We start from the raw sequence: 57126 nt of genomic DNA on the forward strand, positions 1-57126 counted from the left end.
GGATGTTACGGCGGCCCGGATCCCCGTCCGGACGACCGGATGCCGCGCCCCTCGCGGGACGCGGCATCCTGACCGCCCGTCCGGCCGCTAGACGCGCGCCGCCTCCGACGCGCGACGTGCCGCGGCGAGGCCGGCCTCGAGGTCGGCCTTGAGGTCGTCGATGTTCTCGATGCCGACCGAGAGGCGCACGAGGCCGGGCGTGACCCCGGTCGTGAGCTGCTGCTCGGGGGTCAGCTGCGAGTGCGTCGTCGACGCCGGGTGGATGACCAGCGAGCGCACGTCGCCGATGTTCGCGAGGTGGCTGAACAGCGAGAGGTTGTCCACGAGCGCGCGACCGGCGTCGACGCCGCCCTTCAGCTCGAACGAGAGCACCGCGCCGACGCCCTTCGGGGCGTACCGGTTGGCGGTTGCGTACCAGGGGCTCGAGGGCAGCCCGGAGTAGTTCACGTGCGCGACGTCCGGGTGGCCGTCGAGCCACTCGGCGATCTCCTGCGCGTTCTGCACGTGGCGCTCGATGCGCAGCGAGAGCGTCTCGATGCCCTGGATGAGCTGCCACGCGCTCGCCGGCGCGATCGAGGAGCCGAGGTCGCGCAGCAGCTGCACGCGCGCCTTGATGATGAACGCGAGCGGGTCGCCGACCGCCGCGGTGTAGCTCGCGCCGTGGTACGACGGATCGGGCTCGGTGAGCCCGGGGAACTTCTCCACGTTCTTCGACCACTCGAACCGGCCGCCGTCGACGATGACGCCGCCGATGACCGTGCCGTGGCCGCCGAGGAACTTGGTCGCCGAGTGGATGACGATGTCGGCGCCGTGCTCGAGCGGACGGATGAGGTACGGCGTCGCGATCGTGTTGTCGACGATGAGGGGGATGCCGTGCTCGTGGGCGATGCCCGACACCAGTCCGAGGTCGAGGATGTTGATCTTCGGGTTGCCGATCGTCTCGCCGAAGAACAGCTTCGTGTTCGGCCGGACGGCGCGGCGCCACTCGTCGGCGTCGTCCTGGTTCTCGACGAAGGTGGTCTCGATGCCGAGCTTCGCGAGCGTGTACTTGAAGAGGTTGTAGGTGCCGCCGTAGATCGAGCTCGACGAGACGATGTGGTCGCCGGCCTGCGCGATGTTCAGCACCGCGAAGGTCTCCGCCGCCTGGCCCGACGAGACGAGCAGCGCGCCCGAACCGCCCTCGAGCGCGGCGAGGCGCTCCTCGACGACCGCCTGCGTCGGGTTCATGATGCGCGTGTAGATGTTGCCGAACTCGGCGAGGGCGAACAGGTTCTGGGCGTGCTCGGCGGAGTCGAAGACGTACGACGTGGTCTGGTAGATCGGCGTGGCCCGGGCCTTGGTCACCGGGTCGGGTGCGGCACCCGAGTGGACCTGCTTGGTCTCGAAGCGCCAGTCGGCGGTCTGGTCGGCCATGTGGGACTCCTTACGCGGTCGGGGTGCGGTCCCCCCGCATCCGCCGCCCAAGCTACGGCCGGCCCGCGGCGCTCCTCAACGCCCCGCGCAACACGGCGTCATGCGCGACCGTCGCCGTCGGTCCGGGGGCCCGCGGTGCCGTCGCGCTCGGCGCGCGACGGCGGAAGAGGCGGCAGCGCCTCCTCCGGCAGCACGATCGTTCCGGTCGCGGTCGCGGGTTCGGGGCGGAACAGCCACCGTGCCCGAGGCTCCACGAGCGGCCGGAAGAGGCGTCGCACGGGCTTCAGCGACAGCACGATCGCGACGAGCACGCAGAAGGCGATCATCGCGGGCAGCACCCACCACGGCTGCTCGCCCTCGAGCAGCGGCGTCTGTCGCAGGGGGAAGAGCACGAACGAGTGCAGGAGGTAGATGTACATGGTCGCGCTGCCGAACGCCGTGAACCAGGTCGCGCGCCGCGGCATGAGCACGAGGAACGCCACCGCGAGCAGCATCGCGAGCAGGAGCAGGAACAGCCGGATGGCGCCCGACCAGGGCTCGTCGTAGCCGATCGCCTCGTACGACTCGTCGTAGAGCATGAACCGGCGCAGCCGCACGTCGCGCCACATCTCGATCGCCGACGGCAGTGCGACCAGCAGCGCCGCGAACAGCGCGATCGCGCCGGCCCGCCAGCGCCAGGTCACGGCGGTCGAGAGGTCGAGCCACCGATCGGTGATGCGCCACTGCCGCAGCTTCCAGCCGAAGACGAAGAAGGGCAGCATGCCGAAGGTCCGCGTGAGGGCGAGCGTCGAGTCGATCTCGGTCGTGTACCCGGCGCCGATCGAGACGGCGATCGCGATGATCAGCGGGTAGCGCAGGAGTACGAGGTAGGGGAGCGCGATGCGCCAGATCGCGAGGGCGATGAGGAACCAGAGCGTCCACGACGCCGACGTGTAGTCGAACACCCATCCCCACCCGAGCAGGCCCTTGATGACCGTCCAGATGGTCTCGAAGATGAAGTACGGGAACACGATGTCGGTGAGGACCTGCCGCATCGCCCGCGCGTTCGGCGGGCCGGACTTCGCGAAGTACCCGGAGACCGTGACGAAGACCGCGACGTGGAACGAGTAGATGAACAGGTAGACGCTGTAGGCGGCGTCGTCCTCGGCGATGAGCGGCAGGATGCCGTGGCCGACCACGACCAGGGTGATCGCGATCCAACGCGCGTTGTCCCACAGCGGCACGCGGCGCTTGCGCTGCGGTCGTGCCGGGCGTGCGAGGGCGGTCGGTTCCATCCGCCCATTCTGGCGCACCTCGCGACCGCCGCACCGGCACCTGTGCCCGGCAGTGCAGAATGGGCGGCATGGAACGCTTGCGCGCAGTCGTCACGGGTGCCAGTTCGGGGATCGGCGCCGCGACGGTCCGCGCGCTGGTCGCCGCCGGATGGACCGTCGTCGCCGTCGCCCGGCGCGAGGACCGGCTCGCCGCGCTCGCCGAGGAGACCGGTGCCGAGTCGTTCGTCGCGGACGTGACGAGCGACGCCGACGTGGCCGCACTGGCCGAGCACCTGGCCGGGACCGGCGAGGTGCACGCGCTCGTGAACAACGCGGGCGGGGCGAAGGGGCTGGCGTCGGTCGAGGACTCCGACCTCGCCGACTGGTCGTGGATGTTCGAGGTGAACGTGCTCGGGCTCAAGCGCGTCACGAGCGCACTGCTGCCGCTGCTCCGCCGCGGGGCCGAGGGGCGCGGCGTCGCCGACATCGTGAACGTCACCTCGATCGCCGGGCACACCGCGTACGTCGGCGGCGGCGGGTACAACGCCGCCAAGTTCGCCGCGCACGCCATCACCGAGGTGCTGCGGCTGGAGCTCAACGGCGAGCCCATCCGCGTCGTGGAGGTCGCGCCGGGGATGGTGCGGACCGAGGAGTTCGCGCTCGTGCGCTTCGGCGGCGATCGCGAGCGCGCCGACGCCGTCTACGACGACGTGCCGGAACCGCTCGTCGCCGAGGACATCGCGGGCGTCATCGCCGATGCGATCACGAAGCCCCGGCACGTCGACCTCGACCTCGTGATCGTGAAGCCCGTCGCGCAGGCCGCGCCGCACCGGCTCGCGAGGGGACCGCTGGCCGTCAGGCGGGACCGCGACGGATGAGACGGGCGCGATGAGGATCGGTCGGGAGGGGCGCCGCGAGCGCTGGATCGAGCGGACGTCCGGCGTCATGGCCGTGCTCGGGATCCTCTTCGTCGCGGCGTACGTCGGGGCGGTGCTGTTCCCCGAGTTCGCCTCGCGGTGGCGGGGATTCTTCAACGCGGTCTACGTCATCACCTGGATCGCCTTCATCGTCGACTTCGCGGTCCGGCTCGCGCTCACGCCCGCCGGCGCCCGATGGGCGTACACGCGGACGCATCCGATCGAGCTCCTCTCGGTGTTCCTGCCGGTCTTCCGGGCCCTGCGCGTGGTCTCGCTCCTGCAGCACGTGAAGTTCCTGCAACGGCGCACGGCCGGCGCGGTCCGGGCGAACTTCGTGCTCACCGCGGTCGCCTACGCCGCGATGTACGTCTTCTTCCTCGCGGTCGCGACGCTGCAGGCCGAGCGCAACGCTCCCGGCGCCACCATCACCAACTTCGGCGACGCCCTGTGGTGGGCCGTGGTGACCCTCACCACCGTCGGGTACGGGGACACGTACCCCGTCACGACGGTCGGACGGCTCTGGGCGGTGCTGCTCATGATCGGCGGCATCGCGATCGTGGGCGTCGCGTCCGCGACCGTGATCTCGCTGCTGAACGACCGGCTGGCCGCCATCCGGAGCGGCCACGCGCAGCCCGGCGACCTGCTCGCGGAACGCGAGGCGCTCCGTGCGGACCCGGACGACCGTGCGGACGGGGCGTCGGGTGACGGGGACGGGCCTGACGGCGACCGGTAGCCTGACGGGCATGACGTTCGACGCGAATGACGCCGCCACCGGCGACGACGGCCCCCGTCGCGAGATCCTCACCTGGGACGACTTCGGGGACGCCGCGCGACGGCTGGCCTCCGAGGTGCTCGCGTCGGGCTTCCGCCCCGACGTCGTGATCGCCATCGCGCGCGGCGGCCTCCTGCTCGCCGGCGCGATCGCCTACGCGCTCGGGACGAAGTCGTGCGGATCGATCAACGTGGAGTTCTACACCGGCGTCGACGAGCGGCTCCCGGAACCGGTGCTCCATCCGCCCATGCTCGACGCCCCCGCCCTGGCGGACCGGCGCGTCCTGCTCGTCGACGACGTCTCCGACTCCGGTCGCACGCTGCGCAAGGTCGTCGACCTCCTCGAGGAGGCCGGCGCCGACGTGCGCACGGCCACGCTCTACACCAAGACCAGGACCGTGCTGGTGCCGGACTTCGACGTCCGGAGGACCGACGACTGGATCGTCTTCCCGTGGTCGGCCCTGCCGCCGGTCGAGGCGCCGGAGGCGGCACGATGAGCGTGCACCTGGTCGGCGGAGGGTGGGACCCGGCGCACGCGGCATCCGTCTACGCTCCGTTCCTGGCCGAGGCGGCCGAGGCCGCCGGGCGCTCGGGGGCCGACCGTCCGCGCATCGCGGTGCTGCTCGTCGCTCCCGACGACGAGGCGGCGGCGCTCGGCGACCGGTGGCGGGGCACGCTCGAGTCGGTCGCCGACGTCGAGGTCGCCGCGACGGTCGTGCGCGATGACGGCGCGTTCGAGCTCGCCGCGCTCGCGGGCGCGCACGCGGTGCTCGTCGGCGGCGGCGCGACGCCCGCATACCGTCGGGCCGTCGAGCCCGTCGCGGCCGAGCTGCGCCGTCGGGCCGCCGCCGACGAGCCCTACCTCGGCTTCTCGGCCGGCGCCGCGATCGCCGCGGACACCGCACTGCTCGGCGGCTGGCGCATCGGCGGCGTGCCGGTCGCGCCCGAGGACGCGGGGGAGGAGCTCGACGAGGTGACCGTCGAGGCCGGCATCGGCCTCGTCGACCTCACGATCGACTGCCACGCCGCGCAGTGGGGAACCCTCACCAGGCTGATCGCCGCGACCGAGGCGCGGATGGTCGACGGCGGGATCGCGATCGACGAGGACACGCTCTTCTCGATCGGCGCGGCGGGCCTGCGCGTGGCGGGCGCCGGCAGCGTCTGGAGCGTCACCCCGGACGGCGACGGCGTCTCGGTGCGGAGCATCACCGGCTGATGGCGCGCTCGCTGCCCGAGCTCGCCGAGGCGGGGCTCATCGACGCCACCTGGGCCGAGGCGCTCGAGCCCGTGGCGCCCGACCTCGCGCGGATGGGCGACTTCCTGCGTGCCGAGGTCGCCGCGGGACGCCCGTACCTGCCCGCGGGCGACGCCGTGCTCCGCGCGTTCCGGCAACCCGTGCCCGACGTCCGGGTGCTCATCGTCGGCCAGGACCCGTACCCCACCCCCGGGCATCCGATCGGCCTCTCGTTCGCGGTCGAAGCGCACGTGCGGCCGCTGCCGCGGAGCCTCGCGAACATCTACCGCGAGCTCGCCGACGACCTCGGCGTGCCGCCCGCCCCGCACGGCGACCTCGGCGCGTGGAGCACGCGGGGTGTCATGCTGCTGAACCGGGTGCTCACGGTCCGTCCCGGCGCGCCGGCCTCGCACCGCGGCGCGGGCTGGGAGCGGGTCACCGACCATGCCATCCGCACGCTCGCCGCGCGCGGCGGTCCGCTCGTCGCCATCCTGTGGGGTCGCGACGCGCAGGGGCTCGCGCCGCTGCTCGGCGACGTGCCGCGCATCGAGTCCCCGCACCCGAGCCCGCTCTCGGCGAGCCGCGGGTTCTTCGGCTCGCGGCCGTTCGGGCGTGCGAACGAGCTCCTGGTCGCGCAGGGCGGCGAGCCCGTCGACTGGGCGATCCCCGCCTGAGCGCGAGCCCTCCGGGATCCCTCGCGATCCGTCACGTGTTCGCAATCTCCCGCGCGTAGCATGGCGGAATGCTCGAGGAGGAATACCAGACGCGCCGCGTGCTGCCGAGGCACCTCCGTCGTCGCGAGACCCCCGAGGCGCCGTTCTCGTACGAGATCCGCCGGGCGAGGCCCGCGGACCTGCCCGCGGTGCGGGAGATCTACAACCACTACGTCGCCAACTCCACGGTCACCTTCGACGAGGACGCGATGAGCCTGCGCGAGTGGAAGCAGAAGTACTCCTGGCTGCACCGGCTCGGCATGCCCTTCCTCGTGGCGGAGTCGCCGACCGGGCAGCTGCTCGGGTACGCGCTCGTGTCGCCGTGGAAGCAGAAGCGGGCGTACCGCTACACGGTCGAGACGTCGATCTACCTCGGCCCGGCGGCATCCGGCAAGGGGCTCGGCCGAGCCCTGATGGGCGCACTGATCGACGCGGCGAAGGAGGCCGGCATGAAGGAGATGATCGCCGTCATCGCCGACCAGGGCGCCGATGCGTCGATCGCGCTGCACGAGAAGTTCGGCTTCCGCGAGACGGGCCGGATGGGACGGGTCGGGTTCAAGTTCGACCGGTGGCTCGGGACCGTGCTGCTGCAGAAGACGCTGAAGTAGGCCCCCGCCCGCCGCGCGCGTCGGAGTGCGTAGGCTCGACGGGTGGCCGACCTGCACGAGGACCTGCACGAGTTCACCGCGCTGGAGCTGCACCAGCTCCTGCAGCGGCGCGAGGTGACGCCGCTCGAGGCGACCGAGCACTACCTCGACCGCATCGCCCGGCTCGACGAACCGGTCGGGGCGTTCGCGCACGTGACGCCCGACGCGGCTCGCGAGCGGGCGCGGGTCGTCGAGCGCGACGTGGCGCACGCCGCGCCGCTGTGGGGGATGCCGATCGGCGACAAGGACCTCCACCCCCGCGCCGGGGTGCCGGCCGGCTTCGGCTCGCGGGCGTTCGCGGGGGAGGTGGCCGAGGCGTCGGACGACCTCGTGCAGGCCGTCGACGTCGCCGGCGCCGTGAGCCTCGGCAAGACGGCGACGCCCGAGTTCGGGCTCCCCTCGTACACGGAGCCGCTCGCCGGCCGCCCCGCGCGCAACCCGTGGGACCTCTCGCTCGGGGCGGGCGGGTCGAGCGGGGGCGCGGCGGCGGCCGTGGCCGCGGGGCTGCTGCCGTTCGCCCCCGGCAGCGACGGCGGCGGATCGGTGCGCATCCCGGCGGCGTCGTGCGGGCTGGTCGGCGTGAAGCCGTCGCGCGGCCGGGTGCCGTCGGGTGCCGGGATCGACCGGCTCGCCGGGCTCGGGGTGGTCGGGCCGATCGCCCGGACCGTCGCCGATGCCGCACTGCTGCTCGACGGGCTCGTCGCGCCGCGCGGGTACCCGGCCGCGCATCCGTTCGCGCTGCGGGCACCGGGTCAGGAGGGCCCGTACCTCGGCGCCGCCATCCGCGGCGAGGGCCGGTTCCAGGTCGGCGTGATGCTCGACACGCCGTGGGACGACTTCACCGACATCCGCATCGACGAGTCGGCGCGCGCGGCGCTGGACCGCGCCGTCGCGCTGCTCGACCGGGCCGGGCACGGCGTCGAGGAGCTCGCACCCTCGCCGGAGCCCGACTACCCGGCGGCGTTCCGGACGATCTGGCAGGCGGGCGCGGCGAGCATCCCGGTGCCCGATGCCCGGCACGACCGGCTCGAACCGCTCACGCGGTGGCTCGTCGAACGCGGCCGCGAACGCTCGGCGGCCGAGCTCGCCGGGGCGCTCTCATGGCTCACCGGGTTCGAGCGGCGCACGATCGCGCGGTTCGCCTCGGTCGACGTGGTGCTCACGCCCGCGCTCGCGATGACGCCGCGGCCGGTCGGATGGTACGACGCCGAGGACGGCGAGGAGAACTTCGCGCAGCAGGTGCGGTTCACGCCCTACACCTCGTTCGTGAACGTGGCCGGGCTGCCCGCGCTCACGCTCCCCGTGCACGACACCGAGGCGGGGCTGCCGATGGGCGTGCAGCTGATCGGCCGCCCGGGCGGCGAGGCGACGCTGTTCGCCCTCGCGGCGCAGCTCGAGCGGGCGTCGCGACGCGGCAGGCGGCGTCCGCCCGTGTGGTGACCGCGACGGTCCGACCGAGTCGCTCAGGCGGTGCGGTCCGCCCGCCGCCGTCGCGGCAGGTACCCGCCGGCCTCGAGTCCGGCCTCGATCTCGAACCGGTTGCGCAGCGGGTCGCGACCCGACATCCAGTACAGGACCGGGAACAGCAGGCCGTACGTGCGCCACTGCTCCCGGTGCACCGCCTCGTGGCCGAGCACCGTGTCGGCGTCGTTCTCGGCGGTCAGGTAGCACCGACCGACGCACGAGCCCCCGCGGCCGAAGGTCCACGACGGCATCCCGCGGAACACGAGCAGTCCCTCGCGCAGCTCGATCCTGCCGCGGCTCCACAGGAAGCCCCAGCAGAACCCGATCGCCGTCGCCCACCAGTAGCCCGCCACGCTGATCGGCGAGTCCGTGAGCCGGATGCGCACCATCCGGCTCACGCGCCGGCCTCCGGTCGGCCGTCCGCCTCGAGCAGTCGCAACCAGACCTCGCTCAGGGTCGGGAACGGCGGCACGGCGTGCCAGAGGCGCAGGACCGGGACCTCGCCGACGATCGCGATCGTCGCCTGCTGGACGAGCTCGGACACGCCCTGGCCGACGAACGTGGCGCCGACCACGACATCGCGCTCGTCGTCGATGACGAGCATCGCGTGCCCGGCGTAGTCGTCGGCGAGGATGCCCGCCCCGCTCACGCTCGAGAAGTCGACCTCGGGCGTGCGCACCTCGAGTCCCCGGTCGGCCGCCTCCGCGACGGTCAGTCCCACGCTCGCGACCTCGGGGTCGGAGAAGACCACGCTCGGCACGGCGGTGTGGTCGGCCGTCGCGACGTGGATCCCGTACCGGCCGGTGTCCACCGGACGGCCGAGCGCGCGCGCCGCGATCACGTCGCCGGCCGCCCTGGCCTGGTACTTGCCCTGGTGCGTGAACAGCGCCCGCGCGGTGACGTCGCCCGCGGCGTACAGCCAGGGCGGCGCGCCGTCCGTCGCCGTCGCGGTCACCGCGAGGCTGTCGTCGACCGGGATCGGGGAGCCCGGCTCGAGCCCGACCGACTCGAGGCCGAGCCCGTCCGAGTGCGGGCGGCGACCGGTGGCCACGAGCACCTCATCGGCGACGAGCGTCGACCCGTCGTCGAGCTCGAGCACGACGGCGTCGTCGGCATCGCGCGAGACGCGGCGCGCGCTCGTGTGCAGCCGGACGTCGACGCCGAGCTCGCGGAGGCCGTCGCCCACGAGCTCCGCGGCGAACGGTTCGAGCGTGCCCAGCAGGTCGTGCCGCACGAGCATCGTGACCTCCGACCCCAGGCCGGCGAACGCCGTGGCCATCTCGGCGGCGACGACGCCGCCGCCGATCACGGCCAGCCGCGACGGCACGTGGTGCGCGCTCGTGGCGTCGCGACTGAACCAGGGCCGGGCGTCGGCGAGGCCCGGCACGTCCGGGACGATCGGGCTGGACCCCGTGCAGACGGCCACCGCGTGCCGCGCGACCAGCACCTCCTCGGGGCCGCCGTCGGCCGGCGCGACGATGACCCGGCGTTCGCCGTCGAGCCGTCCGTGCCCTCGGACGAGGTGGGCGCCGGTGCCGGTCAGCCAGTGCACGCCGCCCGCGTCGCGCCAGTCGGAGGTCCAGTAGTCGCGTCGGGCGAACGTCGCCTCGACGTCGAGCGCGCCGGTGACGGCCGCGGCGGCGCCGCGGACCTCGCGCGCGGCACGGAGCGCCGCGCTGCCGCGCAGCAGGGTCTTCGAGGGCACGCAGGCCCAGAAGGTGCACTCGCCGCCCACGAGTTCGTGCTCGACGACCGCCACCTCGAGGCCGCCCGCGCGTGCCCGGTCGGCGACGTTCTCGCCGACCGCCCCCGCGCCGAGCACCACCAGGTCGAACTCCCGGACCATTCGGGCTCCCTCCCGTGCCGGGTCCCTGGCGGTCCGGTCACCTCGCCAGCCTAGGGAGCCGAGCCGCCGAGGGGAACGGGCGGCCGGAACGTCCCGCACGCCGGTGGGGTCAGGCCGTGCCGGACGCCAGTGCCCCGATCAGGCGCAGGATCGTCGGCAGGTCGTCGATCGCGGCCTCGGGCGAGGCCGGGGCGAAGCCGGCGATGGACGCGCCGGCGAGCGGCATCCGCTGCACCACCGACCGCACCAGCACCACCAGGTCCTCCGGATCGGCCCCGAACGGAAGCGGGTAGGAGAGCCCCGCGATCGCGGACGGATCGAGCACGTCGAGGTCGACGTGGACGTACACTCGCGTCGCCCCGGTCGCCGCGAGGGCCGCGACGACCGCGTCGACGTCGCCGAACCGATCGGCGTCGATCACCGGGATGCCGTGCGCGTCGATGAACGCGCGTTCGCCGTCGTCGACCGAGCGGACGCCGCCGAGCACGAGCCGTGCCGGCGCCACGCGCTCGCGGTCGCCGAGCACGAGCCCCTCGGCGCCCTCGCCGGCGATCGCGCGCAGCACCATGCCGTTGAACGCGCCGGACGGGCTGGTGTCGGGGGTGTTCAGGTCGGGGTGCGCGTCCAGCCAGAGCACGGCGAGCGATTCCGGGTCGCCTCGCGTGGCCGCGGCGACCGACGTGAGGGCGATGCCGCAGTCGCCGCCGATCGCGATGGGCGTCCGTCCGAGTCCGGCGATCGCCTCGCGCATGCGGTCGCCGACCCGGCGGATGGCGCTGAAGCGATGGACGCCGGTGCCGAGCGCCTCGCCCGCCTCGACGGGCACGTCGACCATGACGGTGGCGGCGGAGGGCAGGTCGCCGCTGATCGCGCGAGCGCCGTCGGCATGGCTCATCGCGCGCGCGGACACGGAGCCCTGCCACTCGGGGACGACGAGGAACGCGGCCGGCATGGTCCCAGTATGGGCCCGCCGGCCACGCCCTCGCGAGCGAGGGGTCGCGCTACTGGTCCGGGAAGCGCACCAGCCCCGCCTGCACCGCGAGGCCGACGCAGCCGACGGCCATGATCCCGAGGCCGAGGAGGCCGGCGACCGTCGTCGAGGCGATGACCGCGGCACCGCTCAGTCCGAGCAGGGCGAGCGTGGCCCACCACGCCCAGCGACGCCGGGTCAGGCCCGTCGCGACCGCGGCGGCGACGAGCAGCGCCAGCCGCCCCCAGAGGTCGACCGGAGCGATCAGCGGACCCGTCGCGGTCGAGAGCACCACGCCCAGGAGGAGGACCGCCGTCCACGTGCCGAAGAGCCAGGGGCTGAAAGGCCGGACGACGACCGCCGGGGTTGCGGGACCCGAGGCGGGGGGACGCTCCACCACCACGGGACCCGTCGCCCGCCGGCGCGCGCCGGCGGGGGACTCGGCGAGGAGCCGGTAGGCCCGGGTCACCTCGACGAACCTCGCGCTGGCGGCCCGCACCTCGTCCGGGCTCGACCCCACGAAGCGGTCGGGGTGGAGATCGCGCGCGAGCCGACGGTAGGCGCGGTCCACCTCCGACGCGGCGGCGTCGGGTTGGACGCCCAGCACCCGAGCCGCCTCATCGCGGGTCATCTCCGCACCGGCCACGTCGTGGCCCCCTCCGTTCCGCCCGCCGTCGTGCCGACCGGCCCCGAGCGGCCGCGGGCCGCTCGCCCGCGGCCGCCCGGTCGATCAGGACCCGGCGATGCCGCCCTGTGCGCCACCGGCCTTGAGCGCGGCGAGCCGGGCCTCGACCTCGGTCAGCTCACCGAGGTCGTCGAGCTCGTTGAACTGCGCGTCGATGCTCGATGCGGCCAGCTCGGCCTGCCCGCGCGCCTTGGCCTCCTCGCGGCGCACCTTGTCCTCGAACCGGCCGAGCTCGCTCGTCGGGTCGAGGATGTCGATCGACTTCACGGCCTCGTGCACCTGCTGCTGCGCCGCGGCCGTCTTCGATCGGGCGATGAGCTCGCTGCGCTTGTTCTTGAGCTCGACGAGCTTCTGCTTCATGCCGTTGAGGCCCGCCTTGAGCTTCTCGACGACCTCGGTCTGGGCGGCGATCTGCGGCTCGGCGGCGCGCGCCTCGTTCTCGGAGGAGATCTGCCGGCTGAGCGCGACCTTGGCCAGGTTGTCGAACTTGTCCGCGCCCGCGGCGTCGCCCGTGGTCCGGAGCTGGTCGGCCTTGCGGCTCGCGGCCATGGCCTTCTCGCCCCACTCGCGCGCCGCGTCCACGTCCTCGCGGTGGTCGTCCTCGAGGAGCCGGAGATTGCCGATGGTCTCGGCGATGGCGGCCTCCGCATCGGCGATGGAGTTGGTGAAGTCGCGCACCATCTGGTCGAGCATGACCTCGGGGTCCTCGGCCTGGTCGATGAGCGCGTTGACGTTGGCTCGCAGCAGCTGCGAGATCCGTCCGAAGATGGACTGCTTGGTCATCAGTGGTGTCCTTCCGTTGGTGGGAACAGGGTCGTCGGTCCGGCGGCGAGGGTCAGAAGCGGCCTCCGCTCCCGCGCCGCGAGCGCGTGCCGGAGCCGCCGAAGCTGCCGGGGGAGCGTCGGCCGCCGCCGAATCCGCCGCCGAGTCCTCCGCCGCGTCCTCCGCCGCGGCTCTGGCGGCCGCCGAAGCCGCCGCGGCTGGAACCGCCGCGCATCATCGAGTCCACGAGGATGCCGCCGAGCACCGCCGGCAGCAGGTTGCCCCCGCCGCGCGATGCGCCGCCCGCATACCCCGACCCGTACGCACTGCCGAAGCCGCCGACGTCGCGCTGCGCCAGCGTCATCGCCTCGCCGGCCAGACGGTCTGCCCGCTGCGCGGACGCCAGTGCGGCGGCCGGGTCCGAGCCCGTGAGCGCCTCCGCCTCGGCGACCAGGCGCCCGGCCTCGGCCAGTCGGGTCCGGGCGTCGGCGCCGACCGCACCGCGGCGCGCCACGAGGTAGTCCTCCGCCGCCCGGACGCGCGAGCGCGCGGCGAGCAGCGCGCGGTCGAGGTCCGCCCTCGCGCGCTGCTCCCGCACCCGGGCGTCGCGCACGCCCTGCACGGCCGCGTCGATCTCCGCGTTGACCGCGTCGAGGCGGGCCTTCAGCTCGAGCGGCGACCGCGTCGGCGCCGCGAGGTCGGCGCGCAGTCGCGACGCCTCGCGCTCGACGCGGTCGGCCAGGCTCGCGAGGGCGGGATCCTCCAGGCCGCGTGCGGTCCGGACGTCCGACTCGAGGTCGTCCACGCCGGCTCCGACGGCGCGATCGGCGGCATCGAGGTCGTCGGCCACGCGATCGACGGCCGCGGAGAGCAGCCGTGCCTGATCTGCCGCCTCCTCGGCGGCACGGATCCCGACGGCGGCGGCGCCGGTCGCCGCGCGGGCGATCGCCTCGGACGCGGCGCGCGTGCTCTCGTCGGCGAAGGCGATCCGCGCGCGCGCCTGCTCGGGGTTGTCGGCCACCGGTTCGAGCGCCGACGCGGCGTACCGGGTCCTCAGCTCGGCCAGTCGCGTCTCGGCGCCGTCGATCCCGCGTTCGGCCTCCCGCACGGACGCCTCGACGCGGGCCAGCTCCTCCGGTGCGCGCTGTTCGAGGTCGCGGAGGGCGTCGAACCGCTCGGCCTGCGCGTCGAGCATGGCGTCGGCCTCGCCGGTGAGCCGCAGGATCGCCCCGTACCACTCGCGCTGCTGCGCCTCGGTGTCGGGCATGTGGTCGTCGAGCCGCTGCTGGAGTCCGAAGGCCTCCCGGAGCTTCCCCTCCGCCTCCGCCAGCGCGGCCCGGAACCCCGCGGTGGCCTCGGTGCCGAAGGACGCCTCCGCGAAGCCGAGCTCCTCCTCGCTCGTCTTGACGGCGTCGTCGGCGGCGACGAGTGCGCTGCCGGCCCGCCGCCGGAGGTCCTCGATCGGGACCGCGTCGGAGGTCGCCGCGTCGCCGCGTCGCCCGGCGCGTCGTCGGACGACGATCACGATCACCACGACGACCGCGGCGGCGAGGAGCACCACCCAGAGCCACGCCAGCCCGCCTCCGCCGGAGGAGGTCCCGCCGATCGCCTCGGCGCCGGCGATCGCCGCGCCGGCCCAGTCGCCCTCCTGCAGGTGCGGCTCGATCTCGCGCAGCGCGATGCGGTCGACCTCGTCGGACGAGAGCGAGGCGTCCTCGGCGGCCGAGAGGTAGTACGCGCGCCCGTCCACGGCGACGGCGAGCAGGTAGTCCTCGCGACCCATGTTGTTGTCGTTGGCGGTCTGCGTCGCCCAGGATCCGGCGTCGGCCGGGTCCTCGAACTCGCTCACGAACGCCACGAAGAGCTGCCGACCGCTCCGGTCGGCGCTCTCGGAGATCGCGGCCTCGACCTCGGCGACCTCGTCGGGCGCGAGCGCGCCGACCGTGTCGACCACGGGCCCGACGCCGAAGTCCACCGGCTCCTCGGCGACGGCGGGACCCGCGCCGAGCAGGCACCAGGACCCGATGAGGACGACGAGCGCGATCACCCCTCCGCGAACCGACCGCATGCTCCAGTGCTCCCCCTCCGAGTCGATGTCTGGAGTCTATTGGGGCGGTCCTGCGCGGCGCACGGTTCTCGGCGCACGCCCAGCCGGTGCGGGCGATGGGAGGGCGGGAACGGAACGAGCCCGGCCCTCAGTTGGCTGAGTGGACCGGGCCCTTCACGACGTGCCCCCGGAGGGATTCGAACCCCCGACCTACGGTACCGGAAACCGGCGCTCTATCCCCTGAGCTACGGAGGCGCACAGCCAGACACACTACCACCTGCGATCGGTCGGCTCGTACGCCGGCCGGGCCGGATCAGCCGGAGACGTTGGCCAGCACGTCGGCCATCAGCATCTGCGCGTCACCCGGCTCGAACAGGACGTCCGACTCGACGACGATCCAGTAGCCGTCGGCGAACACCTGGGCCTGCCCGACGCCGCCGGACTGCCGGAAGAACCCCTCCACGTCGGGAGGCGTGCCGTACGTCGGCACCGCGTTCGAGTGCAGCGCCGCGTCGCCGACCGCCCGCTCGTAGGCGCGCTCGGGCAGCACGGCCACGCCGACCTCGATCACCTCGCCGCTGCTCTGGTTGCTCCAGCCGCAGGCCGTGCCCTCGGCGGCCACGACATCGCTCACCGTGCTCGCCCCCGGGGCGTAGTCGGGCGCGACGCCGTAGTTGGGGTTGAAGGCGTACAGCTGCTCCAGCGTGAGCACCTCGTCGCAGGCGGCCTCGAAGGGCACGGGCTCCTCGGTCGGCTCGGGCGCGGCCGTCGGCACCGCCGTCTCGCCCGCGTCGGCCGTGGCGTCCGCGCTCGGCGGCGCCGTCGACGCCTCGGGCGCGGTGCCCGATGCGGTGCAGCCCGCGAGGGCGACCACGCCGATCATCGCGAGCGAGCCGAGCGCGAGCAGGGTGCGGGGGCGGAGGGTGTTCGGGCGCGACATGCGGAAACGATAGCAACGCGTCCCCGGTAGGATCTTCGAGTGACTCCCGCCGATCTCTCGCGTGCACTGTACGACCTCGTCATCGCCCTCGTCGCGCGACGACGCGAGGCCGGGGCCGAGGTCGCACTCCAGCTCGCGCCGGAGGCGGTCACGCTGGAGCGTCCGAAGCTCCGCGAGCACGGCGACTGGGCGTCCTCGATCGCGCTGCGCATCGCCAAGCCCCTCGGCTCGAACCCGCGCGAGATCGCCGGCGAGCTCGCAGGGGGCCTCGCCGAGGTCGACGGGGTGGCGAGCGCGGAGGTCGCGGGCCCCGGCTTCATCAACATCCGGCTGGAGGCGGCGGCGGCCGGCGCCCTGGCCCGCACCATCGTCGAGCAGGGCGCTGCATACGGCAACGGCGACACGCTCTCCGGCCGGGTGATCAACCTCGAGTTCGTCTCCGCGAACCCGACCGGCCCGCTGCACATCGGCCACACGCGCTGGGCGGCGCTCGGAGACTCGATCGGGCGGGTGCTGCGCGCGGCCGGCGCCGAGGTCGCGAACGAGTACTACATCAACGACGCCGGCAACCAGATGGACAACTTCGGAGCCTCGGTGCTGGCCGCGGCCAAGGGCGAGCCGACGCCCGAGAACGGCTACCCGGGACGGTACGTCGCCGACCTCGCCGCGCGCGTGCTCGAGCGCGAGCCCCACCTGCTCGAGCTCGACCACGACGTCGCGCTGCACACCGCGCGCGAGATCGCGTACGAGCTGCAGCTCGGCGAGATCCGCGACTCGCTCGAGCGCTTCAACGTGCACTTCGACGTGTGGACCAGCGAGCGCGCGCTGCACGCGAAGGACGACGACGACGTCTCGGCCATCGACGCCGCGGTCGAGCGGCTGCGCGCGCAGGGCCACGTCTTCGACGAGGAGGGCGCGGTGTGGGTGCGCACCACCGACTTCGGCGACGACAAGGACCGCGTCATCCGCCGCGCCAACGGCGTGTACACGTACTTCGCCGCGGACGCCGCCTACTACCTCGACAAGGGCGACCGCGGCTTCGAGCACAAGATCTACCTGCTCGGAGCCGACCACCACGGCTACGTGCACCGGCTCAAGGCGCTCGCCGGCGCCGCGGGCGACGACCCCGAGCGCGACGTCGAGGTGCTCATCGGGCAGCTCGTGAGCATCAACGGGGCGAAGCTCTCCAAGCGCGCGGGCAACATCATCGAGCTCGACGACCTCCAGGCCTGGCTCGGCACCGACGCCCTGCGCTACACGCTCGCCCGCTACCCGGCCGACTCGCCGCTCGCGATCGACCCCGAGCAGCTCCGCCGCCGGACGAACGACAACCCGGTCTTCTACGTGCAGTACGCGCACGCGCGCACGTCCGCGGTCGCGCGCAACGCCGCGGCATCCGGCGTCGACCGCTCGGGCTTCGCGCCCGAGCTGCTCGTGCACGAGACGGAATCGGCCCTGCTCGGAGCACTGCAGGAGTTCCCGCGCATCGTCGCGCAGGCCGCGGAGCTGCGCGAACCGCACCGCATCGCCCGCTACATCGAGGAGCTCGCCGGCCTCTACCACCGCTGGTACGACAACTGCCGCGTGCTGCCGCTCGGCGACGAGCCCGTCGGCGACCTGCACCGTACTCGACTCTGGCTGAACGACGCAACGGGGACCGTCATCCGGAACGGCCTCGAGCTGCTCGGCGTGTCGGCGCCGGAGCGCATGTAGCCTCGCCCGCATGAGTTCGCGCGACGCCGACACGGTCCCCATCGATCCCGATGGCGGTGCGTCCGGCTCGGGCCGGCGCGGCCGCTCGGGCGCGCGCGTCGCGATCGTCATCGTCGTCGCGCTCGTGGTGATCGCCGCGATCCTCGTGCTCGTCGAGACCGTCGGCCGGAGCATCGCCGAGCGCAACGTCGCCGCCTCCATCGAGCAGAGCCTGCCCGAGGGCGTCACGGGCGAGGTCGACGTCGAGATCCGGGGCGTCTCGGCGCTCTGGCAGGTGATGACCGGGAGCATGGACGAGATGGTCGCCACCTCGCGCGACCTCGACGTCGACGGCATCCCGGTCGACGTCCGCGTGACCGCGTACGGCGTGCCCCTGGCCGAGGGCGAGCCGGTGCGACGGGCCGAGGCCGAGGCCGCGGTCGACGGCGACGCGGTGGACGCCATCGCCGCGTCGCAGGGCATCCCGGAGGGACTCGAGCTCGGCGACGGCGTCGTCGGCTACGAGGACGAGGTGAGCTTCCTCGGCTTCCCGATCGGCTTCTCCATCACCGCCGAGCCGATCGCCGCCGGCGACCGGGTGCTGCTCCGGCCGGTCTCGGCCGACGTCCGGGCGGGCGCGGGCACGATCGACGCCTCGGCACTCGTCGACCGCATCCTCGGCGGCGACCCGCTGCCGATCTGCGTCGCCGACCGGCTGCCGGAGGGCATCGAGCTCGCCGACCTGCTCGTCGAGCCCGAACGCGTGACCGTGCGCCTCGAAGCCAGCGGACTGCCGCTCGCCGAGGAGACCCTGCAGACCACCGGCGCCTGCGACTGACCCGACCGGCCCCCCGGAACGCCCCGCCGGGCACCAGCGCCGACGCCGCACGTCACCGATTCGTCGGCCGCGCCGGGCGTCGGTAGACTCGCCGTACCCGCCCCACAAGGGCGGTCCGCACCGAGGCTTCAGGAACCGATCCGGGTTCGCTCGCCGTCCGAGTGATCCGTCGTTCCCTTCGTCCCGCGAGGTTCCCGTGTCATCCAGCGCATCCGTCCCCGCGCTGCCCGGCGCGCCCGCGGACCCGAACGCGCTCGCCCCCGAGGTGTGGCCCGACGGCGCCCATCGTGACGCGTCGGGTCGACTCGTCGTCGGCGGTGTCGACGTCGACGCCCTCGCCCGCGGCTTCGGCACGCCGCTCTACGTCGTCGACGAGCAGGTCGCCCGCGCTCGGGCCGTGCGCACCCGCGAGGCGTTCGAACGCGCCGCGGCCGCCGTCGGCACCTCGGCCACCGTCTACTACGCGGGGAAGGCCTTCCTCTCGGGCGCGGTGGTGCGATGGATGACGGCCGAGGGCCTCTCCATCGACGTCGCCACCGGCGGCGAACTCGCCGTCGCGCTCGCCGCGGGCGCCGACCCCGCGCGGATCGGCTTCCACGGCAACAACAAGTCGCGGTCCGAGATCGCGCGCGCGGTCGAGGCCGGCGTCGGCACGATCGTGATCGACAGCGAGGTCGAGGTCGGCCGGGTCGCCGACGCCGCGGCACTCGCCGGTCGCGTGCAGCGGGTGCGCCTGCGCGTCAACTCGGGCGTGCACGCCTCGACCCACGACTTCCTCGCCACCGCGCACGAGGACCAGAAGTTCGGCATGGCGCTCGAGCACGCCGCCCGCGTGGTCGCCGACATCCGCTCGCACGATGCACTCGAGTTCGTCGGCCTGCACTGCCACATCGGCTCGCAGATCTTCGACGCCGCGGGCTTCGCCGAGTCGGCCGAACGGCTCCTGGCCGTGCACGCGGAGATGTCCGCGGTCGCCCCCGTGCCCGAGCTCAACCTCGGCGGCGGCTTCGGCATCGCCTACACCGAGGCCGACGCGCCCGCGCCGATCGAGCGGATCGCCGAGGGCATCGCCCGGGCGGTCGCGGCGGCGTGCGCGAGGCTCGGCGTCCCCGTGCCGCGGCTCGCGTTCGAGCCCGGCCGCTCGATCATCGGCCCGGCCGGCGTGACGCTCTACACGGTGGGCACCGTCAAGCCCGTGCCGATCGAGGGCGGATGGCGCCACTACGTCTCCGTCGACGGCGGCATGAGCGACAACATCCGCACCGCGATGTACGGCGCCGACTACACGGTGCGCCTCGCCTCGCGGACCTCCGACGACGCGCCGGCGCTCGTGCGGGTCGTGGGCAAGCACTGCGAGTCGGGCGACGTCGTCGTCGACCACGACTGGCTGCCGCACGACGTCGCTCCCGGCGACCTCCTGGCCGTCGCCGCGACCGGGGCGTACTGCTGGTCGCTCGCCTCCAACTACAACCACGTGCCCCGACCGCCGGTCGTGGCCGTCGCCGGCGGCGTCGCACGCGTCATCGTGCACGGCGAGACCGAGGACGACCTCCTCGCTCGCGACGCCGGCCTCACCGACCACGACGATGACGCAGACGGAGTCACCGCATGATCGAATACCGTTCCATCCGAGTGGCGCTGCTCGGGGCCGGATCCGTCGGCTCCCAGGTCGCGCGGCTCCTCCTCGAGCAGGGCGACGAGCTCGCCAACCGCGTGGGCGCACGACTCGAGCTCGTCGGCATCGCGGTGCGCGACGTCGACGCGCCGCGCGACGTCGAACTGCCGCGCGAGCTGCTGACCACCGACGCCGAGTCGCTCATCGTCGGCGCCGACATCGTGATCGAGCTCATGGGCGGCCTCGAGCCGGCCCGCAGCCTGGTCCTCCGCGCGATCGCCTCGGGCGCCGACGTCGTGACCGGCAACAAGGCGCTGCTCGCGACGCACGGGCCGGAGCTGTTCGCCGCGGCGGAGCAGGTGGGGGCGCAGCTGTCGTACGAGGCCGCCGTCGGCGGCGCCATCCCGATCATCCGGCCGCTGAAGGACAGCCTCGCGGGCGACCGCATCGACCGGATCCTCGGCATCGTGAACGGCACGACGAACTTCATCCTGGACCGGATGGACGTCACGGGCGCCTCGCTCGAGGACGCGCTCGCGACCGCGACCGACCTCGGGTACGCAGAGGCCGATCCGACCGCCGACATCGGCGGCTACGACGCCGCCCAGAAGGCCGCGATCCTCGCGAGCCTGGCATTCCACACCGCCGTGCCGATCGAGGCCGTCCACCGCGAGGGCATCACGGGCGTCACCGCCGCGCAGGTCGAGTCCGCGCGCCGCGCCGGCTACGTCGTGAAGCTGCTCGCGATCTGCGAACGGCTCGCCGACCCCGAGACGGGGGAGGAGGGCGTGTCGGCCCGCGTGTACCCCGCGATGGTGCACCGCAGCCACCCGCTCGCCGCGGTGCACGGCGCCAACAACGCCGTGTTCGTCGAGGCCGCGGCCGCGGGGCCCCTCATGTTCTACGGCGCGGGCGCCGGTGGGGTGCAGACCGCATCCGCCGTGCTCGGCGACCTCGTCGCGATCGCACGCCGCCACGTGCTGGGGGGTCCCGGCACGGCGGAGTCCACCCACGCGGCGCTTCCGGTGCTCGAGATCGGACGCATCACGACGAGGTACGCCATCACCATCGAGGCGGCCGACGAGCCGGGCGTGCTGGCGACGATCGCGCACGCCTTCGCGGACCACGGCGTGTCCGTCGGCGAGCTCGAGCAGACCATCAACGACGGGACCGGCCGGGCTACGCTGGTCATCGGCACCCACGAGGCGCGCGAGTCCGCGCTGGCCCGGACGGTCGCCGCACTCGCCGACAGCCCGGTCGTGACCTCCGTCGCATCCGTGATCCGAGTCGAAGGAGCAGAGTGAACCAGCAGGCTACGAAGGCGCCGTCCCGTCAGTGGCGCGGCGTCATCCGCGAGTACGCCGATCGCCTCGACGTGACGGAGGCAACCCCGGTCGTGACCCTCGGCGAGGGCGGCACGCCGCTCCTGCCCGCACCCGCGCTCTCGCGCCGCACCGGCGCCGACGTGTGGGTCAAGTACGAGGGCATGAACCCGACGGGCTCGTTCAAGGACCGCGGCATGACGATGGCCGTGACCAAGGCGGTGGAGCGCGGCGCGGAGGTCGTGATCTGCGCCTCCACGGGCAACACCTCGGCCTCGGCCGCCGCGTACGCCACCCACGCGGGCATCAAGGCCGCCGTGCTCGTGCCCGAGGGCAAGATCGCGATGGGCAAGCTGAGCCAGGCGATCGCGCACGACGCGCAGCTCATCCAGATCCAGGGCAACTTCGACGACTGCCTCGACATCGCGCGCGACCTGGCCGAGAACTACCCGGTGCACCTGGTGAACTCGGTCAACAACGACCGCATCGAGGGTCAGAAGACCGGCGCCTTCGAGGTCGTCGAGGTGCTCGGCGACGCGCCCGACTTCCACTTCATCCCGGTCGGGAACGCGGGCAACTACACGGCGTACACGCGCGGGTACCGCGAGGACATCGAGGCGGGCAACGCCACGCGGCTGCCGCGCATGTTCGGCTTCCAGGCTGCCGGGTCCGCCCCCCTGGTGCTCGGCGAGCCGGTGAAGCACCCGGAGACGATCGCGAGCGCGATCCGCATCGGCAACCCGGCGTCGTGGCACCTCGCGCTCGAGGCGCGCGACCTCACCGACGGGTACTTCGGCGCCATCGAGGACGAGAAGATCCTCGAGGCCCAGCGCATCCTCTCGGCCGAGGTGGGGATCTTCGTCGAGCCGGCCTCCGCCATCAGCGTCGCCGGACTGCTCGAGCGAGCCGAGGCGGGCGTGGTTCCCGCCGGCGCCCGCGTCGTGCTCACCGTCACCGGCCACGGCCTGAAGGACCCGCAGTGGGCCCTCCGCCTCCCGGACGGGTCCGACGTCGCCCCGACCGTCGTGCCCGCCGACGTGGCGCACGTCGCGGAGGTCCTGGGGCTCGGCGCATGAGCCCCGAGCCGCTCGCCGCGCCCGCGGCCCCGACCGTCCCGGTCGGCCGGAGGGTGCACGTGAAGGTGCCGGCGACCTCGGCGAACCTCGGGCCGGGGTTCGACACGCTGGGCCTCGCGCTCGCCCGGTACGACGAGCTCGACGTCGAGGTCATCGACGACGGACTCGAGATCGAGGTGCACGGCGTCGGAGCGGACGAGGTGCCGCGCGACGCCTCGCACCTCGTGGTCCGGGCCATGGCGCACGCCTTCGCGCGGCAGGGCCGTGAGCTGCCGCCGATCCGGCTCGTCGCGCACAACGCCATCCCGCACGGTCGGGGGCTGGGCTCGTCGGGTGCGGCGATCGTCGCGGGCGTGATGGCGGCCAAGGGCCTGCTCGAGCCGGAGGTCGAGCTCTCCGCCGACGACCTCCTGGAGCTCGCGACGGAGCTCGAGGGGCACCCCGACAACGTGGCTCCGGCGCTCTTCGGCGGCCTCACGATCGCGTGGATGACGCCCGAAGGGCCGCGTCACAAGAAGCTCATGGTCCACCGCGGCGTCGCCCCTCTCGTGCTCGTCCCCGAGCACGAGATGTCGACGGCGCTCGCGCGGAGCCTCCAGCCGCAGTCCGTGCCGCACGAGGACGCGGTGTTCAACGTGTCGCGCTCGGCCCTGCTGGTGGCCGCGCTGATCCAGAGCCCCGAGCTGCTGCTCGCCGCCACCGAGGACAAGCTGCACCAGCGCTATCGCGCCGAGGCGATGCCCGAGACCGACCGGCTCATCCGCCGCCTCCGCGAGGCGGGCCACCCGGCCGTCGTCTCGGGGGCCGGACCGTCGATCCTCGTGCTCGCGAGCGACCCGAGCGAGCGTGCCGACGCGGTCCGACTGGTCGAGGAGTCGGCCGACACCGCGTGGCAGGCCCTCCCGCTCGCCGTCGACTTCCTCGGGGGCACGGTCGCCCCCGCCGACGCGGGCTGATCGGCTCGATGCCGTCGCTCCCGCCAGGGCGATGCGTCGCGCCCCGGCGTGGCGCGTGGTCGGACGGGTCGGCGTCCGGTGCTAGACTGGGACGCGCACCCGGCAGGCGCTGCACCATCCGCGTCACCGCCGTTCGGTGCGATTCCCGGCATCTCATGCGTTCGCAATCGCGCAGATCTGCGCCCGGCGCGCCCTTCTGCGACGTGCCGCGATCGACTCTCCTCGGCCGACCCCCGATGCCCGGCCAGGGGAAAGGACAATCCCAGTGACCAACGGAACCGACCACGCCGACGGCGTGGCGAACCGCACCCGCCTGTCGACCATGAAGGTCGCCGAGCTCCAGGAGCTGGCCGCCTCGCTCGGCATCGCGGGCGCGTCGAAGCGCCGAAAAGGAGAACTCGTGGAGTTGATCTCCGCCCACACGGACGGCACCGCGACCGCCGAGCCCGACGACGCCGTCGAGACCCGGCCCGCGACCCCCGAGCCGTCCGACGACCGCGCCGCGGAGACCGAGGCCGCCCCGGCGGCCGAGGCGCCCGCAGCCGAGGCGCCCGCAGCCGAGGCGCCCGCGGCCGAGGCGCCCGCGGCAGAGCCCGCGCGTCGCACCCGGCAGCCCCGCCGCGCCACGAGCGCGACCGCCGCGAGCGGCCACGCGAACTCCGGCCTGACCGGGCTCGACCTGGTCCCGGCGGACGACGCGTCGACCGACGCCTCGGCGCCGCCTCAGGGCCGCGGCCGCGCCGCCCGCGAGGCCGCCGCCGACGGCGGCGCCGGGGCGGACGACGCTCGCGAGGCCGCCCGCGCGGCCGTGCGCGAGGAGCTCGCCGCCGCGACCGGCGGCCGCTCGGCCGACGACGCCGGCGACAGGAAGCCCGACGAGGGCGGCCGGAAGAAGCCCGAGGGCGACGGCCAGTCCGAGCAGGAGCCCCGCCAGGGCCGCAGCCGCAACCGCGGTCGGCGCGGCGGCGGTGACCGCGGCGACGCGCAGAAGTCCGACCAGCAGGGCGGTCGCAAGGGCGACGACGCCGGTGACGCCGACAAGGGCGGCAAGCAGGCCGACGACAAGGGCGGCAAGCAGGCCGACGACAAGGGCCGCCAGGGCGGCGACGCCGACAAGAGCCGCCAGGGCGGCGACGACAAGGGCGGCAAGCAGGAGCAGGGCGGACGCGGCCAGCAGGGTCGCGGCGACCAGCAGGGCGACGGCGAGGGCGGCGGCCGCCGCAACCGGTACCGCGACCGCAAGCGCCGTGGCCAGGGCCAGGCGGACGACGTCGAGCCCGAGATCCTCGACGACGACGTGCTGATCCCGATCGCGGGCATCCTCGACGTGCTCGACAACTACGCGTTCGTGCGCACGACCGGGTACCTGCCCGGCCCGAGCGACGTCTACGTCTCGCTCGGCCAGGTGAAGAAGTACCACCTGCGCAAGGGCGACGCGGTGGTCGGCTCGATCAAGCAGCCGCGCGAGGGCGAGTCGAACAGCCGCCAGAAGTACAACGCGCTCGTGAAGATCGACTCGATCAACGGCCAGACCGCCGACGAGGCGGCCTCGCGCGTCGACTTCCAGAAGCTCACGCCGCTGTACCCGCGGGACCGACTGCGGCTCGAGACCGAGCCGACGAAGCTCACCCAGCGGATCATCGACCTCGTCGCGCCGATCGGCAAGGGCCAGCGCGGCCTGATCGTGGCGCCGCCGAAGGCGGGCAAGACGATCGTGCTGCAGCAGATCGCGAACGCGATCGCCACGAACAACCCCGAGGTCCACCTCATGGTCGTGCTCGTCGACGAGCGCCCCGAGGAGGTCACCGACATGCAGCGCACGGTCAAGGGCGAGGTCATCGCCTCGACCTTCGACCGCCCCGCGGAGGACCACACGACGGTCGCGGAGCTCGCCATCGAGCGCGCGAAGCGCCTGGTCGAGCTCGGCCACGACGTGGTCGTGCTGCTCGACTCGATCACGCGCCTCGGTCGTGCCTACAACCTGGCCGCCCCGGCGTCAGGCCGCGTGCTCTCCGGCGGTGTCGACGCGTCGGCGCTGTACCCGCCGAAGCGGTTCTTCGGCGCCGCGCGCAACATCGAGAACGGCGGCTCGCTCACCATCCTCGCGACCGCGCTCGTCGAGACGGGATCGAAGATGGACGAGGTGATCTTCGAGGAGTTCAAGGGCACCGGCAACTCCGAGCTCCGCCTCTCGCGCCACCTGGCGGACAAGCGGATCTTCCCGGCCGTCGACGTGAACGCGTCGTCGACCCGGCGCGAGGAGATGCTGCTCTCGCCCGACGAGGTCAAGATCACCTGGAAGCTGCGCCGCGCGCTCGCCGGGCTCGAGCCGCAGCAGGCCCTCGAGGCCGTGCTCGGACGCCTGCGCGAGACGCAGTCCAACACCGAGTTCCTCCTGCTCATGCAGAAGTCGGCTCCGGTCGGCGGGAACGGCAACGGGCACGGCCACGAGTCCGACCACCACCGCTGATCGATGTTCGACTCGGTCCAGGCACTGATCGCCGAGCACGCCGAGCTCCAGGAGGAGCTCGCGGATCCGGCGCTGCACGCCGACGCGGCGCGCGCGAAGCGGGTGAACCGGCGCTACGCCGAGCTCAGCCGCATCGTCGCGGCCAATGACGCGTGGGTCCAGGCGCAGGACGACCTCGAGGCCGCACGCGAGCTCGCGAAGGAGGACGACGCGTTCGCGGAGGAGGTCCCCGGCCTCGAGGAGCACCTCGCGGAGACGCAGGAGAAGCTGCGGCGGCTCCTGATCCCGCGCGATCCGGACGACGGCCGCGACGTCATCATGGAGATCAAGGGCGGTGAGGGCGGCGCCGAGAGCGCGCTGTTCGCGGCCGACCTGCTGCGCATGTACGTGCAGTACGCGCAGTCGAAGGGCTGGAAGACCGAGCTGCTCGAGCGCGACGAGTCCGACCTGGGCGGCTACAAGAACGTCCAGGTGGCGATCAAGTCGAATGCCACCGACCCGTCGCAGGGCGTGTGGGCGCACCTGAAGTACGAGGGCGGCGTGCACCGCGTGCAGCGCGTGCCCGTGACCGAGACCCAGGGCCGGATCCACACCTCGACGACGGGCGTGCTCGTCTTCCCCGAGGTGGACGAGCCCGAGGAGGTCGAGATCAACCAGAACGACCTCAAGATCGACGTGTACCGGTCGTCGGGTCCCGGCGGCCAGTCGGTGAACACGACCGACTCGGCGGTGCGCATCACCCACGTGCCGACCGGGATCGTGGTGGCGATGCAGAACGAGAAGTCGCAGCTGCAGAACCGCGAGGCGGGGATGCGCGTGCTGCGCGCCCGCTTGCTGGCCCGCCAGCAGGAGGAGATCGCGGCCGCAGCCTCGGACGCGCGGAAGTCGCAGATCCGGTCGATGGACCGCTCCGAGCGCATCCGCACGTACAACTTCCCGGAGAACCGGATCGCCGACCACCGGACCGGCTACAAGGCCTACAACCTCGACCAGGTCATGGACGGCGCGCTCGATCCCGTCATCGAGTCGGCGGTGCGCGCCGACGAGGAGGCTCGGCTCACGGAGCTGGGCGACCGATGAGTCGCCCCGGCGAGGTCCTCGTCCGTCCGTTCGCCGACGGCGACTGGACGCAGGTCCTCGCCATCATCGACGAGGTCGTGCGGGAGGGCGAGACCTACGCCTATCCGATGGACCTCGGCCCCGAGGAGGCTCGGGGCCTCTGGATCGAGTCGCCTCCCGGCCTCACCGTGGTCGCCGAGCTCGACGGTCGGATCGTCGGCACCGCCAAGATGGGACCGAACCGTCCCGGCCACGGCGACCACATCGGCACCGCCTCGTTCATGGTCTCCTCGGCGGCGCGCGGAGCGGGCGTGGGCCGGCGGCTGGCCGAGTGGGTGGTCGACTGGCATCGCCGCTCGGGCTTCGAGGGCATCCAGTTCAACGCGGTCGTCGCCTCGAACGAGGCCGCCGTCGCCCTCTGGCGCAGTGTCGGGTTCGAGATCGTGGGCACCGTGCCCGGTGCGTTCCGATCCCCGCGACACGGCCACGTCGGCCTGCACGTGATGTTCCTGCCGCTCTGACGCCGAGCGAGGCCGCCGCCGCCGTCAGATGTGGAAGTCGACGCGCCAGTCGTGCATGCCGCGCGCGGCGTCCGCCGTGGCGGGGGAGAGGGGCCTGGCCACGGCCGGGATGCCCACGAGCAGCGAGTTCGGCGGTGCCCCGCGGGTCACCACGGCGTTCGCGCCGATCGCGCTGCCCGCGCCGATCTCGATGTCGCCCAGCACCTTCGCACCGGCGCCGACCGTGACGCGATCGCCGAGCGTCGGATGGCGCTTCGCCCCGCGAGGGGCGCCGCGCGGGGCCTTCCCGCCGAGCGTGACCCCGTGGTACAGCATGACGTCGTCGCCGACGATCGCCGTCTCGCCGATGACGATGCCCATGCCGTGATCGATGAAGAACCTGCGGCCGATGGTCGCGCCCGGATGGATCTCGATTCCCGTCAGGAAGCGGACGAACTGCGAGAGCAGGCGCGCCGGAAGGCGGAGCACCGGCACCTGCCACATCCGGTTCGCGAGGCGGTGCGCCCAGATCGCATGCAGCCCGGAGTACGCGAGGACGATCTCGATGCGGTTCCGCGCCGCGGGGTCGTGGGAGCGGGCGGTCGCGATGTCTTCCCTGAGGCGGCCGAGGATTCCCACCCGTCCAGTCAACCAGATCGCGCGGGGCGACTAGTCCAGCAGACCCTCGTAGAGCACCGTCGACAGGTAGCGCTCGCCGTAGCTGGCCACGATCACCACGATGGTCTTGCCCGCGTTCTCCGGGCGCAGTGCGAGCTCGCGCGCGGCCTGCACGGTCGCACCGGAGGAGATCCCACCGAGGATGCCCTCCTCGACGCCCAGGCGACGCGCCATGGCCACGGCCTGGTCGATGTTCACGTCGACGATCTCGTCGTAGACCTCGCGGTCGAGGATCGCCGGGACGAAGTTGGCGCCGATGCCCTGGATCTTGTGCGGTCCGGGCTGGCCGCCGTTGAGGATGGGCGACTCGAGCGGCTCGACGCCGACGACCTGCACCTCGGGCTTGCGCTCCTTGAGGACCTGGCCGACGCCCGAGATCGTGCCCCCGGTGCCGATGCCCGAGACGAAGACGTCCACGCCGCCGTCGGTGTCGTCCCAGACCTCCTCGGCCGTGGTGCGGCGGTGGATGTCGACGTTCGCCTGGTTCTCGAACTGGCGGGCCAGGACGGCGCCCGGCGTCTCGGCCGCGATCTGCTCCGCACGCGCGACGGCGCCCTTCATGCCCTCGGCGCCCGGCGTGAGGACGAGCTCGGCGCCGTAGGCGCGCAGCAGGGCGCGCCGCTCCTTGCTCATGGTCTCCGGCATCGCGATGACCACGCGGTACCCGCGGGCCGCGCCGATCATCGCGAGGGCGATGCCGGTGTTGCCGCTGGTGCCCTCGACGATCGTGCCGCCGGGCTGGAGTTCCCCCGATGCCTCCGCGGCGTCGACGATGCCGATGCCCAGGCGGTCCTTGACGCTGGCCGATGGGTTGTAGAACTCGAGCTTGGCGAGGACGGTGGCGCCGGCGCCGTCCGTCACCCGGTTCAGCTTCACGAGGGGGGTCTTCCCGAAGACGTCGGTGATGTTCTCGTAGACCTGGGCCATGATCTCGTTCCCTCTCGTGACGGCGGCGTCGTGTGCCGGGGACCAGCATACGGAGGGCGCCGACCCGCCGGGAGTGGGTTACATTCCATTGCGTGAATGCGACGACCGAGGAGCCCGCGGCCCGACCCCTGCGCGACGCCCGCGACGCCGCCGTGCGCGCGCTCTCCGCGGCCGGGGTGCCCGACCCCGAGGTCGACGCCGACCTCCTGCTCGGTCACGTGCTCGGGCTCTCACGGGGCGGCGTGCACGCGCGCCTCGTGATCGGCGACGAACTGGCGCCGTCGGCCGCCGGAGCGCTCGACGCGCTCGTCGAACGCCGCGCGCGTCGCGAGCCGCTCCAGCACCTCACCGGCCGTGCGGCGTTCCGCTCGCTCGAGCTCGCCGTGGGGCCGGGCGTGTTCGTGCCGCGGCCCGAGACCGAACTGCTCGCCCAGCTCGCGATCGACGCGTTGCGGGCGGCGGCCGAGCCGGAGCCGATCGGGCTCGACCTCGGCTCGGGAAGCGGGGCGATCGCCCTGTCGATGGCCACCGAGGTGCCGCATGCCCGCGTCTGGGCCGTCGAGAACTCGCCCGAGGCCTTCCCGTGGACCCGGCGCAACGTCGACGAGGTCGGCGCGCCGAACCTCGAGCTGGTGTTCGGCGACCTCGCGGAGGCGCTGCCGGAACTCGACGGCCGCGTCGCGGTGGTCGCGTCGAACCCGCCCTACATCCCGGACGACGCGCTCCCTCGCGACCCCGAGGTGCGCCTCCACGACCCCGGGCACGCGCTCTACGGCGGTCCGGACGGGCTGGACGTGGTGCGGATCCTCTCGCGGCGCGCGCTCCGGCTCGTCCATCGCGGCGGCGCCCTGATGATCGAGCACGGCGAGTCGCAGTCCGCCGGCGTCGCCGCGATCCTCGAGGGCGACGGATGGCACGGGGTGGCCCACCACCGCGACCTGACCGGTCGCGACCGGGTGACCACGGCGCATCGCTGACGTCCGGTGGGGGCGCCGACGACGTTCGGGGAGGCGTCCCTCGCGCCGCACGCCGCGGCGCCCAGCGACGGCGGCGCGCCGACGTCTAGAATCGAGCGGTCATGACACTCATCCACGACTGCTCGGTCGAGTCCGAGCTCCTCGCCGGCATGCGCCTGGCGCGTCGCGCCATCGGCAGCGGCGAGCTGGTCGTCATCCCCACCGACACCGTCTACGGCGTCGCGGCCGACGCGTTCAGCCCCGCCGCCGTGCAGCGACTGCTCGAGGCCAAGGGGCGCGAGCGGACCTCGCCCCCGCCCGTGCTCGTGCCCGGCATCCCGACGCTGGACGCGCTCGCGGTCGAGGTTCCCGACGCGGTGCGTCGGCTCGTCGCGGCGTTCTGGCCCGGCGGGCTCACGGTGATCCTGCGCGCGCAGCCGTCGCTGCAGTGGGACCTCGGCGAGACCCGAGGCACGGTCGCGCTGCGCATGCCCGACCAGCGGATCGCGCTCGAGCTCCTGTCCGAGACCGGCCCGCTCGCGGTCTCGTCGGCGAACCTGTCCGGCATGCCATCGGCGACGACGGCCGGCGCCGCGGCCGAGATGCTCGGCGACGCGGTCTCGGTGTACCTCGACGGCGGCCCCGCGGGCACGTCCTACGAGGCGATCGGGGAGCGACCGGGCGACACCTCCTCGACGATCGTCGACGCCACGGGGCTCGGCGCCGACGGGTCGGGCCTGCTCCGGATCGTTCGCGCGGGCGTGATCTCGCGCGAGCGGATCGCCGAGGTGGTGGGCGAGGAACTCCTGGCGGACGACTCGGCGGACGAGGCGACCGAGCCGGACGCCGCGGCCGAGTCCCCGGCGGAGGTCGACGTCACGGCTGAGTCCCCGGCGGAGGCCGACGCCGAGGAGCTCGCTGCGGGCCCGACCGCGGAACGGACGGATCCCGCTCCGTCATGACCCTGTTCGTCGCCCTCGCCCTCGTCACGGCGATCGTCACGTTCGCCGGATCGCTCGCGGTCTGGAAGCTCAGCCTCAGGTACCGCCTCTACCCGAAGATCCGCGAACGCGACGTGCACACGCGACCCACGCCTCGACTCGGCGGGATCGCGATGTTCATCGGCATCCTCGTCGCCTTCGCGGCGGCGGCGTGGATCTCCTCGCTCGGCATCGACCGCTTCGCCAACCTGCAGATCGTCTTCAAGGACCCGTTCCAGGTGCTCGCGATCCTGCTCGCGGCCGGCCTCATCGTCGCGATCGGCGTCGCCGACGATGTCTGGGAGCTCGACTGGCTGACCAAGCTGGCGGGGCAGTTCATCGCGGCGGGCGTGATCGCGTGGCAGGGCGTCTCGATCGTGTCCCTGCCGATCGGCGGACCCGATGGCGGCATCACCGTCGGCTCGAGCTGGATGAGTGCGGCGGTGACGGTGTTCACCATCGTGCTCGTGATGAACGCCATCAACTTCATCGACGGGCTCGACGGCCTCGTCGCGGGCGTCGCGCTCATCTCCAGCGGGGTGTTCTTCCTCTACTCGTACCTGCTCGTGCAGCAGACCTCGCCGACGAACTACTTCAACCTCGCCTCGCTGCTGGCGGTGGTCGTGGTGGGTGCCTGCCTGGGCTTCCTGCCGCTGAACTGGCACCCCGCGAAGCTGTTCATGGGCGACGCCGGCGCGCTGCTGGTGGGCCTGCTCATGGCCACGTCGGCCATCGCGGTGACCGGCCAGGTGGACCCGTCGCAGCTCGGCACCGACGAGCTGTTCCCGGCGTTCATCCCGATCATCATCCCGTTCGCGGTGCTCCTGATCCCGCTGCTCGACTTCGGCCTGGCCGTGGTCCGACGCCTGCGCGCGGGCAAGTCGCCCTTCGCCGCCGACCGGAAGCACCTCCACCACCGCCTGCTCGACATGGGCCATTCGCACCTGCACGCGGTCCTCATCTTCTACGGGTGGACGGCGGTCGCCTCCTTCGGCTGCCTGCTCGCGTTCGTGCTGCCCGTGTACTTCGAGGTCGGGTCGGGCTGGGCCTTCGCCTTCATCGGCGTGGGCTTCGTCGCCCTCGCCGCCGTCACGCTCGCCCCCCTCGGCCGTCGCAAGCGCCAGACGGTCGCGGCGGAGGCCGAGGCCGCGTCGGCCGGCGACGCGTCCTTCCCCGGCCTGGACGAGCTCGCCGCCATGCCCACGCCCGCCGCCGAACGCCCGGTCACGGGCGACGACCACCCAGGAGCCCGATGACTTCCGCACCGCGCGACCCCGCCGACCGCACGCCCACCTCCAACCCCGTCCTCCGGCGCGCGCTGCTGTGGGGCGTGCTCATCGCCGCCGCGATCGCGATCGTGGGCGGGGCCATCGGGTTCGCCGTGTCCGGCACGGCCGGGCTCCTCGGCGCGCTCATCGGCACGCTCATGTCGATGGTCTTCATGGGCATCACCGGAGCGAGCATCCTGCTCGCCAATCGCTTCGCCGGGTCCGACGTCTTCGTCGGGGCGTTCTTCGGCATCGTCCTCGGCGGCTGGCTGCTGAAGTTCGTCGTCTTCATCGTGCTGGTCGTGCTGCTGCGCGGCGCGGACTGGCTCGACCCGGTCGTGCTGTTCCTCTCCATCGTCGCCGGGGTCATCGGATCGCTCGTCGTCGACGTGCTCGTCGTCGCGCGCTCGCGCCTCCCGTACGCCAGCGACGCCGAGCTTCCCCCGGCGCCGACCGACGACTGACGACCCGCGCTTGGACACGACGGACGCCGCCCGCGACGCGGGCGGCGTCCATCGTGTCCGCCCATCGTGCGCGGACGATGCCCTCCGCTCCGGGGGCCGAGGACCGCGCGCCGCGCGGCCCCGAAACCATGCGGTCAGCGGCATGCTGCCCGGTCCGCGCCGAGTTCTACAGCGTGTAGCGATTCGGCGGAGCGCCGATCTCTTGCTACAGTAGGGGCGATCCCCCACGGTTCCGCCCTGCTCCGGCACGGGTGCCGAACCGTTTCCATGTTCGTCGACGCGAGAGCTCCGCTCCACGCCCCGAAACAGGAGATAGCGCTGCTAGCTAACGCTGTGAACCTGCTGGTTCCGACTGAAACCAATGATGGTGAATTCCACGGGCCGTCGATCGAGGAGTTCTTCCCCGGCGGCCTCCTGTTCGAGGGCACGCCCTTCGAGATCACCCGCATCACGCTGGTGCAGTTCATCGCGGTCGCCGCGCTGCTGCTGGTGTTCTGGGCCGGCACGCGCCGAATGCGCGTCGTCCCGGGCCGCTTCCAGAGCCTCGTCGAGATGGGTCTCGACCTCGTCCGCGTGAACGTCGCCGACGACCTGCTCGGCAAGAAGGACGGCAAGCGGTTCCTGCCGATCCTCACCACGATCTTCTTCATGGTGCTGTTCATGAACATCACGGGCATCATCCCGTTCCTGAACATCGCCGGCACCTCGGTCATCGGCGTGCCCCTCGTGCTCGCGATCGTGTCGTACGTCACGTTCATCTACGCGGGCATCAAGGCGAGCCCGAAGAACTTCTTCAAGAACTCGCTGTTCCCCTCGGGCGTGCCGCTCCCGGTCTACCTGATCGTCACGCCGATCGAGCTCATCTCGACGTTCATCATCCGCCCCGTCACCCTGACGCTGCGACTGCTGATGAACATGATCGTCGGCCACCTGCTGCTCGTGCTGTTCTTCGCGGCGACGCAGTTCTTCGTCTTCCAGCTCGGCGGCTGGTACACCCTCCTCGGCGCCGGATCGCTGGCCTTCGGCCTCGCGTTCACGATCTTCGAGATCCTCGTCGCCGTCCTGCAGGCCTACGTCTTCACCCTCCTCACCGCGGTCTACATCCAGCTCGCGGTGGCGGAGGAGCACTGAGCCAGGGCATCCGCCCGTAGGAACCCCAAGAAAGGAAACCCATAACGTGGACGCAACCACCGTTCTCGCTGAGATCAACGGCAACATCGCGACGGTCGGCTATGGCCTCGCCGCCATCGGCCCGGCCATCGGCGTGGGCATCGTCGTCGGCAAGACCATCGAGGGCGTGGCCCGCCAGCCCGAGCTCGCCGGCCGCCTCCAGGTCCTGATGTGGATCGGTATCGCCTTCACCGAGGCGCTCGCCTTCATCGGTATCGCCACCGGCTTCATCTTCGTCTGATCGCCCCGTCCAACTTCAGGAGGCCAACGTGCTTCACGCAGTGCTGAGAGCTGCAACCGAGGGCGAGGCGGCGACCAACCCGGTGATCCCGGCCTGGTACGACATCATCTGGTCGTCGGTCTGCTTCGTCATCATCCTCGTGTTCTTCTGGCGCTACGCCCTGCCGCGCATGCAGCAGCTGCTGGATGAGCGCGCCGAGGCCATCGAGGGCAACATCGCCAAGGCCGACGAGGCCCAGCGCAAGGCCGAGGCGGCGCTCGAGGAGTACACCGCCCAGCTCGCCGACGCGCGGGCCGAGGCCGGTCGCATCCGCGAGGGCGCCCGCGAGGACGGCAAGAAGATCGTCGCCGAGGCGAAGGATCAGGCGTCGGCCGAGGCCTCGCGCATCAGCGCGAGCGCGCAGGCGCAGATCGAGGCCGAGCGCCAGTCGGCGCTCGTGTCGCTGCGCTCCGAGGTCGGCACCATCGCGATCGACCTCGCGTCGGGCGTGGTCGGGGAGACGCTCTCCGACGACGCGAAGGCGAAGGCCGTCGTCGACCGCTTCCTCGCCGACCTCGAGGCGTCCGAGCAGGCCGCCGCAGGAGGGAAGAAGTAGTCCATGGGCAGCGCTACGAGAGAGGCCCTGGCCGGCACGCGAGCCGAGCTCGCGGCGCTCGGCCGGGCCGAGCTCCCGGTGGCCGGCGACCTCCTCGCCGCGACCCGGGTGATCGCGGTCACGCCGCAGCTGCGGACGGCCCTCACCGACAACGAGGCCGACGCGGCCCAGAAGGCCGAGCTCGTCGAGCGGGTCTTCGGCGGCAGGATCGCCCCCGCCGCGGCGAAGCTCCTGGTGAGCGCCGCCGCGCAGCGATGGTCGAGCCAGGCCGACTTCCTCGACGGCGTCGAGGAGCTCGGCTTCCGCGTCGCGGCCGAGGCCGCGGGTGACGCGGAGGTCGACGGCGAGCTGTACGCGTTCCAGCGCACGGTCGCGTCGGACGCTGAACTCGAGCTCGCGCTCGGTTCGAAGCTCGGCTCGGTCGAGGCGAAGGTCGCCCTGGTCGATCGGCTGCTCGCCCCGGTGGCGTCGCCGGCGACCACGCTGATCGTTCGGCACCTCGTGCAGTCGCCGCGCGGCCGCCGCACCGGTGAGATGCTCCGCGGCGCCGCCGCGATCGTCGCCGACCAGCGCGGGTTCGACGTGGCCACGGTCACGTCGGCGGTGGCACTCAGCGACGACCAGATCACCCGTCTCGAGCGCACGCTCGGGGCCCGGGCCGGCCGCCGCGTCCGCTTCGACGCCATCGTGGACCCCGACGTCCTCGGTGGGGTTCGGGTGCAGATCGGCGACGACGTCATCGACGGCAGCGTCGCCAGCCGCCTCAGCGACCTGAGGCAGAAGCTTGCCGGCTGACGCCGGACGACAACGACCGGCGTCCTGCGCCGCGACACATCAGTAGCTGTACAAGCGGTACAGACAGGGCCTCGCCCTCAGAAAAGGAAATGGCAATGGCAGAACTCTCCATCAGCCCCGACGAGATCCGTTCGGCTCTCTCGGAGTTCGCCCGGGACTACGAGCCGGGCGCGGCGCAGAAGACCGAGGTCGGGTACGTCACCGACGCGGCCGACGGCATCGCCCATGTCGAGGGCCTGCCCTCGGTCATGGCGAACGAGCTCGTCAAGTTCGCGGACGGCACGCTCGGCCTCGCCCTGAACCTCGATGAGGACGAGATCGGTGTCGTCGTGCTCGGCGAGTTCACCGGCATCGAGGAGGGCATGGAGGTGACCCGCACGGGCGAGGTGCTCTCGGTGCCCGTCGGCGAGGGCTACCTCGGCCGCGTCGTCGACCCGCTCGGCGCCCCGATCGACGGCCTCGGCGACATCGAGACCGACGGCCGCCGCGCCCTCGAGCTCCAGGCCCCCGGCGTCATGCAGCGCAAGTCGGTGCACGAGCCGCTGCAGACCGGCATCAAGGCCATCGACGCGATGATCCCGGTCGGCCGCGGCCAGCGCCAGCTCATCATCGGCGACCGCCAGACCGGCAAGACCGCGATCGCGATCGACACGATCATCAACCAGAAGGCCAACTGGGAGTCGGGCGACCCGACCAAGCAGGTCCGCTGCATCTACGTCGCGATCGGCCAGAAGGGCTCGACCATCGCCTCGGTGAAGGGCGCCCTCGAGGATGCCGGTGCGATGGAGTACACGACGATCGTCGCCGCGCCCGCGTCCGACCCCGCCGGCTTCAAGTACCTCGCGCCCTACACCGGCTCGGCCATCGGCCAGCACTGGATGTACGACGGCAAGCACGTCCTGATCATCTTCGACGACCTGTCGAAGCAGGCCGAGGCCTACCGCGCGGTGTCGCTGCTGCTGCGTCGTCCGCCGGGCCGCGAGGCGTACCCCGGTGACGTGTTCTACCTGCACTCGCGGCTCCTCGAGCGCTGCGCGAAGCTGTCGGACGAGCTCGGTGCGGGCTCGATGACCGGCCTGCCGATCATCGAGACGAAGGCCAACGACGTGTCGGCCTACATCCCGACCAACGTGATCTCGATCACCGACGGCCAGATCTTCCTCCAGTCCGACCTGTTCAACTCGAACCAGCGCCCCGCGGTCGACGTCGGCATCTCGGTCTCCCGAGTCGGCGGCGACGCCCAGGTCAAGTCGATCAAGAAGGTCTCCGGAACGCTCAAGCTCGAGCTCGCCCAGTACCGTTCGCTCGAGGCGTTCGCGATGTTCGCCTCCGACCTCGACGCGGCCAGCCGCCGTCAGCTCGAGCGCGGCGCACGCCTGACCGAGCTGCTCAAGCAGCCGCAGTACTCGCCGTACCCCGTCGAGGAGCAGGTCGTCTCGATCTGGGCCGGCACGAACGGCAAGCTGGACGAGGTCCCGGTCGAGGACATCCTGCGCTTCGAGCGCGAACTGCTCGACTACCTCGGTCGCAACACGTCGGTGCTCTCGGACCTCCGCGAGACCAACGTGCTCTCCGACGAGACCGTCGAGACCCTCGAGACCGAGGTCGACAAGTTCAAGCTCGAGTTCCAGACCGGCGAGGGCAAGTCGCTCGCCTCGGTCGGCTCCGAGAAGTTCGAGGCGATCGACGAGGAAGAGGTCGGCCAGGAGCAGATCGTCAAGGGTCGTCGCTAGTCGCTTTCCCAGTGCCCGAGGCTCTCGGGTCGGGCCGGACACGGTCGCACCGGGAGCCTCGGGAACAGGAAGCCAGGACACAGGAGAAACATGGGAGCGCAGCTTCGGGTCTACCGCCAGAAGATCAGGTCGGCGCAGACGACCAAGAAGATCACGCGAGCGATGGAGCTCATCTCCGCCTCGCGGATCCAGAAGGCGCAGGCGCGCGTCGCCGCGTCGACGCCGTACTCCAACGCCATCACGCGCGCCGTCTCGGCGGTGGCGAGCTACTCGAACGTCTCGCACGTGCTCACCACCGAGCCCGAGCGCGTCGACCGCGCCGCGATCGTGATCTTCACCTCCGACCGCGGCCTCGCGGGTGCGTTCAACTCGCAGGTCCTGCGTGAGTCGGAGGAGCTCGCCGAGCTGCTGCGCAGCCAGGGCAAGGAGGTCGTGTACTTCCTCATCGGCCGCAAGTCGGTGGGGTACTTCAGCTTCCGTCGTCGTGACTTCGAGCGGAGCTGGATCGGCGGAACCGACAACCCCGAGTTCGAGACCGCCAAGGAGGTCGCCGACGCCGTGCTGGAGGCGTTCCTCCGCGACAGCGCCGACGGCGGCGTGGACGAGATCCACATCGTCTACAACCGCTTCGTGAGCCGGATCACCCAGGTGCCCGTCGTCACGCGCCTGCTGCCGCTCGAAGTGGTCGAAGCCGAGGCCGACGCCGAGCCGTCGCCCTCGGGCAAGGCCGAGGTGTTCCCGCTCTACGAGTTCGAGCCGGATGCCGAGACCGTCCTCGACGGGCTCCTCCCCGTCTACATCGAGAGCCGGATCTTCAACGCCATGCTGCAGTCGGCCGCCGCAAAGCACGCGGCCACGCAGAAGGCCATGAAGTCGGCGACCGACAACGCCGACAAGCTCATCACGGACTACACGCGCCTGGCCAACGAGGCCCGCCAGTCCGAGATCACGCAGCAGATCGCAGAAATCGTGGGTGGAGCGGACGCGCTCTCCTCCTCCAAGTAGCCCGCATTCATCCAGAAGGAAGACAACATGACTGACACCGCAACCGCGCCGGTCCAGGACGAGACGGGTACCGTCGGCCGCATCGCGCGCGTGACCGGCCCCGTCGTCGACATCGAGTTCCCGCACGACTCGATCCCCGACATCTACAACGCGCTGAAGACCACGATCACCCTCGGCGAGGAGACGTCGGAGCTGACGCTCGAGGTCGCCCAGCACCTGGGTGACGACGTCGTCCGCGCCATCGCGCTGAAGCCGACCGACGGACTCGTCCGCGGCCAGGAGGTGCACGACACCGGCGCCCCGATCTCGGTGCCCGTCGGCGACGTGACCAAGGGCAAGGTCTTCAACGTGATCGGCGACGTGCTGAACGCCGAGCCCGGCGAGACCGTCGAGATCACCGAGCGGTGGCCCATCCACCGCAAGCCGCCGAGCTTCGACCAGCTCGAGTCGAAGACGCAGCTCTTCGAGACCGGCATCAAGGTCATCGACCTGCTCACCCCGTACGTGCAGGGTGGGAAGATCGGCCTCTTCGGTGGTGCGGGCGTCGGCAAGACGGTCCTCATCCAGGAGATGATCCAGCGCGTCGCCCAGGACCACGGCGGCGTCTCGGTGTTCGCCGGCGTCGGCGAGCGCACGCGTGAGGGCAACGACCTCATCCACGAGATGGAGGAGGCGGGCGTCTTCGACAAGACCGCCCTCGTCTTCGGCCAGATGGACGAGCCGCCGGGGACGCGTCTTCGCGTCGCCCTCTCGGCACTGACCATGGCCGAGTACTTCCGCGACGTGCAGAAGCAGGACGTGCTGCTGTTCATCGACAACATCTTCCGCTTCACGCAGGCGGGTTCCGAGGTGTCGACGCTGCTCGGCCGCATGCCCTCCGCGGTGGGCTACCAGCCGAACCTCGCCGACGAGATGGGCATCCTGCAGGAGCGCATCACCTCGACGCGCGGTCACTCGATCACCTCGCTGCAGGCGATCTACGTCCCCGCCGACGACTACACCGACCCGGCGCCGGCGACGACCTTCGCGCACCTCGACGCGACGACCGAGCTGTCGCGCGAGATCGCGTCGAAGGGCCTCTACCCGGCGGTCGACCCGCTGACCTCGACCTCGCGCATCCTCGACCCGCGCTACCTGGGCGAGGACCACTACCGCGTGGCGACCACGGTCAAGCAGATCCTCCAGAAGAACAAGGAGCTGCAGGAGATCATCGCCATCCTCGGTGTTGACGAGCTCTCGGAGGAGGACAAGATCACGGTGTCGCGTGCGCGCCGGATCCAGCAGTTCCTCTCGCAGAACACGTACATGGCGAAGAAGTTCACGGGCGTCGAGGGTTCGACCGTCCCGCTGAAGGACACCATCGAGTCGTTCGACGCGATCGCCCGGGGTGACTTCGACCACGTCGCGGAGCAGGCCTTCTTCAACGTCGGTCCGATCTCGGACGTCGAGGAGAAGTGGGCGAAGATCCAGAAGGAGAACGGCTGAGCATGGCCGCCCTCAACGTGAGTGTCGTCTCGGCCGACCAGGAGGTCTGGTCGGGCGAGGCGAGCATGGTCGTGGCCCGTACGGTCGAAGGCGAGATCGGCATCCTGCCGGGGCACGAGCCGATGCTCGCGATCCTGGCCGGCGGCGAGGTCCGCGTCACCCTGCCCGGCGGCGAGAAGATCACCGCCGACGCGGAGGACGGCTTCCTCTCGGTGCAGTCGGACGCGGTGCAGGTCGTCGCGTCTCGCGCCGCCCTCGCCTGAGGGACGGCGGATGCAGGGGGAGCAGCCGTTCGACCGCCAGTTCGGTGACCTGAGCGTCACCCAGCTCATCGTCATGGCCGGGTTGCCGGGCGCGGGCAAGTCGACGATCGGGGAGATCGTCGGCGCCCGCCTCGGCGCCACGGTCGTGTCGGTCGACCCGATCGAGTCGGCCATCCTGCGCGCCGGGATCGCGGCGGATCAGCCGACCGGCCTGGCCGCCTACCTCGTGGCCGAGCAGATCGCCGAGAAGGAACTCGCGTCCGGCCGCACGGTGATCGTCGACGCCGTGAACGCGGCGGAGTCGGCGCGGCTGCAGTGGCGCGACCTGGCGGAGCGGACCGATGTCCGCCTCCGGGTGATCGAAGTCGTCTGCTCGGATGCGTCGGTCCACCGGGAGCGACTCGAGAAGCGCGAGCGGAAGCTGCCGCACCTCGATGAGACGACGTGGCGCGCGGTCGAGCAGAGCCTCGACGGGTACGCGCCGTGGAACGGGCCCTCGGCCGCGCTGCCGCGCGTGACCATCGACAGCGTCGAGCCGCTCGGCATGAACGTCGACGCCGCACTCGAGTTCATCTCCGCATAGTGCTCGTCATCCTCCCGCCCTCCGAGACCAAGCGCGACGGAGGCGAGGCCCCGCCGATCGGGCTCGCGTCGCTCGCGTTCCCGGCCCTGCGCGACGCCCGCGAGACGGCGCTGGCCGCCGTCGGCGACCTCGCGGCGGACGGCGAGGCGATGATGCGCGCGCTGAAGCTCGGCCCACGGCAGGCGGGCGAGGTGGAGCGCAATCGCATGCTCCGGCGCGCGCCGACCATGCCCGCCATGGATCGCTACACCGGCGTGCTCTACGACGCCCTCGATGCGCCGTCGCTCGGCGACGACGCCCGCGCCTACGGCGCCGAGCACGTGGTGGTGCACTCCGCGCTCCTGGGCCTCGTCGGCGCGGGGGACCGGATCCCCGCCTACCGGCTCTCGCACGATTCGCGGCTGCCGGGCATCCGGCTGAAGGCCCTGTGGCGAGAGCCGATCCGCAGCGTGCTCGGGGCGTACGACGGACTCGTCATCGACCTGCGCTCCGAGGGGTACGTGGAACTGGGGCCGGCGCCGGACCGGGACGACTCGGTCTACCTCAGGGTGGTGTCGATCGACGACGGGGGTCGACGACGGGCGCTGAACCACTTCAACAAGCGCGCGAAGGGACTCTTCACGCGAGCGTTGGTCGAGTCGCGCCCGGTGCTCGAGACCCGTGCCGACCTGCTCGACTGGGCAGGCGGCGCGGGCTTCCGGCTCGAGGCGGGCACGACGCGGACGTCGGCTCCCGACGAGCTCGAACTCGTCGCCTGACCACCGACGTCCGTTCCGGTCGTCGAGGGCTCATGCCTCGGGCGGGGCTCCCGCGGTCGCCGACCGATGGCAGCCGGCCACATGGTCGTCGACCATGCCCATCGCCTGCATCAACGCGTACATCGTGGTCGGACCCACGAACCGGAACCCGAGTGCACGGAGCCGTCGGCTGAGCTCGGCCGACTCCGGCGTCACGGCGGGAACCTCTGCGAACGATGCCGGGGGCGCCGGGCGCGGCGGCGGTGCGAACCCCCACAGCACGCGGTCCAGGGGCTCGTCGAGCGCGAGTACGGCGCGGGCGTTCGAGATGGTCGCCTCGATCTTCCCGCGGTGGCGGATGATGCGCGCGTCGGCGAGGAGTCGCTCCACGTCGGCGTCGCCCATCTCGGCGACACGGGCCGGATCGAAGCCGTGGAACACCTCGCGGAATGCGGGCCGGCGCCGAAGGATGGTGATCCACGAGAGACCGGCCTGGAACCCCTCGAGGCACAGCTTCTCGAACAACCGGGTCGGATCGTGCTGCGGGCGGCCCCACTCCTCGTCGTGGTAGCGCCGGTACTCCGGATCGTACGCGCCCCACGCGCACCGCGCGAGCCCGTCGTCGCCGACGACGACGTCGAGACCACCGCTCACGCGGCGAACCCGATCCGCTCGTGTGCCAGCAGCCAGAGCTTGGTGGGCACGCCCTCGCCGCCGGAGTACCCGGTGACCCGACCGTCGGCGCCGAGCACCCGATGGCAGCCGATGATGATGGGCACGGGGTTCGCGCCGACGGCGCCGCCGATGGCGCGGGCCGACCCGGGTCGGCCGACCGCGCCCGCGAGCCCACCGTAGGAGATCGCCTCGCCCCAGCCGAGTCGCTGCAGCTCGGCCCACACGGCGCGCTGGAACGGGGTGCCGACCAGGCGCACCGGAAGGTCGAATCCGGTGCGTCGGCCCTCGAAGTACTCCTCGACCTGACGCCGCGCGGTCGCGAGCAGCGGTGAGGGGCGCTCGTCGAGCCCGTCGTGCGGGAGCGCGCCGTCGCGCTCGATCGCGAGGGAGACGATCTCGGCGTCGTCGGCGACGATCTCGATGCGGCCGATGGGACTCGCGAACCGGGTGAGGGAAGGGCTGGTCATGCTTCGAGGATAGGCGGGCCGACCGTCGGCGACTGGCGGGAATCAGACACCGCGCGGCGACCGCGGGGACTGGATCGCGGTGGAGGACGGCTCGGCCTCGCACCGTTCCACCTCTCCTCACCATCGACGGGGATCACCCGTCGTCACCCACCGCCACCGCCGCCGCGTCCGCAGGTGCAGACCGCCGCGAGACTCGTCGCCATGACGACGACCATCCGCGCCGACGCGGCGCACGACTTCCTCGCCCTCGTCCCGCACCTGCTCGGCTATCACCCGAAGCGCTCGCTGGTCTGCGTCGCGTTCGCCGGCAATCGCAGCATCGGCGCACTGCGCCACGACCTCCCGCCCGGGGAGCGCGCGGAGTCGGTCGCGGTATCGGTGCTCGGAATGGTGTGCCGGGTGGCGCGCGTCGACGGCGTCGTTCCGGTGGTCTACGCCGACGCCCCGTCGGGCGACGTGCACGCCGCGCACGGGCCCCTGCTCGCGGCCGTGGTCCGCAGGGCCGAGGAAGCCGGCTTCGAGGTGCGCGACGCGCTCTGGGTCGCGGCGGACGGCTGGGGCTCGCTCTTCGACGACGCGGTGCCGCCCGGTGGGCGGCGTCTGGAGCTCATCCGGGACAGCCCCGCGGCACGGGCCGCGGAGCGCGAGGGCGATGCGATGCTCGCGGAGAGCGCTGCGCACCTCGTCCGGGTTCCCGCGCCCGACCCCTCGCGCGCCCGGGCGATGGCCGAGGCGCTCGGTGCGGTGGACGAGGCCGCAGACCCGCACGAGCTCGCGGAACGGATCTCGTCCGGCGTCGGCGAGCCCGCCGTCGACGAGCTCGCCCGGTTCCTGCTCCTCGCCGAGCATCCGCCGATCCGCGATGCGCTGATGCTGCAGGTCGCCTTCGGTCGCGGCGTCGGCGAGTCCGCGCTCGCGGCGTCCGGCGGCGGCGCGCTCGACGAGGGCCTCGCTGACCTGCTCCTTGGGCGGACGAGCATCGGGCCGGACGTCGATCGGGTGCGGGCATGCCTCGCGTCGATCGTCCCGGCGATCGGCGACGCGCCGCAGGGTCGCCGAAGCGGGGCGCTCTGCATCGCCGGCTGGCTCGCCTGGACGCTCGGTCGGGGCTCGGCCGCGGGCGAACTGGTCACCCTCGCGCTCGACGAGACCCCCGGGCACACGATGGCCGGCCTGCTGCAGCGATTCCTCGGTACCGGCGCGTTGCCGGCCTGGGCCTTCGGGGCGCCGTCCGCGTCATCGACGGCGGAGCGCTCGCGGGCGCCCGGGCCGTGAGGCACGGAACGCCCGGGCCGTCGGGCCCGGGCGTTCCGTGCGGCGCGACGCCTCGCCGAGCGATCGCGCCGCCTCCGCGGTCAGAGCCGGGCCGCCGCCTCGGTGAGCACCCCGCGCAGGATCTGCTCGATCTCCCGGAACTCGGCCGGACCGATCGTCAGCGGCGGTGCCAGCTGGATCACGGGGTCGCCGCGGTCGTCGGCGCGGCAGTAGAGCCCCGCGTCGAACAGCGCCTTCGACAGGAAGCCGCGGAGCAGGCGCTCCGACTCGTCGTCGTCGAAGGTCTCGCGGGTGGCCTTGTCCTTCACGAGCTCGATGCCGAAGAAGTAGCCGTCACCGCGCACGTCGCCCACGATGGGGATGTCGAGGAGCTTCTCGAGCTCGGCGCGGAACAGCGGGGAGTTCTCGCGAACCCGCTCGTTGAGCTTCTCCTCCTCGAAGATGTCGAGGTTCTCGAGCGCGACCGCCGCCGAGACGGGGTGCCCGCCGAACGTGTAGCCGTGGTAGAAGCTCGTCGTGCCGGACTTGAACGGCTCGTAGATCTTCTCGGAGACGATCGTGGCGCCGATGGGGGAGTACCCCGACGTCATGGCCTTCGCGCACGTGATCATGTCCGGGACGTACCCGTAGGCGTCGCACGCGAACATGGTCCCGACCCGGCCGAAGGCCGCGATGACCTCGTCGGAGACCATCAGCACGTCGTACTTGTCGCAGATCTCGCGTACGCGCTGGAAGTAGCCGGGGGGCGGCGGGAAGCAGCCGCCCGAGTTCTGGATCGGCTCGAGGAACACGGCGGCGACCGTCTCGGGGCCCTCGAACAGGATCATCTCCTCGATCCGGTCCGCCGCCCAGCGGCCGAACGTCTCGATGTCGTCCGTGGGTCCGCCCATCTCCGCGGCGCGGTAGAAGTTCGTGTTCGGCACCCGGAAGCCGCCGGGCGTGATCGGCTCGAACATCTGCTTCATCGCGGGGATGCCCGTGATCGCCAGGGCGCCCTGCGGCGTGCCGTGGTAGGCGACCGCGCGCGAGATGACCTTGTGCTTGGTCGGCATCCCGCGGAGCTTCCAGTAGTACTTGGCGAGCTTGAACGCGGTCTCGACGGCTTCGCCACCGCCGGTCGAGAAGAAGACGCGGTTGAGGTCGGCCGGCGCGTAGTCGGCCAGCCGGTCGGCGAGCTCGATCGCCGCGGGGTGCGCGTACGACCAGATGGGGAAGAAGGCCAGCTCCTCGGCCTGCTTCGCGGCGACCTCGGCGAGCCGGCGGCGCCCGTGGCCCGCGTTCACGACGAACAGGCCGGACAGGCCGTCGAAGTACCTGCGCCCCTGCGCGTCGAACACGTGGTGGCCCTCGCCGCGCGTGATGATGGGCACCCCGTGCTCCTCCAGCACCGACTGGCGGGCGAAGTGCATCCAGAGGTGGTCCTTCGCCTTCTGCTGCAGCGCGGCGTCGTCGAAACCGGCGGAACCGAGGCGCGGCGCTGCGTCGAGGGTGGTCATCGGGGATCTCCTTCCGGGCGGCCCGCGCTCAGCGGGTGCCCCAGTTGTAGAACTGCTTCTGCAGCTTCAGGTAGACGAACGTCTCGGTCGACTGCACGCCCTCGAGGTCGCGGATGCGCGAGCTCAGCAGCGTGATCAGCTGGTCGTCGTTCTCGCAGACGACCTCGGCGAGGATGTCGAAGCTCCCGGCCGTGAGGACCACGTAGTCGATCTCGGGGATCTCGGCGAGGGACTCGGCGAGCGCCCTCGTGTCGCCGACGGCCCGGATGCCGATCATCGCCTGCCGCGTGAACCCCAGCTGCATGGGGTCGGTCACGGCGACGATCTGCATGACCCCGGCCTCGGTCAGCCGCTGCACCCGCTGGCGCACGGCCGCCTCGCTGAGGCCGACCGCCTTGCCGATGTCGGCGTACGAGCGTCGGCCGTCGGCCTGCAGCTGCTCGATGATCGCCTTCGAGACGTCGTCGAGCTGCACCGGCCGGTGGCCGTTCGATCGGGAGCCGTTCGTCATGCGTTCGATCATGACAGTGCAATGTGCGATTCACAAGCGATTCCGTTGAACTTCGGGCCGAACGCCTACTGATTCCATCGTTCGGCACCTTCCCATTCATCGCCGCCTGTGCGAGCATGGTCGGCACCTGCGCCCGCCCACGGCCGGTCCCGCCCGGACGCCCGGCGATGGCGCTCGGCCCACCATCCACGACGGAGGAACCCCGTGACCGAACTCCTGCGCAACTTCATCGACGGCGACTACGTCGACGCACGCGGCGAGGAGGCCGCGGACCTGATCGACCCCGCGACGGAGGAGGTGTACGCCCGCGCACCGATCTCGGACGCGGCCGACATCGACACCGCCTACGCCGCGGCGGGGCGTGCGTTCGAGACCTGGGGCGAGACCACGCCCGCCGAGCGCCAGCTCGCGCTCTTCCGCATCGCCGACGCCATGGAGCAGCGCGCGGAGGAGTTCGCCGACCTCGAGTCCCAGGACACCGGCAAGCCCCGCGCCTCCCTGGTCGAGGACGAGATCCTGCAGTCGGTCGACCAGCTGCGGTTCTTCGGCGGTGCGGCGCGCAACCTCGAGGGCCGGGCCGCCGCCGAGTACCTGGCGGGCCACACCTCCTACGTCCGGCGCGAGCCGATCGGCGTGATCGGGCAGGTCGCGCCGTGGAACTACCCGCTGAACATGGCCGTGTGGAAGATCGCTCCCGCGATCGCCGCGGGCAACACGGTCGTGCTGAAGCCCTCCGACACGACCCCCCTCGCGACCCTCAAGCTCGCCGAGGTGGCCGCCGAGTTCCTCCCTGCCGGCGTGCTGAACGTCGTCACGGGCGATCGGAGCACGGGGGCGTCGCTGCTGCAGCACCCCACGCCCGAGATGGTGGCCATCACGGGCTCCGTCCGCGCCGGGATGGAGGTCGCGCGAGCCGCGGCCACCGACCTGAAGCGCGTGCACCTCGAGCTCGGGGGCAAGGCCCCCGCGATCGTCTTCGACGACGTCGACCTCGAGGCCGCCGCCGACGGCATCGTCGCGGCCGCGTACTTCAACGCCGGCCAGGACTGCACCGCCGCGACCCGCGTGCTCGTGCACGACTCGGTGCACGACGACCTCGTCGCGATCCTCGCCGAGCGGGCGCGGACCAACGCGCGCACCGGTGCCCCGCGCGAGGACGGCGTGTTCTACGGTCCGCTGAACAACCCGGCCCAGCTCGCGAACGTCTCCGGCGTCATCGACCGGCTGCCGGACCACGCCGAGATCGCGGCGGGCGGCCGCCGCCAGGGCGACCGCGGCTACTTCTGGGAGGCGACGATCGTCACCGGCCTGCGGCAGGACGACGAGGCGGTGCAGCGCGAGATCTTCGGACCGGTCCTGACCGTGCAGCCGTTCCGGGAGGAGCGGGACGCGATCGCGATGGCGAACGGCGTCGACTACGCGCTGGCGGCCTCGGTCTGGACCCGCGACCATGCCCGGGCGATGCGCTTCGCCAAGCACCTCGACTTCGGATGCGTCTGGATCAACACGCACATCCCGTTCGTCTCCGACATGCCGCACGGCGGATTCAAGCACTCCGGGTACGGCAAGGACCTCTCGCAGTACGGCTTCGAGGACTACACGCGACTCAAGCACGTGATGAGTCACCTCGGCTGATCCCGTCCGGTGCCAGACTGGACCGCATGGTCGATGGGGCGGTGCGCCGCCGGGACGAGCCCGGCACCGGCGAATGGGATGTCGTGGTCGGCGCCCGCTTCATCGCGGCGGTCGCCGCGCCGGCGCACGATCGGGTGCTGACCGCGCTCGCCGAGGCGGCCGCGATCGACGACCTCGAGCTCGAGTCGCTCGTCTCCCGGATCCCCATGGGAGCCGGCGGCGTCGAGCACCTCGGGCTCGTCTGGTGGCCGCCCGGCGACGGACCCCTCACGGCGATCGTCCGCGGCGGCGCCGTCATCGACCTCGCCTCGCCCGGCGGGGCCCGACGACTCGACTCGCGAGGCATCCGTCCGTGGCACCTCGCCGAGTTCGCCGCGGTGACGCGGCTGCGCATCGCGGGTCCGGAGTCCCCGCTCGAAGCCGTTCGACAGGCCGGGCTGCGCGGGACCGCCGTCTCCGGCGGGCGCGCCGCGTTCCGCGCCTCCGCCGTCGAATGGTCGTGGCGCGACGTGCCGCCGGGCACGGGAGGCGGGACCGTGTCCGACGACACGGCACTCATTCGGCGCCCGTCGAGGTCGTCCGCCTCGCATCCGGGACCGACGGTCGGCCTCCCGACGAAGCCGCTCGGCATCGTCGACGACGACACCGTGCGCTACGCCCGCGGGGACGGCGCGGACGCGGACACCGTCCTCACGGCGGCCGTGCGATCACGTCTCGCGACGGCGGACGGGCGCGAGCGGACGCCCGCGCCGGACGACACGCCCGGGAGCACCCGGGATCGCGGAGCCGCCGCGGTCGACTCGATCGGCGCGCCGAGGTACCGCGTCGTCGGCGGACCCGGCGGGGACGTGGCCGTGCCCGTCCTGATCGGACGCAACCCGACGTCGCCGCGCATCGGCGGCGAGGCGGTCTCCCTCGTCCGCGTGGCGTCGCCCGCCGGCGTGGTGTCGGCCACCCACCTCGAGCTCCGGATGGAGGGCAGCCGACTGGTCGCAGCCGATCTGCGCTCGACCAACGGCACGGTCGTGCGCTCCGCCTCCGGTCGCCGTCGCCTGCGCTCCGGGGAGTCGGTGGTGGTCGTTCCGGGCACGAGCCTGGAGTTGGGAGGGGATACGATCGTCGAGATCCTCCCCGCACTCGGGAGCCTCGACGCATGACCTCGATCGGACACTGGGGGAACGGGTGACGCAGATCGGCAACGGCAACAGCCGCCATCGGGTCGCGCTGCCCGACGGGACGGAGGTCTCGCTCTCGTGGGCCGCTGCGACCGACACGGGCCTGCGCCGCGCCGTCAACGAGGACAGCTTCGTGGCCCAGGCGCCGGTCTTCGCCGTCGCGGACGGCATGGGCGGTCACGCCGCGGGCGACTTCGCGAGCGCCGCGGTCGTCACCCGGCTCGCCGAGCACGGCGGCCGGGAGTCGGTCGGGACGGACGACATCGACGGCGCGCTCAGGCTCGCCGTGCAGGACATGGGCCGTGGTCGGGGCGTGACCGACGAGGGCAGCGGGACCACCGTCACCGGGGTCGCGCTCGGGGTGATCGGCGACCAGCCCGCGTGGATCGTCTTCAACATCGGCGACTCCCGGGTCTACCGCCTCGTCGGCGGGGTCCTCGAACAGCTCACCGTCGACCACTCCATCGTCCAGGAACTCGTCGATGCCGGCCAGATCACCCGCGATGAGGCCGACACGCACCCCCATTCCAACGTCATCACGCGCGCCGTCGGGTTCCACGAGGCCCCGATCCCGGACTACCGGGCCATCCCGCTCGAGGAGGGCATGCGGCTCCTCATCTGCTCCGACGGGCTCACGAAGGAACTCACCTCGTACGGCATCCGCCACTTCCTGATCTCCGGGCGCAGCCCCGAGCAGGCGGTCCGTCAGCTGGTCGACGCCGCGGTCGGCAACGGGGGCCGCGACAACGTCACCGTGGTCGTCGTCGACGTGCTCCGCGTCGTCACCCCGACCGCCGAGGCCGACGGCGACTGACCCTGGAGCGGCCGACCCTACAATTGGGGTCACCCCGGGTGACGTGCGCATCCGGCGGATGCGAGATCACCGAGGCCGTTGGGGAGGATCGTGACGAGGCGACTGCCGTCCACGCCGCCGAACCTGCCCGGCTTCTCCTTCATCCGGGTGCTCGGGTCCGGCGGCTTCGCCGACGTCTTCCTCTACGAGCAGAACATGCCCCGGCGACTCGTCGCGGTCAAGGTCCTGCTGGCCGAGGTCGTCAACGACGAGGTCCGGCAGATGTTCCAGGCCGAGGCGAACCTCATGGCACAGCTCTCGAGCCATCCGTCGATCCTGACCGTCTACCAGGCGAGCGTCGCCGCAGACGGGCGACCCTACCTCGTCATGGAGTACTGCTCGGCGACGCTCGGGCAGCGCTACCGGGCCGTGCAGCTGCCGCTGGCCGAGGTCCTCTCCATCGGCGTCCGGATCGCCAGCGCGATCGAGACCGCCCATCGGCAGGGGGTGCTGCACCGCGACATCAAGCCGTCGAACATCCTCACGACCGCCTACGGGCACCCGGTGCTCGCCGACTTCGGGATCGCCGCCACGCTGGGGCAGGCCGAGGCGAGCGACGCCGTCGGACTCTCCGTGCCCTGGTCGGCGCCGGAGGTGCTCCTCGACGAGGTGGCCGGGACGGTCGCCAGCGAGGTCTGGTCGCTCGGCGCGACCGTCTACTCGCTCCTCGCCGGACGGAGCCCCTTCGAGGTGCCGGGCGGCGACAACGGCACGGTGGCGCTCGTGGGACGGATCGAGAAGGCGCGCGTCGTCCCCACCGGCAGGCCCGACGTCCCCCGGAGCCTGGAGGCCGTGCTCGCCCGCGCGATGTCGAGGCGGCCGGCGGACCGCCAGTCCAGTGCGCTGGAGTTCATCCGCGACCTGCAGGCCGTCGAGGAGGAGCTCTCGCTCCCGCAGACACCGCTCGAGGTGGCCATGGACGACTGGGCACTGGCCACCGCGGTGGACCTCGACGAGCGGACCCGGATCGGCGCCGGCACCACGGTGCGTCCGTCCTCCCGCGCGCGACGGCGACGCGCGTCGGCGACCGTGCGCCCCGGATCGACCGACGCGCACTCGCAGGGGTCCGCCTCGGTGCGCGGCCGCGCCGCGCCGCCGTCGACCGCCCGGCTCATCGTCGGCGTCGCCATCGCGGCCGGCGTGTTCGTCGCGCTCGTCGTCGCCGGTCTCGTCACGGTCGCTCGCGGCGCCGGCGGGATCCCGATCGTGACGGACGTCCGCGCCAGGACCGACGGTGCGGCGGTCGAGTTCACCTGGGACGACCCCGGCCTGCGCCAGGGCGACGCCTACCTCGTCACCGTCGACGGCCGCCCGTCACCGCCCCAGCGCGCGTCCCAGTACGCGATCAGCGTCGACGAACCCGGCACGGTGTGCGCGAGCGTGAGCGTCTGGCGGGAGGGCCAGTCGGGCGCACCGAGCGCGGAGCGGTGCATCGAGGTCGACGAGGTGCCGCGGTGAACCTGCGGAGGGTGTGGATGCGGCACCGCTCGGCGGTCGCGACGACGGCGGTCGTGACCGTGGTGGTGGCGCTCGTCGCGGGCGTCGCCGTGGCATCCGGCGGGTACACGGCGCAGCGGATCGACCTCGGCGACGCCGCCGTGTGGGTGGCCAACGACGAGCGCCGCACCGTCGGACGGGCGAACACCGCGGTGCTCGAGCTCAACGCGGTCGTCGACACGGGCGGCGCGCGCGCCGAGATCCTGCAGCGGGGCACGTCGGTCCTCGTGCTCGACCGCGATCGCGCGAGCGTCGGGCTCGTCGACCCCGCCACCGCGACCGTCACCGACACCGTCGCCGTGCCGGCGGATGCGGACCTGTCGCTCGCCGACGGGCGCGTGGTGGTCTCCGCCGGTGGCGACGTGTGGACCGCACCCGTGGACGACTTCGGCGCATTCGTCGCCGACTCCGACCCGGCGGTCTCCTTCGGTCCCGGCGCCGTCGTCTCGGTCGATCCGGCGGGCCGGATCTTCGGGTTCGTCCCGAGCACCGGCGTCCTGTACGCCACGAGTGCCGATCGGCCCGACGAGGTCGCCGCCACGCAGCTCGACCCGCTCGAGGAGGACGCGGCCGTGCAGCTCACGTCGGTCGGCGGTCGCTGGGTGCTCCTCGATGAGGCGGCCGGCGTGCTCCGTCTCCCGGGTGACGCGCGCGTCGCGCTGGGGGAGCGCGTCGCGCCCGCCGAGGCGCCGGTGCTGCAGGCGCCCGCGGTCGGGGGCGAGTCGGTCCTGCTGGCCACGCGCGACGGCCTGCTCGAGGTGCCGCTGGACGGATCCGAGCCGGGCGTGCTCGTCGACGGGCGGCGCGGAGCGCCCGCCCGTCCGGTGGTCCACGACGGGTGCCGTCACGCCGCGTGGGCGCAGGGCGTCGCGTGGAGCGACTGCGGGGCCGAGGAGACCGTGTCGCTCGCCGGGGCGGAGGGCGCGCTCGTGCTCGAGTACCGGGAGAACGGTCGCACCCTCGTCCTCAACGACCGTCGCAGCGGCGCGAGCTGGGCGGCATCCGGAGACTACGGGCTCATCGACAACTGGGACGACCTGCTCGCGATCCAGCGCGACGACCAGACCGTCGAGGAGAACGACCCCGACACCACCCCGACCGTGGAGAAGACCCAGGTCCCGCCCGTGGCCGTCGACGACGAGTTCGGCGCACGGCCCGGCCGGGCGACCCTCCTCCCCGTGCTCCTGGACGACTACGACGCGAACGGCGACGTGCTCGTGGTGACCGGGGTGGACGGCGACCTGCCCGGGTGGGCGCGCCTCGACGTCGTCGCCGACGACCAGCAGGTGCAGCTGACGCTCGGGGACGAGGCCGTCGGCTCGTTCGAGTTCGGGTACGCGATCGACGACGGACGGGGCGGCGGCGCGAACGCGGTCGTCACGATCACGGTGCGGACCGACGACGAGAACGGGGCGCCCGAGCAGCTGCGCCCGACCCGCGCGGTCGTCGAGGACGGCGGCCGGGTCACGACCGCGGTGCTCGGCGAATGGGTCGATCCGGACGGCGATCCCGTGTTCCTCCGCCGCGCGTCCGTCGACCAGCCCGACCGCGTCTCGTCGACCGCCGACGGCGTCGTGGTCTTCGACGAGGGCGGCGAGGGCCCGGCGCGGACCGTCTCGCTGGTCGTCTCCGACGGACGCGACGACGGCAACGGCGCGATGACGGTCGCGGTGCGCGCGCCGGGCGAGGCGCCGCTGGTGGCCGAGTCGTTCGTCGCCCTCGCGACGGCCGGCGAGGAGGTCGAGCTGGAACCCCTCCGCCACGTGCGCGGCGGATCGGGCACCCCCCACCTGACCGCGGTGCCGTCCAAGCCCCGCGCCGAGATCACGGCGGACTTCGATGCCGGCACGTTCCGGTTCCGCACCGAGGACGTGCGCACGCATTACCTCGAGTACACCGTCACCGACGGCGCGCAGACCGCGACGGGGCTCGTGCGCGTCGAGGTCAGCGCGCCGCCCGAGCGGGACACCGTGCCGATCACGGTGCCGCACACCGCCTTCCTGCGGCTGGACCAGCCGGCGGAGGTCGACGTCCTCGCCACCGACATCGACCCCACCGGAGGACTGCTCATCCTCACTGGCAGCGACGGGCTGCCCGACGACGGCGGGGTGCGCATCGAGATCGTCGACCACCGCGTGCTGCGCGTGACGCTCAACCGGCCGCTGCCCACCGGTTCGACCGAGTTCGGGTACCGCGTGAGCAACGGCCTCGCGGACGCCGAGGGCACCGTGACGGTCGTCGAGGTGCCGACCCCGGACCGGTTCCAGCCCCCGGTGGCCGTCCCGGACACCGCGTCCGCGCGGACCGGTGACGTCATCGACATCCCCGTCCTCGACAACGACGAGCACCCCGACGGCGACCGGCTGACACTCGCCCCCGACCTCGTGCAGCAGCCGGAGGACGGACTGCTGTTCGCCTCGGGAGACCGCCTGCGCTACGCGGCCCCGGAGACCCCGGGCGAGTTCGAGGCGATCTACCGGGTCGAGGGGCCGGACGGCCAGTTCGGCACGGCCTCGGTCGCGATCACCGTCCGCGAGGCCGACCCGGAGGGCAACAGCCCGCCGGTTCCCCGCACGGCGACCGCGCGGGTGCTCTCCGGCGGGACGGTGCGGATCCCGATCCCGCTCGGCGGCATCGACCCCGACGGCGACTCCGTCCAGTTGGTCGGGCAGGAGTCGAACCCGGAGCGGGGCTCGGTCGTGGACCGCGGCGCCGACTGGCTCGAGTACCGGGCGGGGGAGTACTCGGCCGGGACCGACACGTTCGAGTACACGGTCGTCGACGCCCTCGGCGCACGTGCGACCGGGACGGTGCGCGTGGGCGTCGCCCCCGGGCTCGACGGGGCTCGGGCCCCGGTCGCGGTCGAGGACGAGATCACGGTCCGGCCGGGGCGGACGGTCGCGGTGCGGGTGCTCGAGAACGACACCGACCCGGACGGCTCGCCGCTCCGGCTGACGGGGGTCGAGCCGAACACCCCGGGCACCCGCGCACAGGTCGTCGACGACGTCGTCGTGGTGCAGGTCCCCGACGCGCCCGGAATCTACGGGGCCATCTACACGATCGAGAACGAACGGCAGGCGAGCGGGTCGAGCTACCTGCGCATCACGGCGGACCCCGACGCGCCCCTGGCGCGACCGGAGGCGACGGATGTCGTGCTCAGCCTCACCGACGTCCTCGAGGAGGACGAGGTGGACGTGGCCGTGCTCGAGGACGTCTTCATCGCGGACGCCGATGCGGGCGACGCGGACGTGTCGCTGGTGCCCGGGTACGCCGACGGCGCCCGCGTCGGGGCCGACGGGTCGATCCGGGTCGAGGTCCGCGACCAGCGTCGGATCATCCCGTTCTCGGTGGGCCACCCCGAGGACCCCGACGTGCGCGCCTACGCGTTCATCTGGGTGCCGGGCCGCGACGACGCGCTGCCCCAGCTGCGCCGCGACGCCCCGACCGTGCGCGTGGTCTCGGGCGAGCAGGTCGTGCTCGAGCTCGAGGATCACGTGGTCGCGGCGTCCGGGCGTCCGGTCCGCCTCACGGATGCGGCGACCGTCCGCGCCTCGCACTCCGACGGCAGCGACCTCGTCGTCGACGCCGACACCATCCGCTTCCGCAGCGAGGAGGGCTACTTCGGCCCGGCGTCCATCTCGTTCAGCGTGACCGACGGGGAGGGCGCCGACGACCCGGACGGCCGCACCGGCACGATCGTCATCCCGATCGACGTGCGGCCCGCCGAGGGCCAGCCGCCGACGTTCACGGGCGGGGTCATCGACTTCGAGCCCGGCCAGGAGAAGCCGATCGACCTCGAACGGCTCACGAGCACCCCGGATGACAGCGGGGAGCTCGCGTACCGGGTCGTCGGCCCCGTCCCGGAGGGCTTCGGCATCGAACTGGACGGGAGCGAGCTCCGGGTGCGCGTCGCCGAGGACACGCCGCAGGGCACGCGCCGCTCGATCACGGTGGCCGTCGAGGACGGCGGGATCGAGGGCACTCCCGGCCGGATCGAGATGCGGGTCGTGCCGTCCACCCGGCCCGTCGCGCGCCCCGCGCCCGATCTCGCGGTCGCGCCGCGGGGGCGCACCACCACCGTCGACGTCCTCGCGAACGACGCCGCCGGGAACCCGTTCCCCGGGATCCCGCTTCGCGTGGTCCGGGTGCGGGGGCTCGACGAGGCCAGCCTGCCGGCGGGCGTCTCCGTCGTGCCGGACGCCGACCGCTCGCGGCTGACGGTCGCCGTGGCGGCCGGCGCGGAGCCGGTGAACACGACGCTGCAGTACCAGGTCGCCGACGCGACCGCGGACCCGAGCCGGTTCGCGTGGGGGACGATCACGATCTCGGTGCAGGACCGGCCGGATCCCGTGACCGACGCCCGCCTCACGGCGTTCCGCGACGGCGAGATCGACCTCGCGTTCGGCGCGGGCGCCGCCAACAACTCGCCGATCGAGGGCTACCGGATCGGCCTGGTCGATCCGGCCGACGGAACCGAGGTCGCCGCGATCGAGTGCGTCGCGACCACGTGCACCGTGCCGACCCGGGGCAACGGGCCATCGGCCGCGGCGCTCGTGCGCATCCAGGCGCGCAACGCGATCGGGCTCGGCGACGCGGTCGAGCTGCCCGAGCCGGTGTGGTCCGACGTGGTCCCGGCACCGGTCCGGGACCTGCGCGCCGCCCCGCTCGACGGGCGCCTCCGGGTGGAGTGGACGCCCGTGCCGACGGGCAGCGGAAGCCCGGTGCAGACCTACGTCGTCTGGATCGCGGGCGCGCCCACCGAGGTCTCCCCGTCGCGGGCGTGCACCGCCACGCGGTGCTCGCTCGAGTCGCAGGAACTCCTGAACGGCAGCGTCGTCGCCGTGACCGTCAGCGCCCGGAACGGCGCGCTCCCGGCCCTGGCCGCCTGGACGGAGGCGAGCACGAGCGGCACCCCCTTCGGTTCGCCGTTCGCGGGCTCGATCTCGGTCGATGCGGATGCCGCGGCGGGCAGCACCGTCGTCTCGTGGACGCCCTTCGACGGCAACGGCGATCCCATCGGCGGGTACTTCGTCCAGCGCCTCGTCGAGGGCGAGACATCGGTCCCCACCGGCGCGCAGGCGTGCTCGGTCAGCTCGCCCGCACCGGGTTCGGTCGTCGCGCCGACGGTCGGGGGCACCGTCGCCGAGATGGTGCGCGTCGGCGCCGGGGCGGCGAGCGTGGAGTTCTCGGGCACCAACGTGGAGGCCGCACGCTACGGCTTCGTGGTCTGGGGCCACAACCGAGCCGGATGCGTCGCGACGGCCGTCGCGACCACGGTCGTCCGGCCGGCCCCGGGCGCGATCGGCTCGGTGCGCAGCGACATGGACTGGCTGAACTCCGAGACGTGGGATCGCTACATCGACGACGTCGAGGCGGGGGGCAAGCGACTGCAGATCGTCGCCGTCGACGCGAACGGCGCGCGGGTCGGCTCGCCGAGGGACTTCTCCGGCTCGGGGTGGCTCCGCCAGCTGCTCAGCCGGCCGTTCGGGGAGACCGCCCGGTTCCAGGTGCGCTCGTGCACCGTGTGGGGCACGTGCGGCCCGTGGTCGGAGACCTTCCCGGGCGAGGACTCGCCCACGCTGACCTTCGCCCTGCCGGGCCGTGACTACGATCGCGGCACGGGCACGTGGTCGTGGACCGCGGACCCTGCCAACGGCGGCCTCCCCGCGGCGTACCGCTGCGGGACCGACGGCGACCGGGTCGGACGGCAGGCGCAGACGGCCACGTCCTGCCGGATCGACGGCGCGAAGGCCGGCGACCCGGTCTGGTTGGATGTTGAGGTCGCGGGTGTGACCGCGAGGTTCGAGGCGAAGTGACGGCGACCGAGGAGCAGCGCATGACCATGACCCCCGAGGACGCCACCCGCTTCGCGGCGAACCTCGACCGGCTCGTCGGAGCGGTCGAGGAGATCCTGCTCGGCAAGAACCGGGTCATCCGACTCGCGTTCACGGCGCTGCTCAGCGAGGGCCACCTGCTGCTCGAGGACGTCCCGGGCACCGGCAAGACGTCGCTGGCGCGGGCCATGGCGCAGTCGGTCGCCGGGTCGAGCAACCGCGTCCAGTTCACGCCGGACCTGCTGCCGGGCGACATCACGGGCGTCTCGGTCTACGACCAGCGCTCGGGCGCGTTCGAGTTCCACCCGGGGCCGGTCTTCGCCAACATCGTGCTCGCGGACGAGATCAACCGCGCGAGCCCGAAGACGCAGTCGGCACTCCTCGAGGTCATGGAGGAGGGGCAGGTGACGGTCGACGGACAGACCCACGTCGTCGGCCGACCGTTCATGGTCATCGCGACGCAGAACCCCGTGGAGCAGGCGGGCACGTACCGGCTCCCGGAGGCGCAGCTCGACCGGTTCCTGATGCGCACGTCGATCGGGTACCCCGACCACGCGTCGACCATCCGCATCCTCGAGGGCACCGACCAGCGCGCCCACGACCACCGGGTGGGGGCCCGCCTGGACGCCTCCGAGATC

At 72.7% G+C, this 57126-nt stretch carries 52 protein-coding genes and 1 tRNA gene (1 of these 53 running past the window's edge); 37 read left to right on the top strand and 16 right to left on the bottom strand.

Annotated elements, in window-relative coordinates; translation table 11 throughout:
• Positions 1 to 87: 87 nt before the first annotated feature.
• A complete protein-coding gene (locus ABME01_RS05625; protein ID WP_353827390.1) occupies positions 88 to 1413 on the bottom strand; it encodes a bifunctional o-acetylhomoserine/o-acetylserine sulfhydrylase in 1326 nt (441 codons plus the stop codon).
• 98 nt (positions 1414 to 1511) lie between these two features.
• Positions 1512 to 2687 carry an acyltransferase family protein gene (locus ABME01_RS05630; protein WP_353827391.1) on the bottom strand — a complete coding sequence of 392 codons (1176 nt, stop codon included), beginning with the start codon at positions 2685 to 2687 and terminating at the stop codon, positions 1512 to 1514.
• Positions 2688 to 2755: 68 nt separating this feature from the next.
• Here ABME01_RS05630 and ABME01_RS05635 point away from each other — a divergent pair, with 68 nt between their 5' ends.
• From ABME01_RS05635 to ABME01_RS05665, 7 genes are all read left to right on the top strand, one after another.
• Complete coding sequence (locus ABME01_RS05635; RefSeq protein WP_353827392.1) at positions 2756 to 3544, top strand: SDR family oxidoreductase; 789 nt, start codon at positions 2756 to 2758, stop codon at positions 3542 to 3544.
• Positions 3545 to 3554: 10 nt separating this feature from the next.
• The gene (locus ABME01_RS05640; RefSeq protein WP_353827393.1) at positions 3555 to 4316 is read left to right on the top strand and encodes a potassium channel family protein; all 762 of its coding nucleotides are present in this window, start codon (positions 3555 to 3557) and stop codon (positions 4314 to 4316) included.
• Between the two features lie 10 nt (positions 4317 to 4326).
• Positions 4327 to 4851 carry a phosphoribosyltransferase gene (locus tag ABME01_RS05645; RefSeq protein WP_353827394.1) on the top strand — a complete coding sequence of 175 codons (525 nt, stop codon included), beginning with the start codon at positions 4327 to 4329 and terminating at the stop codon, positions 4849 to 4851.
• Positions 4848 to 5570: a type 1 glutamine amidotransferase family protein gene (locus tag ABME01_RS05650; RefSeq protein ID WP_353827395.1), complete on the top strand. Its 723-nt coding sequence runs from the start codon at positions 4848 to 4850 to the stop codon at positions 5568 to 5570. Before ABME01_RS05645 ends, ABME01_RS05650 begins: the two co-directional genes overlap by 4 nt.
• Positions 5570 to 6262 (top strand): uracil-DNA glycosylase, encoded by a 693-nt coding sequence (locus ABME01_RS05655; RefSeq protein ID WP_353827396.1) that lies wholly within the window; start codon positions 5570 to 5572, stop codon positions 6260 to 6262. The genes ABME01_RS05650 and ABME01_RS05655 overlap by 1 nt, the downstream gene beginning before the upstream one ends.
• Before the next feature lie 68 nt (positions 6263 to 6330).
• Positions 6331 to 6909, top strand: a complete 579-nt coding sequence (locus ABME01_RS05660; RefSeq protein ID WP_353827397.1) for a GNAT family N-acetyltransferase — start codon at positions 6331 to 6333, stop codon at positions 6907 to 6909.
• A 42-nt stretch (positions 6910 to 6951) separates the two neighbouring features.
• Positions 6952 to 8388 carry an amidase gene (locus ABME01_RS05665; protein ID WP_353827398.1) on the top strand — a complete coding sequence of 479 codons (1437 nt, stop codon included), beginning with the start codon at positions 6952 to 6954 and terminating at the stop codon, positions 8386 to 8388.
• A gap of 23 nt (positions 8389 to 8411) precedes the next feature.
• On the opposite strand, the gene ABME01_RS05670 is transcribed toward ABME01_RS05665, so the two are convergent.
• From ABME01_RS05670 to ABME01_RS05705, 8 genes are all read right to left on the bottom strand, one after another.
• On the bottom strand, positions 8412 to 8801 hold the full coding sequence (locus ABME01_RS05670) for a Fe-S oxidoreductase (RefSeq protein WP_353827503.1): 390 nt from the start codon (positions 8799 to 8801) through the stop codon (positions 8412 to 8414).
• A 5-nt stretch (positions 8802 to 8806) separates the two neighbouring features.
• On the bottom strand, positions 8807 to 10258 hold the full coding sequence (locus ABME01_RS05675; protein ID WP_353827399.1) for a dihydrolipoyl dehydrogenase family protein: 1452 nt from the start codon (positions 10256 to 10258) through the stop codon (positions 8807 to 8809).
• Between the two features lie 109 nt (positions 10259 to 10367).
• Positions 10368 to 11210, bottom strand: a complete 843-nt coding sequence (locus tag ABME01_RS05680; RefSeq protein ID WP_353827400.1) for an arginase family protein — start codon at positions 11208 to 11210, stop codon at positions 10368 to 10370.
• A 49-nt stretch (positions 11211 to 11259) separates the two neighbouring features.
• Positions 11260 to 11874, bottom strand: coding sequence for a J domain-containing protein (locus tag ABME01_RS05685; RefSeq protein ID WP_353827401.1), 615 nt, complete (start codon positions 11872 to 11874; stop codon positions 11260 to 11262).
• An 84-nt stretch (positions 11875 to 11958) separates the two neighbouring features.
• A complete protein-coding gene (locus tag ABME01_RS05690; RefSeq protein ID WP_353827402.1) occupies positions 11959 to 12696 on the bottom strand; it encodes a PspA/IM30 family protein in 738 nt (245 codons plus the stop codon).
• A 52-nt stretch (positions 12697 to 12748) separates the two neighbouring features.
• Positions 12749 to 14743, bottom strand: coding sequence for a TPM domain-containing protein (locus ABME01_RS05695; protein WP_353827403.1), 1995 nt, complete (start codon positions 14741 to 14743; stop codon positions 12749 to 12751).
• 161 nt (positions 14744 to 14904) lie between these two features.
• A tRNA-Arg gene (locus ABME01_RS05700) sits at positions 14905 to 14977 on the bottom strand.
• A gap of 58 nt (positions 14978 to 15035) precedes the next feature.
• On the bottom strand, positions 15036 to 15662 hold the full coding sequence (locus tag ABME01_RS05705) for an iron ABC transporter ATP-binding protein (RefSeq protein WP_353827404.1): 627 nt from the start codon (positions 15660 to 15662) through the stop codon (positions 15036 to 15038).
• A 39-nt stretch (positions 15663 to 15701) separates the two neighbouring features.
• On the opposite strand from ABME01_RS05705, the gene ABME01_RS05710 reads away from it, so the two are divergent.
• From ABME01_RS05710 to ABME01_RS05750, 9 genes are all read left to right on the top strand, one after another.
• Positions 15702 to 17375 (top strand): arginine--tRNA ligase, encoded by a 1674-nt coding sequence (locus ABME01_RS05710; RefSeq protein WP_353827405.1) that lies wholly within the window; start codon positions 15702 to 15704, stop codon positions 17373 to 17375.
• Between the two features lie 10 nt (positions 17376 to 17385).
• On the top strand, positions 17386 to 18192 hold the full coding sequence (locus ABME01_RS05715) for an LmeA family phospholipid-binding protein (RefSeq protein WP_353827406.1): 807 nt from the start codon (positions 17386 to 17388) through the stop codon (positions 18190 to 18192).
• A gap of 196 nt (positions 18193 to 18388) precedes the next feature.
• Positions 18389 to 19804 (top strand): diaminopimelate decarboxylase, encoded by a 1416-nt coding sequence (gene lysA / locus ABME01_RS05720; RefSeq protein ID WP_353827407.1) that lies wholly within the window; start codon positions 18389 to 18391, stop codon positions 19802 to 19804.
• Positions 19801 to 21111 (top strand): homoserine dehydrogenase, encoded by a 1311-nt coding sequence (locus ABME01_RS05725; RefSeq protein ID WP_353827408.1) that lies wholly within the window; start codon positions 19801 to 19803, stop codon positions 21109 to 21111. The genes lysA and ABME01_RS05725 overlap by 4 nt, the downstream gene beginning before the upstream one ends.
• Entirely contained in the window at positions 21108 to 22205 is a 1098-nt protein-coding gene (gene thrC / locus ABME01_RS05730; protein ID WP_353827409.1) for a threonine synthase, read from the top strand. The genes ABME01_RS05725 and thrC overlap by 4 nt, the downstream gene beginning before the upstream one ends.
• On the top strand, positions 22202 to 23161 hold the full coding sequence (thrB, locus tag ABME01_RS05735; RefSeq protein ID WP_353827410.1) for a homoserine kinase: 960 nt from the start codon (positions 22202 to 22204) through the stop codon (positions 23159 to 23161). The genes thrC and thrB overlap by 4 nt, the downstream gene beginning before the upstream one ends.
• A 322-nt stretch (positions 23162 to 23483) precedes the next feature.
• Entirely contained in the window at positions 23484 to 25631 is a 2148-nt protein-coding gene (rho, locus tag ABME01_RS05740) for a transcription termination factor Rho (RefSeq protein ID WP_436407404.1), read from the top strand.
• Positions 25632 to 25634: 3 nt separating this feature from the next.
• Positions 25635 to 26711: a peptide chain release factor 1 gene (prfA, locus tag ABME01_RS05745; RefSeq protein ID WP_353827412.1), complete on the top strand. Its 1077-nt coding sequence runs from the start codon at positions 25635 to 25637 to the stop codon at positions 26709 to 26711.
• On the top strand, positions 26708 to 27211 hold the full coding sequence (locus tag ABME01_RS05750) for a GNAT family N-acetyltransferase (protein WP_353827413.1): 504 nt from the start codon (positions 26708 to 26710) through the stop codon (positions 27209 to 27211). Before prfA ends, ABME01_RS05750 begins: the two co-directional genes overlap by 4 nt.
• A gap of 24 nt (positions 27212 to 27235) precedes the next feature.
• Here ABME01_RS05750 and epsC read toward each other — a convergent pair whose 3' ends face one another.
• Positions 27236 to 27829: a serine O-acetyltransferase EpsC gene (gene epsC, locus ABME01_RS05755; protein ID WP_353827414.1), complete on the bottom strand. Its 594-nt coding sequence runs from the start codon at positions 27827 to 27829 to the stop codon at positions 27236 to 27238.
• Positions 27830 to 27859: 30 nt separating this feature from the next.
• A complete protein-coding gene (gene cysK / locus ABME01_RS05760; protein ID WP_353827415.1) occupies positions 27860 to 28795 on the bottom strand; it encodes a cysteine synthase A in 936 nt (311 codons plus the stop codon).
• A gap of 92 nt (positions 28796 to 28887) precedes the next feature.
• Between cysK and prmC the strand changes: the two genes are divergently transcribed.
• From prmC to ABME01_RS05830, 14 genes are all read left to right on the top strand, one after another.
• The gene (prmC, locus tag ABME01_RS05765; RefSeq protein WP_436407400.1) at positions 28888 to 29772 is read left to right on the top strand and encodes a peptide chain release factor N(5)-glutamine methyltransferase; all 885 of its coding nucleotides are present in this window, start codon (positions 28888 to 28890) and stop codon (positions 29770 to 29772) included.
• 101 nt (positions 29773 to 29873) lie between these two features.
• Positions 29874 to 30713 (top strand): L-threonylcarbamoyladenylate synthase, encoded by an 840-nt coding sequence (locus ABME01_RS05770; RefSeq protein WP_353827416.1) that lies wholly within the window; start codon positions 29874 to 29876, stop codon positions 30711 to 30713.
• On the top strand, positions 30710 to 31987 hold the full coding sequence (locus tag ABME01_RS05775; RefSeq protein ID WP_353827417.1) for an MraY family glycosyltransferase: 1278 nt from the start codon (positions 30710 to 30712) through the stop codon (positions 31985 to 31987). The genes ABME01_RS05770 and ABME01_RS05775 overlap by 4 nt, the downstream gene beginning before the upstream one ends.
• Positions 31984 to 32463: a Cg1360 family ATP-synthase-associated protein gene (locus ABME01_RS05780; protein WP_353827418.1), complete on the top strand. Its 480-nt coding sequence runs from the start codon at positions 31984 to 31986 to the stop codon at positions 32461 to 32463. The genes ABME01_RS05775 and ABME01_RS05780 overlap by 4 nt, the downstream gene beginning before the upstream one ends.
• A 333-nt stretch (positions 32464 to 32796) precedes the next feature.
• Positions 32797 to 33594, top strand: a complete 798-nt coding sequence (gene atpB / locus ABME01_RS05785) for a F0F1 ATP synthase subunit A (protein WP_353827419.1) — start codon at positions 32797 to 32799, stop codon at positions 33592 to 33594.
• Positions 33595 to 33640: 46 nt separating this feature from the next.
• Positions 33641 to 33874 carry an ATP synthase F0 subunit C gene (gene atpE / locus ABME01_RS05790; RefSeq protein ID WP_344375125.1) on the top strand — a complete coding sequence of 78 codons (234 nt, stop codon included), beginning with the start codon at positions 33641 to 33643 and terminating at the stop codon, positions 33872 to 33874.
• A 28-nt stretch (positions 33875 to 33902) separates the two neighbouring features.
• Entirely contained in the window at positions 33903 to 34469 is a 567-nt protein-coding gene (locus ABME01_RS05795; RefSeq protein WP_353827420.1) for a F0F1 ATP synthase subunit B, read from the top strand.
• 3 nt (positions 34470 to 34472) lie between these two features.
• A complete protein-coding gene (locus ABME01_RS05800) occupies positions 34473 to 35264 on the top strand; it encodes a F0F1 ATP synthase subunit delta (RefSeq protein WP_353827421.1) in 792 nt (263 codons plus the stop codon).
• A 95-nt stretch (positions 35265 to 35359) separates the two neighbouring features.
• On the top strand, positions 35360 to 36997 hold the full coding sequence (gene atpA, locus ABME01_RS05805) for a F0F1 ATP synthase subunit alpha (protein WP_353827422.1): 1638 nt from the start codon (positions 35360 to 35362) through the stop codon (positions 36995 to 36997).
• Positions 36998 to 37087: 90 nt separating this feature from the next.
• Positions 37088 to 38002 carry a F0F1 ATP synthase subunit gamma gene (locus ABME01_RS05810; protein ID WP_353827423.1) on the top strand — a complete coding sequence of 305 codons (915 nt, stop codon included), beginning with the start codon at positions 37088 to 37090 and terminating at the stop codon, positions 38000 to 38002.
• Between the two features lie 27 nt (positions 38003 to 38029).
• Entirely contained in the window at positions 38030 to 39487 is a 1458-nt protein-coding gene (atpD, locus tag ABME01_RS05815; RefSeq protein ID WP_353827424.1) for a F0F1 ATP synthase subunit beta, read from the top strand.
• A gap of 2 nt (positions 39488 to 39489) precedes the next feature.
• A complete protein-coding gene (locus tag ABME01_RS05820) occupies positions 39490 to 39750 on the top strand; it encodes a F0F1 ATP synthase subunit epsilon (RefSeq protein ID WP_353827425.1) in 261 nt (86 codons plus the stop codon).
• Positions 39751 to 39760: 10 nt separating this feature from the next.
• Positions 39761 to 40333, top strand: coding sequence for a P-loop nucleotide/nucleoside kinase family protein (locus tag ABME01_RS05825; RefSeq protein WP_353827426.1), 573 nt, complete (start codon positions 39761 to 39763; stop codon positions 40331 to 40333).
• A complete protein-coding gene (locus ABME01_RS05830) occupies positions 40333 to 41091 on the top strand; it encodes a YaaA family protein (RefSeq protein WP_353827427.1) in 759 nt (252 codons plus the stop codon). The genes ABME01_RS05825 and ABME01_RS05830 overlap by 1 nt, the downstream gene beginning before the upstream one ends.
• 30 nt (positions 41092 to 41121) lie before the next feature.
• On the opposite strand, the gene ABME01_RS05835 is transcribed toward ABME01_RS05830, so the two are convergent.
• Together ABME01_RS05835 and ABME01_RS05840 are read right to left on the bottom strand one after the other, a co-directional pair.
• Positions 41122 to 41724 carry a DNA-3-methyladenine glycosylase I gene (locus ABME01_RS05835; RefSeq protein WP_353827428.1) on the bottom strand — a complete coding sequence of 201 codons (603 nt, stop codon included), beginning with the start codon at positions 41722 to 41724 and terminating at the stop codon, positions 41122 to 41124.
• Entirely contained in the window at positions 41721 to 42212 is a 492-nt protein-coding gene (locus ABME01_RS05840) for a methylated-DNA--[protein]-cysteine S-methyltransferase (protein ID WP_353827429.1), read from the bottom strand. Before ABME01_RS05840 ends, ABME01_RS05835 begins: the two co-directional genes overlap by 4 nt.
• Positions 42213 to 42413: 201 nt before the next feature.
• Here ABME01_RS05840 and ABME01_RS05845 point away from each other — a divergent pair, with 201 nt between their 5' ends.
• A complete protein-coding gene (locus ABME01_RS05845) occupies positions 42414 to 43487 on the top strand; it encodes a DUF4192 domain-containing protein (protein ID WP_353827430.1) in 1074 nt (357 codons plus the stop codon).
• Between the two features lie 80 nt (positions 43488 to 43567).
• Here ABME01_RS05845 and ABME01_RS05850 read toward each other — a convergent pair whose 3' ends face one another.
• The gene (locus ABME01_RS05850) at positions 43568 to 44983 is read right to left on the bottom strand and encodes an aspartate aminotransferase family protein (protein ID WP_353827431.1); all 1416 of its coding nucleotides are present in this window, start codon (positions 44981 to 44983) and stop codon (positions 43568 to 43570) included.
• 28 nt (positions 44984 to 45011) lie between these two features.
• Positions 45012 to 45494 carry an Lrp/AsnC family transcriptional regulator gene (locus ABME01_RS05855; RefSeq protein WP_353827432.1) on the bottom strand — a complete coding sequence of 161 codons (483 nt, stop codon included), beginning with the start codon at positions 45492 to 45494 and terminating at the stop codon, positions 45012 to 45014.
• Positions 45495 to 45698: 204 nt separating this feature from the next.
• Here ABME01_RS05855 and ABME01_RS05860 point away from each other — a divergent pair, with 204 nt between their 5' ends.
• The 6 genes from ABME01_RS05860 to ABME01_RS05885 form a co-directional block, all read left to right on the top strand.
• Positions 45699 to 47129: an aminobutyraldehyde dehydrogenase gene (locus ABME01_RS05860; protein ID WP_353827433.1), complete on the top strand. Its 1431-nt coding sequence runs from the start codon at positions 45699 to 45701 to the stop codon at positions 47127 to 47129.
• Positions 47130 to 47155: 26 nt separating this feature from the next.
• A complete protein-coding gene (locus ABME01_RS05865; protein ID WP_353827434.1) occupies positions 47156 to 48286 on the top strand; it encodes an FHA domain-containing protein in 1131 nt (376 codons plus the stop codon).
• Between the two features lie 25 nt (positions 48287 to 48311).
• Positions 48312 to 49118: a PP2C family protein-serine/threonine phosphatase gene (locus ABME01_RS05870; RefSeq protein ID WP_353827435.1), complete on the top strand. Its 807-nt coding sequence runs from the start codon at positions 48312 to 48314 to the stop codon at positions 49116 to 49118.
• A gap of 90 nt (positions 49119 to 49208) precedes the next feature.
• Positions 49209 to 50615 carry a serine/threonine-protein kinase gene (locus tag ABME01_RS05875; RefSeq protein WP_353827436.1) on the top strand — a complete coding sequence of 469 codons (1407 nt, stop codon included), beginning with the start codon at positions 49209 to 49211 and terminating at the stop codon, positions 50613 to 50615.
• Positions 50616 to 50632: 17 nt separating this feature from the next.
• Positions 50633 to 56470, top strand: a complete 5838-nt coding sequence (locus tag ABME01_RS05880; RefSeq protein ID WP_353827437.1) for an Ig-like domain-containing protein — start codon at positions 50633 to 50635, stop codon at positions 56468 to 56470.
• Positions 56471 to 56490: 20 nt separating this feature from the next.
• Positions 56491 to 57126, top strand: partial view of an AAA family ATPase gene (locus ABME01_RS05885; protein WP_353827438.1) — the 5' portion only. Its footprint extends 336 nt past the window's final position; only the first 636 of its 972 coding nucleotides appear in the window; it begins with the start codon at positions 56491 to 56493; the stop codon falls past the right edge of the window.

The organism is Agromyces litoreus (assembly GCF_040496015.1).
Taxonomy (GTDB): Bacteria; Actinomycetota; Actinomycetes; order Actinomycetales; family Microbacteriaceae; genus Agromyces; species Agromyces litoreus.

What these genes read in the sequence shown, in the direction of transcription:
- atpA (WP_353827422.1), top strand. Translation starts at nt 35,360, where the DNA reads ATGGCAGAACTCTCCATCAGCCCCGACGAGATCCGTTCGGCTCTCTCG.
- ABME01_RS05715 (WP_353827406.1), top strand. Translation starts at nt 17,386, where the DNA reads ATGAGTTCGCGCGACGCCGACACGGTCCCCATCGATCCCGATGGCGGT.
- ABME01_RS05845 (WP_353827430.1), top strand. Translation starts at nt 42,414, where the DNA reads ATGACGACGACCATCCGCGCCGACGCGGCGCACGACTTCCTCGCCCTC.
- ABME01_RS05660 (WP_353827397.1), top strand. Translation starts at nt 6,331, where the DNA reads ATGCTCGAGGAGGAATACCAGACGCGCCGCGTGCTGCCGAGGCACCTC.
- ABME01_RS05880 (WP_353827437.1), top strand. Translation starts at nt 50,633, where the DNA reads ATGCGGCACCGCTCGGCGGTCGCGACGACGGCGGTCGTGACCGTGGTG.
- ABME01_RS05670 (WP_353827503.1), bottom strand. Translation starts at nt 8,801, where the DNA reads ATGGTGCGCATCCGGCTCACGGACTCGCCGATCAGCGTGGCGGGCTAC.
- ABME01_RS05750 (WP_353827413.1), top strand. Translation starts at nt 26,708, where the DNA reads ATGAGTCGCCCCGGCGAGGTCCTCGTCCGTCCGTTCGCCGACGGCGAC.
- ABME01_RS05650 (WP_353827395.1), top strand. Translation starts at nt 4,848, where the DNA reads ATGAGCGTGCACCTGGTCGGCGGAGGGTGGGACCCGGCGCACGCGGCA.
- ABME01_RS05770 (WP_353827416.1), top strand. Translation starts at nt 29,874, where the DNA reads ATGACACTCATCCACGACTGCTCGGTCGAGTCCGAGCTCCTCGCCGGC.
- ABME01_RS05690 (WP_353827402.1), bottom strand. Translation starts at nt 12,696, where the DNA reads ATGACCAAGCAGTCCATCTTCGGACGGATCTCGCAGCTGCTGCGAGCC.
- ABME01_RS05635 (WP_353827392.1), top strand. Translation starts at nt 2,756, where the DNA reads ATGGAACGCTTGCGCGCAGTCGTCACGGGTGCCAGTTCGGGGATCGGC.
- ABME01_RS05705 (WP_353827404.1), bottom strand. Translation starts at nt 15,662, where the DNA reads ATGTCGCGCCCGAACACCCTCCGCCCCCGCACCCTGCTCGCGCTCGGC.
- ABME01_RS05840 (WP_353827429.1), bottom strand. Translation starts at nt 42,212, where the DNA reads ATGACCAGCCCTTCCCTCACCCGGTTCGCGAGTCCCATCGGCCGCATC.
- ABME01_RS05810 (WP_353827423.1), top strand. Translation starts at nt 37,088, where the DNA reads ATGGGAGCGCAGCTTCGGGTCTACCGCCAGAAGATCAGGTCGGCGCAG.
- cysK (WP_353827415.1), bottom strand. Translation starts at nt 28,795, where the DNA reads ATGGCCCAGGTCTACGAGAACATCACCGACGTCTTCGGGAAGACCCCC.
- ABME01_RS05725 (WP_353827408.1), top strand. Translation starts at nt 19,801, where the DNA reads ATGATCGAATACCGTTCCATCCGAGTGGCGCTGCTCGGGGCCGGATCC.
- ABME01_RS05865 (WP_353827434.1), top strand. Translation starts at nt 47,156, where the DNA reads ATGGTCGATGGGGCGGTGCGCCGCCGGGACGAGCCCGGCACCGGCGAA.
- atpD (WP_353827424.1), top strand. Translation starts at nt 38,030, where the DNA reads ATGACTGACACCGCAACCGCGCCGGTCCAGGACGAGACGGGTACCGTC.
- ABME01_RS05820 (WP_353827425.1), top strand. Translation starts at nt 39,490, where the DNA reads ATGGCCGCCCTCAACGTGAGTGTCGTCTCGGCCGACCAGGAGGTCTGG.
- ABME01_RS05695 (WP_353827403.1), bottom strand. Translation starts at nt 14,743, where the DNA reads ATGCGGTCGGTTCGCGGAGGGGTGATCGCGCTCGTCGTCCTCATCGGG.
- ABME01_RS05625 (WP_353827390.1), bottom strand. Translation starts at nt 1,413, where the DNA reads ATGGCCGACCAGACCGCCGACTGGCGCTTCGAGACCAAGCAGGTCCAC.
- ABME01_RS05675 (WP_353827399.1), bottom strand. Translation starts at nt 10,258, where the DNA reads ATGGTCCGGGAGTTCGACCTGGTGGTGCTCGGCGCGGGGGCGGTCGGC.
- ABME01_RS05640 (WP_353827393.1), top strand. Translation starts at nt 3,555, where the DNA reads ATGAGGATCGGTCGGGAGGGGCGCCGCGAGCGCTGGATCGAGCGGACG.
- ABME01_RS05655 (WP_353827396.1), top strand. Translation starts at nt 5,570, where the DNA reads ATGGCGCGCTCGCTGCCCGAGCTCGCCGAGGCGGGGCTCATCGACGCC.
- ABME01_RS05680 (WP_353827400.1), bottom strand. Translation starts at nt 11,210, where the DNA reads ATGCCGGCCGCGTTCCTCGTCGTCCCCGAGTGGCAGGGCTCCGTGTCC.
- ABME01_RS05800 (WP_353827421.1), top strand. Translation starts at nt 34,473, where the DNA reads ATGGGCAGCGCTACGAGAGAGGCCCTGGCCGGCACGCGAGCCGAGCTC.
- thrB (WP_353827410.1), top strand. Translation starts at nt 22,202, where the DNA reads ATGAGCCCCGAGCCGCTCGCCGCGCCCGCGGCCCCGACCGTCCCGGTC.
- ABME01_RS05645 (WP_353827394.1), top strand. Translation starts at nt 4,327, where the DNA reads ATGACGTTCGACGCGAATGACGCCGCCACCGGCGACGACGGCCCCCGT.
- prfA (WP_353827412.1), top strand. Translation starts at nt 25,635, where the DNA reads ATGTTCGACTCGGTCCAGGCACTGATCGCCGAGCACGCCGAGCTCCAG.
- rho (WP_436407404.1), top strand. Translation starts at nt 23,484, where the DNA reads ATGAAGGTCGCCGAGCTCCAGGAGCTGGCCGCCTCGCTCGGCATCGCG.
- ABME01_RS05630 (WP_353827391.1), bottom strand. Translation starts at nt 2,687, where the DNA reads ATGGAACCGACCGCCCTCGCACGCCCGGCACGACCGCAGCGCAAGCGC.
- ABME01_RS05775 (WP_353827417.1), top strand. Translation starts at nt 30,710, where the DNA reads ATGACCCTGTTCGTCGCCCTCGCCCTCGTCACGGCGATCGTCACGTTC.
- ABME01_RS05780 (WP_353827418.1), top strand. Translation starts at nt 31,984, where the DNA reads ATGACTTCCGCACCGCGCGACCCCGCCGACCGCACGCCCACCTCCAAC.
- ABME01_RS05855 (WP_353827432.1), bottom strand. Translation starts at nt 45,494, where the DNA reads ATGACGAACGGCTCCCGATCGAACGGCCACCGGCCGGTGCAGCTCGAC.
- ABME01_RS05850 (WP_353827431.1), bottom strand. Translation starts at nt 44,983, where the DNA reads ATGACCACCCTCGACGCAGCGCCGCGCCTCGGTTCCGCCGGTTTCGAC.
- ABME01_RS05825 (WP_353827426.1), top strand. Translation starts at nt 39,761, where the DNA reads ATGCAGGGGGAGCAGCCGTTCGACCGCCAGTTCGGTGACCTGAGCGTC.